46 protein-coding genes (1 of these 46 only partly in view) are annotated in these 46,047 nt (G+C 74.1%); 30 read left to right on the top strand and 16 right to left on the bottom strand.

Translation table 11 applies throughout. From position 1 onward, the window contains the following. The first annotated feature begins 114 nt into the window (after positions 1 to 114). Positions 115 to 384 (top strand): DUF6458 family protein, encoded by a 270-nt coding sequence (locus NFX44_RS11940; protein ID WP_013283345.1) that lies wholly within the window; start codon positions 115 to 117, stop codon positions 382 to 384. Between the two features lie 25 nt (positions 385 to 409). Here the strand turns inward: NFX44_RS11940 and NFX44_RS11935 are convergent, their stop codons facing one another. Continuing rightward, positions 410 to 946, bottom strand: coding sequence for a histidine phosphatase family protein (locus NFX44_RS11935; RefSeq protein ID WP_262283557.1), 537 nt, complete (start codon positions 944 to 946; stop codon positions 410 to 412). Positions 947 to 1,063: 117 nt separating this feature from the next. Between NFX44_RS11935 and NFX44_RS11930 the strand changes: the two genes are divergently transcribed. After that, positions 1,064 to 1,354 carry a DUF6458 family protein gene (locus tag NFX44_RS11930; RefSeq protein WP_151465410.1) on the top strand — a complete coding sequence of 97 codons (291 nt, stop codon included), beginning with the start codon at positions 1,064 to 1,066 and terminating at the stop codon, positions 1,352 to 1,354. Positions 1,355 to 1,430: 76 nt separating this feature from the next. On the opposite strand, the gene NFX44_RS11925 is transcribed toward NFX44_RS11930, so the two are convergent. Further along, the gene (locus NFX44_RS11925) at positions 1,431 to 2,108 is read right to left on the bottom strand and encodes a hemolysin III family protein (protein ID WP_262283556.1); all 678 of its coding nucleotides are present in this window, start codon (positions 2,106 to 2,108) and stop codon (positions 1,431 to 1,433) included. 76 nt (positions 2,109 to 2,184) lie between these two features. Here NFX44_RS11925 and NFX44_RS11920 point away from each other — a divergent pair, with 76 nt between their 5' ends. The 3 genes from NFX44_RS11920 to NFX44_RS11910 are packed head-to-tail and all read left to right on the top strand — an operon-like array spanning position 2,185 to position 4,404. After that, the gene (locus NFX44_RS11920; RefSeq protein WP_262283555.1) at positions 2,185 to 2,796 is read left to right on the top strand and encodes an allophanate hydrolase subunit 1; all 612 of its coding nucleotides are present in this window, start codon (positions 2,185 to 2,187) and stop codon (positions 2,794 to 2,796) included. Further along, positions 2,793 to 3,671: a biotin-dependent carboxyltransferase family protein gene (locus NFX44_RS11915; protein ID WP_262283554.1), complete on the top strand. Its 879-nt coding sequence runs from the start codon at positions 2,793 to 2,795 to the stop codon at positions 3,669 to 3,671. The genes NFX44_RS11920 and NFX44_RS11915 overlap by 4 nt, the downstream gene beginning before the upstream one ends. Then, a complete protein-coding gene (locus tag NFX44_RS11910; RefSeq protein ID WP_262283553.1) occupies positions 3,655 to 4,404 on the top strand; it encodes a LamB/YcsF family protein in 750 nt (249 codons plus the stop codon). The genes NFX44_RS11915 and NFX44_RS11910 overlap by 17 nt, the downstream gene beginning before the upstream one ends. A gap of 54 nt (positions 4,405 to 4,458) precedes the next feature. On the opposite strand, the gene NFX44_RS11905 is transcribed toward NFX44_RS11910, so the two are convergent. Beyond that, positions 4,459 to 6,291: an NHL domain-containing thioredoxin family protein gene (locus NFX44_RS11905; RefSeq protein ID WP_262283552.1), complete on the bottom strand. Its 1,833-nt coding sequence runs from the start codon at positions 6,289 to 6,291 to the stop codon at positions 4,459 to 4,461. Positions 6,292 to 6,448: 157 nt separating this feature from the next. On the opposite strand from NFX44_RS11905, the gene NFX44_RS11900 reads away from it, so the two are divergent. Further along, entirely contained in the window at positions 6,449 to 7,027 is a 579-nt protein-coding gene (locus NFX44_RS11900) for a TIGR03086 family metal-binding protein (protein ID WP_262283551.1), read from the top strand. 52 nt (positions 7,028 to 7,079) lie between these two features. Here the strand turns inward: NFX44_RS11900 and NFX44_RS11895 are convergent, their stop codons facing one another. The 5 genes from NFX44_RS11895 to pdhA form a co-directional block, all read right to left on the bottom strand. Then, entirely contained in the window at positions 7,080 to 9,905 is a 2,826-nt protein-coding gene (locus NFX44_RS11895) for a hypothetical protein (RefSeq protein ID WP_262283550.1), read from the bottom strand. A gap of 349 nt (positions 9,906 to 10,254) precedes the next feature. Further along, entirely contained in the window at positions 10,255 to 10,392 is a 138-nt protein-coding gene (locus NFX44_RS11890) for a hypothetical protein (protein WP_262283549.1), read from the bottom strand. Between the two features lie 223 nt (positions 10,393 to 10,615). Beyond that, positions 10,616 to 12,082, bottom strand: a complete 1,467-nt coding sequence (locus tag NFX44_RS11885; protein WP_262283580.1) for a dihydrolipoamide acetyltransferase family protein — start codon at positions 12,080 to 12,082, stop codon at positions 10,616 to 10,618. 5 nt (positions 12,083 to 12,087) lie between these two features. Then, positions 12,088 to 13,077 carry an alpha-ketoacid dehydrogenase subunit beta gene (locus NFX44_RS11880; protein ID WP_262283548.1) on the bottom strand — a complete coding sequence of 330 codons (990 nt, stop codon included), beginning with the start codon at positions 13,075 to 13,077 and terminating at the stop codon, positions 12,088 to 12,090. After that, the gene (pdhA, locus tag NFX44_RS11875) at positions 13,077 to 14,255 is read right to left on the bottom strand and encodes a pyruvate dehydrogenase (acetyl-transferring) E1 component subunit alpha (RefSeq protein ID WP_262283547.1); all 1,179 of its coding nucleotides are present in this window, start codon (positions 14,253 to 14,255) and stop codon (positions 13,077 to 13,079) included. Before pdhA ends, NFX44_RS11880 begins: the two co-directional genes overlap by 1 nt. 487 nt (positions 14,256 to 14,742) lie before the next feature. Between pdhA and NFX44_RS11870 the strand changes: the two genes are divergently transcribed. Next, positions 14,743 to 15,549, top strand: a complete 807-nt coding sequence (locus NFX44_RS11870) for a hypothetical protein (protein WP_262283546.1) — start codon at positions 14,743 to 14,745, stop codon at positions 15,547 to 15,549. A gap of 15 nt (positions 15,550 to 15,564) precedes the next feature. On the opposite strand, the gene NFX44_RS11865 is transcribed toward NFX44_RS11870, so the two are convergent. From NFX44_RS11865 to NFX44_RS11855, 3 genes are all read right to left on the bottom strand, one after another. Next, complete coding sequence (locus NFX44_RS11865; protein ID WP_262283545.1) at positions 15,565 to 16,782, bottom strand: hypothetical protein; 1,218 nt, start codon at positions 16,780 to 16,782, stop codon at positions 15,565 to 15,567. A 65-nt stretch (positions 16,783 to 16,847) separates the two neighbouring features. Next, a complete protein-coding gene (locus NFX44_RS11860; protein ID WP_262283579.1) occupies positions 16,848 to 18,506 on the bottom strand; it encodes a GTPase in 1,659 nt (552 codons plus the stop codon). Positions 18,507 to 18,523: 17 nt separating this feature from the next. Beyond that, positions 18,524 to 20,365: a GTPase domain-containing protein gene (locus NFX44_RS11855; RefSeq protein ID WP_262283544.1), complete on the bottom strand. Its 1,842-nt coding sequence runs from the start codon at positions 20,363 to 20,365 to the stop codon at positions 18,524 to 18,526. A 208-nt stretch (positions 20,366 to 20,573) separates the two neighbouring features. Between NFX44_RS11855 and dnaK the strand changes: the two genes are divergently transcribed. From dnaK to NFX44_RS11830, 5 genes are all read left to right on the top strand, one after another. Further along, a complete protein-coding gene (dnaK, locus tag NFX44_RS11850) occupies positions 20,574 to 22,433 on the top strand; it encodes a molecular chaperone DnaK (RefSeq protein ID WP_262283543.1) in 1,860 nt (619 codons plus the stop codon). A 49-nt stretch (positions 22,434 to 22,482) separates the two neighbouring features. After that, positions 22,483 to 23,241: a nucleotide exchange factor GrpE gene (gene grpE / locus NFX44_RS11845; RefSeq protein WP_262283542.1), complete on the top strand. Its 759-nt coding sequence runs from the start codon at positions 22,483 to 22,485 to the stop codon at positions 23,239 to 23,241. 79 nt (positions 23,242 to 23,320) lie between these two features. After that, complete coding sequence (gene dnaJ / locus NFX44_RS11840; protein WP_262283541.1) at positions 23,321 to 24,505, top strand: molecular chaperone DnaJ; 1,185 nt, start codon at positions 23,321 to 23,323, stop codon at positions 24,503 to 24,505. Positions 24,506 to 24,536: 31 nt separating this feature from the next. Continuing rightward, on the top strand, positions 24,537 to 24,977 hold the full coding sequence (locus NFX44_RS11835) for a heat shock protein transcriptional repressor HspR (protein ID WP_262283540.1): 441 nt from the start codon (positions 24,537 to 24,539) through the stop codon (positions 24,975 to 24,977). A gap of 179 nt (positions 24,978 to 25,156) precedes the next feature. After that, entirely contained in the window at positions 25,157 to 25,366 is a 210-nt protein-coding gene (locus tag NFX44_RS11830; protein ID WP_262283539.1) for a hypothetical protein, read from the top strand. Between the two features lie 98 nt (positions 25,367 to 25,464). Here the strand turns inward: NFX44_RS11830 and NFX44_RS11825 are convergent, their stop codons facing one another. The 3 genes from NFX44_RS11825 to NFX44_RS11815 form a co-directional block, all read right to left on the bottom strand. Beyond that, entirely contained in the window at positions 25,465 to 25,893 is a 429-nt protein-coding gene (locus NFX44_RS11825; protein WP_151465805.1) for a hypothetical protein, read from the bottom strand. A gap of 170 nt (positions 25,894 to 26,063) precedes the next feature. Then, positions 26,064 to 27,272: a cation:proton antiporter gene (locus tag NFX44_RS11820; protein WP_262283538.1), complete on the bottom strand. Its 1,209-nt coding sequence runs from the start codon at positions 27,270 to 27,272 to the stop codon at positions 26,064 to 26,066. A gap of 7 nt (positions 27,273 to 27,279) precedes the next feature. Further along, entirely contained in the window at positions 27,280 to 27,780 is a 501-nt protein-coding gene (locus NFX44_RS11815) for a cation:proton antiporter regulatory subunit (protein WP_262283537.1), read from the bottom strand. A gap of 34 nt (positions 27,781 to 27,814) precedes the next feature. On the opposite strand from NFX44_RS11815, the gene NFX44_RS11810 reads away from it, so the two are divergent. The 16 genes from NFX44_RS11810 (at position 27,815) to NFX44_RS11735 (ending at position 42,035) form a co-directional block, all read left to right on the top strand. After that, positions 27,815 to 28,924 (top strand): hypothetical protein, encoded by a 1,110-nt coding sequence (locus NFX44_RS11810; protein ID WP_262283536.1) that lies wholly within the window; start codon positions 27,815 to 27,817, stop codon positions 28,922 to 28,924. A 77-nt stretch (positions 28,925 to 29,001) separates the two neighbouring features. Then, the gene (locus NFX44_RS11805; RefSeq protein WP_262283535.1) at positions 29,002 to 29,643 is read left to right on the top strand and encodes a TetR/AcrR family transcriptional regulator; all 642 of its coding nucleotides are present in this window, start codon (positions 29,002 to 29,004) and stop codon (positions 29,641 to 29,643) included. Between the two features lie 85 nt (positions 29,644 to 29,728). Then, entirely contained in the window at positions 29,729 to 32,320 is a 2,592-nt protein-coding gene (clpB, locus tag NFX44_RS11800; RefSeq protein ID WP_262283534.1) for an ATP-dependent chaperone ClpB, read from the top strand. 103 nt (positions 32,321 to 32,423) lie between these two features. Next, complete coding sequence (locus tag NFX44_RS11795) at positions 32,424 to 32,801, top strand: hypothetical protein (RefSeq protein ID WP_262283533.1); 378 nt, start codon at positions 32,424 to 32,426, stop codon at positions 32,799 to 32,801. Positions 32,802 to 32,894: 93 nt separating this feature from the next. Continuing rightward, the gene (locus tag NFX44_RS11790; RefSeq protein ID WP_262283532.1) at positions 32,895 to 33,527 is read left to right on the top strand and encodes a DUF4178 domain-containing protein; all 633 of its coding nucleotides are present in this window, start codon (positions 32,895 to 32,897) and stop codon (positions 33,525 to 33,527) included. 2 nt (positions 33,528 to 33,529) lie between these two features. Then, on the top strand, positions 33,530 to 34,021 hold the full coding sequence (locus NFX44_RS11785) for a DUF2617 family protein (protein WP_262283531.1): 492 nt from the start codon (positions 33,530 to 33,532) through the stop codon (positions 34,019 to 34,021). A 55-nt stretch (positions 34,022 to 34,076) separates the two neighbouring features. Continuing rightward, positions 34,077 to 34,502, top strand: coding sequence for a DUF4247 domain-containing protein (locus tag NFX44_RS11780; RefSeq protein ID WP_262283530.1), 426 nt, complete (start codon positions 34,077 to 34,079; stop codon positions 34,500 to 34,502). Positions 34,503 to 34,535: 33 nt separating this feature from the next. After that, entirely contained in the window at positions 34,536 to 34,958 is a 423-nt protein-coding gene (locus NFX44_RS11775; protein ID WP_262283529.1) for a DUF350 domain-containing protein, read from the top strand. Continuing rightward, a complete protein-coding gene (locus NFX44_RS11770; RefSeq protein WP_262283528.1) occupies positions 34,958 to 35,785 on the top strand; it encodes a hypothetical protein in 828 nt (275 codons plus the stop codon). Before NFX44_RS11775 ends, NFX44_RS11770 begins: the two co-directional genes overlap by 1 nt. Continuing rightward, positions 35,782 to 37,350: a polyamine aminopropyltransferase gene (locus tag NFX44_RS11765; RefSeq protein WP_262283527.1), complete on the top strand. Its 1,569-nt coding sequence runs from the start codon at positions 35,782 to 35,784 to the stop codon at positions 37,348 to 37,350. The genes NFX44_RS11770 and NFX44_RS11765 overlap by 4 nt, the downstream gene beginning before the upstream one ends. Before the next feature lie 10 nt (positions 37,351 to 37,360). Then, complete coding sequence (locus NFX44_RS11760; protein WP_262283526.1) at positions 37,361 to 38,389, top strand: hypothetical protein; 1,029 nt, start codon at positions 37,361 to 37,363, stop codon at positions 38,387 to 38,389. 70 nt (positions 38,390 to 38,459) lie between these two features. After that, positions 38,460 to 39,203, top strand: a complete 744-nt coding sequence (locus NFX44_RS11755) for a hypothetical protein (protein WP_262283525.1) — start codon at positions 38,460 to 38,462, stop codon at positions 39,201 to 39,203. A gap of 72 nt (positions 39,204 to 39,275) precedes the next feature. After that, positions 39,276 to 40,088: a hypothetical protein gene (locus NFX44_RS11750; RefSeq protein WP_262283524.1), complete on the top strand. Its 813-nt coding sequence runs from the start codon at positions 39,276 to 39,278 to the stop codon at positions 40,086 to 40,088. Beyond that, positions 40,085 to 40,894 (top strand): SDR family oxidoreductase, encoded by an 810-nt coding sequence (locus NFX44_RS11745; protein WP_262283523.1) that lies wholly within the window; start codon positions 40,085 to 40,087, stop codon positions 40,892 to 40,894. Before NFX44_RS11750 ends, NFX44_RS11745 begins: the two co-directional genes overlap by 4 nt. A gap of 166 nt (positions 40,895 to 41,060) precedes the next feature. Continuing rightward, positions 41,061 to 41,600, top strand: a complete 540-nt coding sequence (gene pyrE / locus NFX44_RS11740) for an orotate phosphoribosyltransferase (protein ID WP_262283522.1) — start codon at positions 41,061 to 41,063, stop codon at positions 41,598 to 41,600. Positions 41,601 to 41,657: 57 nt separating this feature from the next. Beyond that, positions 41,658 to 42,035, top strand: coding sequence for a helix-turn-helix transcriptional regulator (locus tag NFX44_RS11735; protein ID WP_076468717.1), 378 nt, complete (start codon positions 41,658 to 41,660; stop codon positions 42,033 to 42,035). Between the two features lie 182 nt (positions 42,036 to 42,217). On the opposite strand, the gene NFX44_RS11730 is transcribed toward NFX44_RS11735, so the two are convergent. Then, positions 42,218 to 43,003, bottom strand: coding sequence for a DedA family protein (locus tag NFX44_RS11730; RefSeq protein WP_262283578.1), 786 nt, complete (start codon positions 43,001 to 43,003; stop codon positions 42,218 to 42,220). A gap of 183 nt (positions 43,004 to 43,186) precedes the next feature. Further along, entirely contained in the window at positions 43,187 to 44,779 is a 1,593-nt protein-coding gene (locus NFX44_RS11725; protein ID WP_262283521.1) for an LPXTG cell wall anchor domain-containing protein, read from the bottom strand. A gap of 180 nt (positions 44,780 to 44,959) precedes the next feature. Between NFX44_RS11725 and NFX44_RS11720 the strand changes: the two genes are divergently transcribed. Beyond that, positions 44,960 to 45,442: a SigE family RNA polymerase sigma factor gene (locus tag NFX44_RS11720; protein WP_262283520.1), complete on the top strand. Its 483-nt coding sequence runs from the start codon at positions 44,960 to 44,962 to the stop codon at positions 45,440 to 45,442. Further along, on the top strand, positions 45,442 to 46,047 hold the 5' portion of the coding sequence (locus tag NFX44_RS11715; protein WP_262283519.1) for an LCP family protein. It continues 447 nt past the right edge of the window; only the first 606 of its 1,053 coding nucleotides appear in the window; the start codon lies at positions 45,442 to 45,444; the stop codon falls past the right edge of the window. Before NFX44_RS11720 ends, NFX44_RS11715 begins: the two co-directional genes overlap by 1 nt.

The raw sequence follows: 46,047 nt of genomic DNA, 5'->3' as shown, positions 1-46,047 counted from the left end.
CCCCCGCCGCCGTGTTTTCCTCCCCCGACCGATAGGCCGGGCCCCTGGCGGGTAACCGTCGCGGACCACGACAGGGCACGCCCAAGGGCCACCGCACAGGGGAGTGCAGCGCACATGGGCATTGGCAGCGCCATCTTTCTCATCGCGCTCGGCGCGATCATGACCTTCGCCATCCGGGCCAACGTCTGGTGGATCGACCTGCGCGCGGTCGGCTGGGTGTTCATCCTGGCCGGGCTGGGCGTCCTGCTCACCACGCTCTGGTTCTGGCAGGACCGCCGCAAGCGGGCACGCACGCTCATCGTCGAGGAGAACCGGCTCTCCCACCCGACCGCGATGATGCCGCCGCCGCCGGACCCGCCGCCGCCCACGGCCCCGCCGTCCTGACCGCTGAGCCCGCCGCCCGGCGGGCTCAGCCGCGTGCGGTGTGCCGGGCCGTGATGGGCGCCCCGCCCGGCCCCAGCTCGACCCATCGCGCGGTCGGGCGGTGCACGACCAGGTCGGTGGTGCGCAGCCCGTCCGGATCGGCCCGCTCCGGGTCGAGCAGCGCGGAGAGCAGTGAGATGCCCGGATTGTGGGCGATGAGCAGCACGTAGCGGGCCTTCGGGTCGACCTCCCGGACCACGTCCAGCAGCACGTCCGGGTGCGCGTCGTACGCGGCCGGCTCGTAGCGGACCACCGGCGCCGACCCGGCCGGACCTCCCTCCGGCGGGGATCCCGTCGCGCCCAGCGCCACCCCGTGCCAGGTCTGCCGGGTCCGCCGGGCGGTCGAGCAGAGCACCACGTCGGGGAGGAGCGCGTGCCGGGCCAGCCAGGCGCCGGCCGCGGCCGAGTCGGCGTGGCCGCGCGCGGTCAACGGCCGCTCCTCGTCCGGGATCTCCGCGGACTGCTCGGCCTTGGCGTGTCGCAACAGCACCAACGTCCGCTGCTGGTTCCTGCCGTCGGTCATGCGCTCAGCTTGCCTGATTGGCGATCTCGGCGCCTGGGTATGTCGATGTGTGCCGCTACCTCATTCCATGGCCGCGGCCGGCAGGAAACGCCAGCAGGACGCCAAGGAGGCGACGTCATGGGCATCGGTGCCAGCATCTTTCTCATCGCGCTCGGTGCGATCTTCGCGTTCGCGATCGACGCCAACCTGGGATGGCTGAACCTGAACGTGGTGGGCTGGGTGCTCATGCTCGCCGGAGTGGCGGGCCTGCTCACCACGCTCTACTTCTGGAACAGCCGCCGCCGGGTGGTGGCCGCCCCGGTGCGGGAGCGCGTCGTCGCCGAGCCGGTCGTGCCGGTGCAGGACGACCGGGTCGTGCGCGAGGAGTACCGCGAGGTGCGCCGCCCGGGCTCCGGCTACCCGGTCTGACCCGGCGCCACGAACTGTCGAGGGCCCCGCGACGGCGCGGGGCCCTCGCCCGTCTTCCGGACCGGCGCCCCGGCGATCAGGAGAACAGCGCGAAGTAGATCGCGATGTGGTGGCAGATGGCCGCGACGAGCGTGCAGGCGTGGAAGAACTCGTGGTGGCCGAAGACCGTGGGCCACGGGTTCGGCCGGCGCAGCGCGTAGAAGACCGCGCCGACGCTGTAGATCGCCCCGCCGACCGTCAGCAGCACCAGGGCGGTGACGCCGCCGGCGTGCAGGATCTCCGGCAGCATCGCGACGGCGACCCAGCCGAGCGCCAGGTAGAGCGGGGCCGAGACCCAGCGCGGCGCGTGCGGCCAGATCAGCTTGATCGCCACGCCGGCGAGCGCCCCGCCCCACACCAGGCAGAGCATGATCGTGGCGTGCCGGGTGTCCAGCAGCAGCGTGCAGAACGGTGTGTAGGTGCCGGCGATGAACAAGAAGATCATCGAATGGTCCAGCCGGCGCATGATCTGGTAGCCCCGCTCCGACCAGACCCGGCGGTGGTAGAGCGCGCTGGTGCCGAACAGGCCGCACACGGTCAGGCTGTAGATCACGCAGCTCACCAGGGGCGCCCAGCCGGGGCGGACGGCGGCGACGGAGCACAGCACGAGGCCGCAGACCAGCGCGGCGAAGAACGCGTAGGTGTGCAGCCAGCCGCGCATGCGGGGTTTCCCGATTTCGGCCGGCTTGAGCCGGAGCGGTGCGGAGGTGGTCACGTCAACCAGGTTACGACACCGTAGGTTACTTGCAAGTAGTGTGGCTTGTCACGGCCGCCGAGGCGAGGATGACGGGATGCGGATCCGGCCCGTCGGCGCGCACGCCCTGCTGCTCGACTGCGACGGCCCCGAGCAGGTCGAGGCGTGGCGGGCCGAGCTGTGGCGCCGCCGGGCGGCCGGCGAGCTGAGCGCCGTCGAGATCGTCCCGGCGGCGGCCACCGTCCTGGTCGACGGCGTGCCGGACCGGGCGGCGGCCGCCGCGCGGATCGCCGGGTGGAGCCCGGAACACGTGGCCATCGCCGCCGGCGCCGCCGAGGTCCGGGTCCCCACGGTGTACGACGGCGCGGACCTGCCCACCGTCGCCGAGCACTGGGGCGTCGACGTGCCCGCCGTGGTCGAGCGGCTGCGCGGGACCGAGTTCCGGGTGGCGTTCTGCGGCTTCGCGCCCGGGTTCGCGTACCTCACCGGGTTGCCGGCCGAGCTGGCGGTGCCCCGGCTCGCCACCCCGCGTACCCGGGTGCCGGCCGGCTCGGTGGCGCTGGCCGGCCCGTACGCGGGGATCTACCCGACCGCCTCGCCCGGCGGCTGGCTGCTGGTCGGGCGGACCGACCTGGACCTCTTCGACGTGCGCGCCGACCCGCCCGCCCGGCTCACCCCGGGCACCCGCGTCCGGCTGGTCAGCGCGTGATCGAGGTGCTCCGGTCCGGTGCCCTCACCACCGTGCAGGACCAGGGCCGCCCCGGCTGGGCGCACCTCGGCGTGCCCCGCTCGGGCGCGCTCGACCCGGCCGCCCTGAGGCTGGCCAACCGGCTCGTGGGCAACCCCGAACACGCGGCCGGCCTGGAGCTCACCCTGACCGGGGCCGAGTTGCGGTTCACCCGGGCCGTCACCGTGGCGCTCACCGGCGCGGAGGTGGACCTGCTGGTCGAGCACCCGCCCGGCGGTGCCCGGCCGGCCGGGCACCGCCCCGGCGACATGGGCCGGCCACTGTCGCTGCCCGCCGGGGCGACCCTGCGCGTCGGTCCGGCCCGCGCGGGGGTGCGCAGCTGGCTCGCCGTCTCGGGCGGTATCGCGGTCGAGCCGGTGCTCGGCAGCCGGGCCACCGACACGCTCTCGGGGCTCGGCCCGCCCCCGCTGCGGGACGGCGACCGGCTGCCGGTGGGGACGCCGACCGGCCCGCCGGCCCCGGTGGACCTCACCGTCGCCCCGGGCGTGCCGGCGGAACTGCGGCTGACCCTGCACCCCGGCCCCCGGCAGGACTGGTTCACCCCCGCGGCACTCGACCTGCTGTTCCGCACCGCGTACGCGATCAGCCCGGCCAGCAACCGGGTCGGCGCGCGACTGGTCGGCGCGGCCCTGCCCCGCGCGGTGGCCGGCGAGCTGCCCAGCGAGGGCCTCGTCCTCGGCGCGGTGCAGGTGCCGCCGGACGGCCAACCGCTGATCTTCCTGGCCGACCACCCCACCACCGGCGGATACCCGGTCATCGGGGTGGTGGAGGACGTGACCCCGCTCGCGCAGGGCCGCCCAGGGACTACGGTGACGTTCCATGGACCTCAACGCTGACCTCGGTGAGGGATTCGGCATCTGGCGGCTCGGCGACGACGAGGCGCTGCTGGGGCTGGTCACCTCCGCCAACGTCGCCTGCGGTTTCCACGGCGGTGACGCGTCCACCATGCACCGGATCTGTGCCGGCGCCGCGCGGCGCCGGGTCACCGTCGGCGCCCAGGTCGGCTACCGGGACCTCGCCGGCTTCGGCCGGCGGCACATCGCCTACGACTTCGCCGCCCTGCGCGACGAGACGATCTACCAGCTCGGCGCGCTGGACGCCTTCTGCCGGCTCACCGGCACCCGGGTGCGCTACCTCAAGCCGCACGGCGCGCTCTACCACGCGGCCGCCTGCGACGAGGCCCAGGCCGCCGCGCTGGTCGCCGCGGTCAGCGGGTACGACCACGAGCTGCCCGTGCTCTGCCCGCCCGGCTCCGTGCTCGCCCAGCTCGCCGTGGGCGCGGGCCTGCGGGTGGTCGCCGAGGGCTTCGCCGACCGGAACTACCTGCCCAACGGGCAGCTGGTGCCCCGGAGCGCCGCGAATGCGCTGGTCACCGACCCCGACGAGGTGGCCACGCGGGCGGTCCGGATGGCCACCGAGAGGACCGTGGTGGCGGTCGACGGCAGCGTGGTGCCCACCCCGGTCGAGTCGATCTGCCTCCACGGCGACACCCCCGGCGCGGTGCGCTGCGCCGAAATGGTCCGGGCCGCCCTCATCGACGCCGGGGTCATTCCTACCTCGTTCGCCTGACGGAAAGGCCCCGACGCCTCCGCGAGTGGAGGGCTTCTTCTCGACGCGAGAGGTTCAGGCGTCCAGGCCGCGCAGCACCAACGGCAGGCGGGTCGTCCCACCGGCCACCACGCGGACCGGGACGCCCCAGTCCTGGCGGGTGAGATGGCAGGCCGCGTGCTCGACGTCGGCGTCGCAGGTGGCCGCCTGGGCGGTCACCTGGAGCACGCCCTCGGCCACGTCGCCGCTGAGCACCAGCCGGCGGGACAGGTCCGTGCTCGTCCCGGCCCCCTCGACCAGCAGCTCCGGCGGGGACGCCGAGACCACCACCCGGGTCGACGGCCCGTACGTCTCGTCCAGCTTCTGCCCGGGCGCGGGCGTGAAGATCACGTCGAGGGTCAACTCGCCGGCCGCCACGTCGGTGGGCTTGCGCTCCAGCTTGTGCCGCGGCCCGTCCACGGTGTTCGCGCCCGCCGCGGTCAACGCGCCCGGGGCCAGCCGGGTCAGCCGGTGCGCGGCCGACTCGACCACCAGCACCTCGCCCTCGGCGGTGAGCACGAGGTCGCTCGGCTCGGCCAGGCCGTCGGCCACCGTGGCGACCTGCTCGGTCTCCGGGTCGAAGCGGCGCACCGCGCCGTTGTAGGTGTCCGCGATCAGCACCGAGCCGTCCGGCAGCGCGCACACCCCCAGCGGGTGCTGGAGCAGCGCCCGATCCGCCGGGCCGTCGACGTGGCCGAAGTCGAAGAGGCCCTGCCCGACCGCGGTGCCCATCACGCCGTTCTCCACGTAGCGGATCGCGCTGGTCTCGCTGTCGGCGACCCAGAGCCGGGCGCCGTCGGCCGAGACGGAGAGGCCGGAGGGCTGGGCCATCCACACGTCCGGCAGCGGGCCGTCGCGCAGCGCCTCCACCGTGGTGCCGGCGTACATGCCGGCGGTCCGCTTCGCCGGGTCGAACCACCAGAGCTGGTGGATGCCGGCCATGGCCACGATGACGCGGTCGTCGTACCAGGCGACGTCCCAGGGGGAGGACAGGTCGACGGAGCCGGCGTCGTGCGCGTGGTCGTCGACCGTCGAGCGCCACTGCCGCCCGGTGCCGGCGACCGTGACCACCTCGCCGGTGTCCAGCTTCACGCCGCGCAGTAGGTGGTTGACGGTGTCCGCCACGACCAGGTCGTAGCCGGCCACCTCGGCCACGTGCGGGGGCAGCAGGCAGAGCCCCTGCGGCTCGGAGAAGGTGGCAGCATCCGCCGGGCCGTCGGCGTGGCCGCGGCCGCCCGTGCCGATCCGCCGCACCAGGGTCTCCCCGTCGGGGGCCAGCTCGACCAGGGAGTGCCGGGCCGAGTCCGACACCAGCAGGTTGCCGCCGTCGAGCACCACGGCCTTGCCGGGGAAGCGCAGCGCCGTCTCCGGCTCGGCCGGCGGCACGTACGGGCCCTCGCCCCGGTGCAGGGTGCCCTTCGCCTCGTGGGTGGCGATCAGGTCGTCGATCAGCCGGGCCAGCCCCTCGGCGTGCCCCTCGCCGGCCATGGTGGCGACCACGTAGCCCTCGGGGTCGACCACCGACAGGGTCGGCCAGGCCTTCGCCGCGTACTGCTGCCACATGTCCATCTCGGGGTCGTCGAGCACCGGATGGTGCACGCCGTACCGCTCGACGGCGGCGGCGAGGGCCGCGGCGTCCTTCTCGTGCTCGAACTTCGGCGAGTGGACCCCGATCACGACCAGGACGTCGCCGTACTTCTCCTCGAGCGGGCGCAGCTCGTCGAGCACGTGCAGGCAGTTGATGCAGCAGAAGGTCCAGAAGTCCAGCAGGACGATCTTGCCGCGCAGGTCGGCCAGGGTGATGTCCTTGCCGCCGGTGTTCAGCCAGCCCCGGCCGCGCAGCTCGGGTGCCCGTACTCGTGCGCTCATGCCCTCATCGTGCCGCACCGCCGGCGGCGGCCGGCCCGATGGGGCGGTGAAGCGCGACACGGTGATCGCCGGATCGGCCGAGAAGGAGTGGAACAGATCGTTCCGTTCTGCTATACTGAAGCGGAACGAAGCATTCCGTTCTTGAAAGGACCGGCCCGTGAGCTTTCCCGTGCTCACCACCGCTCTCGACCTCCTGCGCCGCGCCGCCGAGGGAGTGCCGGCCGACCGGCTCGACGACCCGACCCCGTGCGACCGGTGGACCGTCGGGCAGGTGCTCATGCACGCGGCCGGCGACCAGCACGCGTGGGCGGCGTCCGTCGGGGCCGGCACTATGCCGGCGTACAACCCGTTCGACCCGCCGCGCGGCCACGACGAGGGCGTCCAGAGTGTCGTGCGGAGCGCGGTCGAGGCCGCCACCGCGGCGTGGGCGGGCGTCGACCCCGCGGCCGGTCCGGTCGGCACGCCGCTGCCGCCCGTGCCGACCATGGAACCCCAGCTCGCCGCCGCGACCTGCGCGCTCGACGCCGCGATCCACGCCTGGGACGTGGCGGTGGCCACCGGGCAGCCGGCGCCCCTCACCGCCGAGCTGGCCGCACAGCTCATGCCGGCGGCCCGGGCGACCGCCGAGCCGCTGCGCGGATTCGCGTACGCCGCCGCGCTGCCCACGGAGCCCGGTGCCGACCCGGTCGCCGCCCTGCTGGCCTACCTCGGTCGCGACCCCCACTGGCAGCGGTGACGAAACGACGGCGGGGCCACGGATCACCGTGGCCCCGCCGTCGTGGGAGTCGCTACTGGCCGGCCGGCTTGAGGCAGAGCACCCGGTTGGCCCCGTCGCCGGGAAGCACCACCTGGGGCTGCGCCGGGTCGGCGCACTTGTCCTTGCTGTCCACCTTCGACACCACGGTGAACGCCCCCTGCTCGCCGCACTCGGCCGCCACGGCGGTCGTGTCGGACTGCTTGACGCAGGAGCCCACCGCCGGGTCGAAGCCCGCCGGCTTCTCGTCCCCGCCGATCTTGCCGAGCAGGGTGAGCAGGCCGAGCGGCACGGCGAGGATGAGCACCGCGGCGATCAGCACCGCGGCCAGCACCCGGCCGTTGCGCACCTTCGGCGTCGGCGCCTCGGTCTTCGGCTCCGCCTCCGGCTTGAACGCCTCGAAGCGGCCCTGGTCCGCGTCGCCCTGACCCGCCTGCGGCCAGGCCGGCGGGCCCTGCTGCGGCGGCGGCGGGAACGCGGGCGGGAAGCCGCCCGGCTCGCCCATCGGCCCCTGCCCCGGTGCGGCGACCGAGGCGCGGCCGCCGGCCGGCCCGCCGAACGGGTCACCGCCCCCGGGCCCGCCGAACTGGTCGCGGTTGGGCGGGCCGAACGGGTCCTGGTGCCCGGCGGGCGCGCCGAACGGCTCGTGCGGGCCGCCGGGGCCACCGAACGGATCGTGCGGCCCGCCGGGGCGCTCGCCGTTGTGCGGGTGCACCCCGTTGACCGGCCGGCTGTTGCCCGGCGGGTCCATGAAGGACGGCACGCCGGGCGGGAACGGCGGCGGGGCGGCCGGCGAGGACGGCGGGGCCGAGTGCACCGGAGGCGCCTCGGCGTATCCGTGCTGGCGGTCCGACTCGTCCGCCCGGGAGTGCGGGCCCGGCTCGGCGAAGCCGTTCGGGCCGTCCTGCCCGGGTGCCTCCTCCGGCTCGGGACGCGCGGGCCGGCCGTAGACGCGCGGCTGCGGGACGGGCGTGCCGCCCGTGGGCAGCGGCTGGTCGGCCGGCGGCGTGACCCGGCTGGTCATCGGCACCGAGGCGCTGGCCGAGACGGCACCGCCCGCGCCGGCCTCCGGCGAGGTACGCGGACCGGGCACCACCGGCCCGGCCGGTGACTGCGGCTCGTCGTGCGCCGGTGCGGGCGTACCCCAACCGGCGTCGGCGGCCGGTTCCGGCTCGTACGCCTGCGGGTTGCGGTCGCCCGGCTCGCCACCTGGGCCGAACGACGCGTAGTCGGTGGGCGGCGCGGCGGCCAGGGCGGCGCCCGGCACCCGCTGCTCCTGCGGGGGCAGCGGCACCGCGTTGGCCGGGGAGATCCCCGGTCCCGGCGCCGGCTGGTAGATCGGTCCGTCGTCGGCGCGGGTCGGCTCCCAGCCCGGCGACGCGGGCTGCTCGGGCTGGGCCTCGGCGGCGCGGCCCCAGGCCTGGCCGGGTGCCCACGGTTCGGCCTCCGGGATGGCCGGACGGTCGCGCGTCCACTGCCCCGGGTTGTCCTGGTTGCCGGCCCAGGCGGGCGGCGAGTCGGGTGACGGGACGGACGCGCTGGCCCGGGCCGGCGCCTCGGCCGGCGCCGGGACAGCCGCGGAACCCCAGCCGGGCTGCGCCGGCTCGTCCGCCGGCCGCTCCGGCTCACGCTGCTGCGGCACCGCCGCGGCGCCGCTCCACGCGGCGGCCGGGCGCTGCTCCTCCGGCGCGCCCCAGGCGGCCGGCTGCGGCGCCTCGGAGCCGCCGGCGGACCGGCCCGCGGCCCACCCGCCGGAGCGGTCCGGGTCGTCGTCCTGCGTCGCCGAGCCGTTCTGCCAGCCTCCGGCGCGGCCCTGGTCGTCGCCGTGCGTGGCGTTCGGGCCGTTCTGCCAGCTCGGTGCGTGGCTCTGGTCGTCGGCGTGCGTGGCGTTCGGGCCGTTCTGCCAGCTCGGGCCCTGGCCCTGGTCGTCGCCCTGTGTCGCGTTCGGGCCGTTCTGCCAGCCCGCGGCCTGACCCTGGTTGTCCTGGGTGGACCAGGCGCCCTCGGGGCGGACGGCGCCCGGGACCGAGACCTTGGCGGCCGCGCGGGCGGTCGGCTCGGCCGGCGTCCAGCCGGGAGCGCCCTGCTCACCCTGCTGGCCCCAGGCGGGCCGGTCGTCCTGCTGCTGGGCGGCGGCCCCGACGGCCCAACCGCCGGAGTTGTCCTCCGGCGCCGCGCGCCAGCCGCCGGAGCGGCCCGGGTCGTCGTCCTGCTGACCGGTCGCCGGGGTCCACCCACCGGACCGGTTCGGGTCGTCCTGCCCGGCCGGGGTGGCCCACGACTCGTTCGGGACGGTGGCGGGCGCGGGCACGTGGGCGGCGGCACGGGCACCCGGGTCGCCGGCCTGCGCCCAGGCCGGCTGCTCGCCGGACGGGGCCGGGGCGCCCCAGGCCGGCGGGGTCGACTCGGTGGGGTTGTTCGGTGGGGCGGCGCCCCAGGTGGACGGGCCGGGCTCGCCGCCGCGGTGGGTGTCGGCCTGCTCGGGCGCGCCCCAGGCGGGTGCTCCCTGGTCCGGCCCGCCCCAGGACGGGGCGGACTGCTCCGGAGCGCCCCAGGCGGGCTGCGGGGCGGGGCTCCAGCCGCCCGGCTCGGCGGGCGGCGGCACCTGCGCGGTGGCCCGGCCGGCGGCGGGCTGGCCGCCCGGCGGTGTCCACGCGGGGGGCTGGTCGTCGGCCGCGGCCCAGGCGGGGGCCGGCTGGGCGGGCCGACCGGCCGGCGGGGGCGGGGCCCAGCCGAGGTCGGGTGCGCCGTACCCGTTGTCCTGCTGCGCCGGGCGGTCGCCGTACGGCACCGGTCCGCCGGCGCCCGGCGACACCTCGCCCGGCTCCTGGCCGGGGCGGTGCGGGGCCTCGGACGTCATGGGTGCGCCTCCTCCATCACATGTCGGCCGCCGATGCCGATCGGGACCGTCGGCATCGCTGCCGGAGTCGCCGGCAGGTACCGGCCGTGCGGGCTCCCCGCACCGTATCCGGTGGCCGCCCGGAGGCGCCCGGGGGAGCACGGGCCGTCACCGAACGTCACCGGACGGTATCGATCGGTTGCTCTCGAAGGCGATCGGTCCGGAGGCGGGCGGTTGGCGACCGAGCCCCACCGTACCGGGCGGTGCGGCGAGGTGGAATCCCGGTGTCAATCGACCTGGAACGCCGAAGACCCGCCCGGTTGCCCGGGCGGGTCTTCGAACTGGAGGAGGTGAGGAAAGTAGGGGAGCGTCAGCTGAGGTGACGCTGGGCGATGGCGAGAAGCTCCTCGCGGACGGCCGGCGAGTTGGCGGAACGCAGCGCGTGCTCGATGGCACGGGCGCGGCGGTTGGCGTCGCGGCGGTTGCGGATTCGCTCGATCATGCTCATCTGGGTCTCTCCTCCTGGCTATTCGGTTGTCAGCCCCTTGATGTCTCTATTGAACCCCAGAACGCCGCGAACTTCCATCGATTCTTAGGTGAGCTGAGCCACGTGCCTAAGGATCGTAGGCCAGGAGCCCCGCCGGGCCGACGTTTCCTTTCCCCAATGGCAACGGCCGGTGTGCCGGGCGTTAACCCGTGCACACCGGCCGTGGCCTGGTGCGATGCGACCGTCAGGTCCAGGCGAGCAGCGCCGCCTCCGGATCGGCCAGGAAGTCCCCGATGTCGCGGAGGAACTTCGAGCCGAGCTCACCGTCGATGATCCGGTGGTCGAAGGAGAGGCCCAGCGTGGTGACCAGGCGCGGCTTGACCTTGCCCTTGTGCACCCAGGGCTGCTCCCGCACCGCGCCGAAGGCGAGGATCGCGGACTCGCCCGGAGGCAGGATCGGGGTGCCGGTGTCGACGCCGAAGACGCCGACGTTGGTGATGGTCAGTGTGCCGCCGGACATGTCGGCCGGAGAGGTCTTCCCCGCCTTGGCCGTCTGGACGAGCGCGGTCATCGCGTCCGCCAGCTCGCGCAGCGAGAGCCGGCCGGCGTCCTTGATGTTCGGCACGATCAGGCCACGCTCGGTGGCCGCCGCGATGCCCAGGTTCACGTAGTCCTTGACCACGATCTCGTCGCCGGCCCAGGTCGAGTTGACCATCGGGTGGCGCTTGACCGCCAGCAGCACCGCCTTGGCGACCAGCAGCAGCGGCGAGACCCGCACGTCCCGCCACTCGCGACGCTCGCGGAGCCGGTCCAGGGCCTTCATCGCCCGGGTCACGTCCACGGTCAGGAACTCCGTGACGTGCGGGGCGGTGAACGCCGAGCGGGCCATGTTCTCCGCGGTGAGCTTGCGTACCCCCTTGACCGGGATGCGCTGCTCGCGGTCGGCGCCGAAGCTCGCGGCCGCCGTGGCCGGCGCCGCGACCGTCAGCGGCTCGGCCGCCGCCGGGGCCGCCGCCGCCCGCTGTACGTCCTCCCGGGTGATCGAGCCCAGCGGGCCCGACCCGGTCAGCGTGGCGAGGTCGACGCCCAGGTCCTTGGCGAGCTTGCGGACCGGCGGCTTGGCGAGCACGGCGCCGGTCACCCGGCCGTTGCCGTTGACCGCCGGGGCGGCCGGCGCCGGGGCCACCGGAGCCGGTGCCGGAGCGGGCTGGACCGGGGCGGCCGGGGCCGCCGCGGCCTGGGCCGGGACCCCGCCCTTGCGCGGCCGCCGCTTGGCCGGCGCGTTCCGCGGGCCGTAGCCGACCAGCACGGCGGTACGCCCGCCCGGCGCCACGCCGCCGATCAGGCCCGGCTCGACCATGCCCTCCTCGGGCGCGACCTCGACGGCGGCCAGCGAGGCCGCCGACGGGGTGGGCAGGTCGGCGGCCGGCGCACCGGTCGTCGACTGCTGGATCGGCCCGGCGTTCGGGTCGGTGTCGATCGCGATGATCGGGCTGCCGACCTCGACCGTGGCGCCCTCCGGGTGGAAGATCGCCTGCACCCGGCCGGCCCACTTCGCCGGGATCTCGACCGCGGCCTTGGCGGTCTCCACCTCGACGATCGGCTGGTTCAGCTCGATGTCGTCGCCCACCTTGACCAGCCAGGCGAGGATCTCGCCCTCGGTCAGGCCCTCGCCCAGGTCGGGGAGGTTGAATTCCTTGATCCGTGACATGCCGCTCACCAGCCGAAGGTGCGGTCGACGGCGTCGAGCACCCGGTCGAGGTCGGGCAGGTACTCCTCCTCCACCCGGGCGGCCGGGTAGGGGGTGTCGAAGCCGGTGACCCGCAGCACCGGGGACTCCAGGGAGTAGAAGCACTCCTCGGTGATCCGGGCGGCGATCTCCGACCCGAGGCCCAGGTTGCCCGGGGCCTCGTGGACGACCACGCAGCGGCCGGTGCGCTTCACCGACTCGTACGCGGCGGTCAGGTCCAGCGGGGAGAGCGTGCGCAGGTCGATGACCTCCAGCTCCCGGCCGTCCTCGGCGGCGGCGGTGGCCGCGTCCAGGGCGGTGCGCACCATCGGGCCGTACGCCAGCACGGTGGCGTCGGTGCCCGGCCGGGCGACCCGGGCGGCGTGCAGCGGGTACGCGTCGGTCAGCGGGGCGTCCAGCTCGACCGGACCCTTCTCCCAGTAGCGCCGCTTCGGCTCCAGGAAGACGATCGGGTCGTCGGAGGCGATGGCCTGCTGGATCATCGAGTAGCCGTCCTGCGGGTTCGCGCAGGTGACGACCTTCAGGCCGGCGGTGTGCGCGAAGTACGCCTCGGGCGACTCCGAGTGGTGCTCGACCGCGCCGATGCCACCGCCGTAGGGGATCCGGATGACCATCGGGATCCGCACCTTGCCCTGCGAGCGGTAGTGCATCTTCGCCACCTGCGACACGATCTGGTCGTACGCCGGGTAGACGAAGCCGTCGAACTGGATCTCGCAGACCGGCCGGAAGCCGCGGATGGCCAGGCCGACCGCGGTGCCGATGATGCCGGACTCGGCGAGCGGGGTGTCGATGACCCGCTGGTCGCCGAAGTCCTTCTGGAGGCCGTCGGTGATGCGGAACACGCCGCCGAGCTTGCCGACGTCCTCGCCCATGATGACGACCTTCGGGTCGTTCTCCAGGGCCTTGCGCAGGCCGGCGTTGAGGGCCTTGCCGAGGGTGAGCGTCTCCGTGGCCATCAGTGGGCGCTCCCCTCGAACGACTCCAGGTACTTGCTGAACTGGGCCCGCTGCTCGTCGAGCTCGGGGGACCCGTTGGGGTAGACGTGGTCGAACATGGTCACCGGCTCCGGGTCGGGCATGGCGAGCACCCGCTCGCGCAGGTGCACCGACTCGGCGCGGGCCTGCTCGTCGACCTCGGCGAAGAACGACTCGTCGACGATCTGCTGCTTGGTGAGGAACGCCTTCATCCGGGCGATCGGGTCCTTGGCCTGCCAGGCCTCGACCTCGCTGGCGATCCGGTAGCGGGTCGGGTCGTCGGAGGTGGTGTGCGCGCCCATCCGGTAGGTGTACGCCTCGATGAGGCTCGGGCCCTGGCCGTGCCGCGCGTTGTCCAGCGCGTGCCGGGTCACCGCGTACGACGCGAGCACGTCGTTGCCGTCCACCCGGACGCCGGGGAAGCCGAAGCCGCCGGCCCGCTGGTAGAGCGGGACGCGGGTCTGCCGCTCCAGCGGCTCGGAGATGGCGTACTGGTTGTTCTGGCAGAAGAACACCAGCGGGGTGTTGAAGACGCTGGCCCAGACGAACGCCTCGTTCACGTCGCCCTGGCTGGTGGCGCCGTCGCCGAAGTAGGCGATCACCGCCTCGCCCTCGTCGCTGCCGGTCTTGCCGTCCATGGCGACACCCATGGCGTAGCCGGTCGCGTGCAGGGTCTGCGCCCCGATGACGATCGTGTACATGTTGAACTTGAACTCGTTCGGGTCCCAGCCGCCCTGGTCGACGCCGCGGAACAGGCCGAGCGGCATGATCGGGTCGATGCCCCGGCAGTAGAGGACACCGTGCTCCCGGTAGGTCGGGAAGGCCATGTCCTGCGTACGCAGCGCCCGGCCGGAGCCGACCTGCGCCGCCTCCTGGCCCAGCAGGCTGGCCCAGAGGCCCAGCTCGCCCTGGCGCTGGAGCGCCGTGGCCTCGGCGTCGAGCTTCCGGACCAGCACGAGGTCGCGGTAGAGCCCGCGGTACTCCTCGTCGGTGAAGTCGACGCGGTACTCGGTCCCGTCCGGGCCGAGCGCGCTCTCGATCCGCTCGCCCTCGGGCGTGAGCAGCTGCACGAGCTCCGGTTCGCCCGTGGCGGCGGCGCGTTTGGTACGGGGTGCGGCCCGCTTGCTGCGGGTGGCGGCCCCGGGATCGCCCTTTGCCATCCGTCTCTCCCTGTCTGGTCTGCGCCGGCGCCGGGGGGTGACCCGTGCCGCGCACATCGTGCGCCCGACCCGGCTGGTGCCGGACCGGTCCCTGGCGGCCGCGCCTAGCCCCGGTGAGGGTTGCCGCGCGGCGTGAGCCGGGTCCCGTTGAGGAGCCCGACCCGGGAGCGCCGGCGCCGTACCGCACCAGCCGCGGGGTGCGCGGAGGTGGCGGCTGCGTTGCCGTCGTGCCTGAATGATTGCAGAGGAGGTGAGCGGGCCCACAGTACGGCCTCCTCCACCGGTGACGTTCCGTCGTGTTCGCGATGCATTGACACGTTTGTCTGGTGCGGCACCGTCGCGGGACGGACAATTTGTGTGTCGACACGCTGTGGTGGCTGGTGAACTGAGCGTCACTGGTTCAAGCTGACGGTGGTCCCCGCGCGGCATTTGTCCGTTTAGCCTGCGCCGGGATCCCGCCCTGTCGACGCGTACGAGGAGTGTGCCGGTGTCCGAGCCGCCAGAGGGTCCTCCGGGAGCTCCGTTCCTCGGCCGGCACCGGGCGGTGCCGCGGTCCGGCTACCGGCCGGTGGTCGGCGCGCACCGCGCGCAGGGCCTGGGCGGCCCGAGCCGGGGCTACCTGTTCACCGTCGCGCTGCTGGCCGGCACGGCCTCCATGCCGATCCTCGCCGCGATCAGCGCGGGGTCGGCCACCGTGGGGAACAGCGCCCTCCCGGACGGCAGCACCCCGTTCATCCCGACCCCCTCGGTCGGCCCGGTGGTGATCCCGCTGCCCGAGGGGACCCAGACGCCGCTGCTACCCACCCCGTCGCCGGTCGCCGGAGCCACCACCGTGCCGCCCCCGGCGCCGGTGCTCCCGGCCGCCCCGGCCCTGCCCGACGACAGCGACCTCGGTTCCCGCCACCGGTCCCACCCGGCCGCGCCGGTGCCGACGCCGCGCCCCGTCCGGACCACGCCGGCCGGCCCGCCGCGCCCCTCGCCGGTGCCGTCACCGTCGCCGTCCGACCCGGACCCGAGCTCCAGCCCGACCGAGCCGACCCCGACCGCCGGGCCGTCGTCGACCGACGAGCCGATCCCGACGGACGACCCGGACCCGACGACCGAGCCGACCCCGACGTCCGGGCCGTCGCCGACCGACGACCCGGACCCGACGACCGAGCCGCCCGACAGCACACCGTCGCCGACCGGAACGCCGCCGGAGGAGTCGCCCACCCCGACGCTCAGCCCGCGCGACGACCCGCACCCGAGCGCCACGGCGTCGGGCACCACGGCCCCGACCGCGCCGCGAGCCTGAGCTGCTCTCGGCGGGTCAGGCCGGGTCGTCGGTGAGGCGGTGGCGGTTCGCCTCGATCCAGGCGTCCAGCGCCGCCGGATCGTCCGGGTTCACGCCGTCCGCCATGAGCTGGGCGACGGCGGCCGTCGCCGGGCTGCGGCGCTCGCCCGTGCTGTAGAGCCGGGCGAACTCGGGAACCATCTCCTGGATGGCCTCGTCCGTGCGGGCGGCCGCCGCCGGCGCGAGCCCCCGCTGGCGGGCCGCGTACGCCGCCCAGCCGCGCAGCACCCGGGGCAGCATGGCGGCGTCGTCCATGTCCAGCACGGCCCGCCGGTGCACCCAGTCGAGCAGGAACAGCTCCGCGACCGTCGGGCTCCACCGCATCGGGTCGGCGTCCGGGAAGCTCGCCGCGTGGTCCAGCAGCAGCCCCAGGCAGAAGTGCAGCGAGGCCAGCTCCCCGTCGGCCACCCGGTCCAGGCCGAAGCGGACCGCCTCGGGCGAGCCGAGGAAGGCGCGGACCAGCCCGGTCCGTGCCTCGTCGGTCAGCGGCGGGACGTCGGCCGCCGCCGGGGCCGGGCCGGGCAGCGCGGCCAGCCGCGCACCCACGAGCGCCCGGTCGGTGGCCAGCGAGCCCTGCGCGGGCAGCTCACCGAGGTCGTCGGTGATCGCCAGGTGGCGGCCCACCTCGGTGCGCATCCGGGCCGGGTCCTCGGTGCGGAACCAGGTGAACTCGTCCTGGGTGCAGATCTCCCGGGCCTGCTCGACGATCCGGGCGGCCGGGCCGCCCACGAACACGTCCTTGGTGATCCCGATGTTGTGGTCGACCAGCGCCACGAGGGCGTGCTCCGGGCCGCCCTCGTCGTCGTCGTAGGCGAAGGTGGCCAGGTAGGAGGTCTGGTCGCCGTACACGTCGCCGTACGACCAGGCGCCCGTGAGGTGCACCCGGCCGAGCTGGCCGGCCCACGCGGGGGCGTAGGCGCCGGGGCGGACCCGGCCGGCCCCCTCGGCGTCGGGCACCAGCGTGGCGAAGACGGCGCGGATGGTGGTCGCGGCGGCGCTGCGGCGGCGCGAGGTGGCGGTGAGGAAGCCGCCCACGAATTCGCGGACGGCGTTGTCCCGATCGGTCTCGGCAACGGCGTAGACACTGCCGAGCAGCGCGGCGCCGAGCATCTCCGCGTCCAGGGCGGAGTCGAGCCTCGTCACGTCGCGAGCGGCGTGCAGCACCGCCTCGTAGGGGGTCTGTGGCGTGGCCATGCACCGACCCTACGCCGCCCGGCCCGCCCGGACGACGGTCAGCACGCCGGGCATCCGCGCCGGGCTCAGCCCCGGGCCGCCTCCCGCAGCGCCTCGCGCGCCTCGCCGTAGCGGGCCAGCACCGCCCAGACCGGGTTCAGCACGTGCTTCTCCCCGACGCTGCCCACCGACGTGAGCAGCCGGTGCTCGGCCCGGCGCCGGGCGCGCCGCGCCGCCCACCGGATCACCGGCCGGGTCAGCGCCGCCACGAGCAGCCCGGCCAGCAGGCCGCCGAGCAGCAGCACGGTGGGCCAGGGCACCTCGCCGAGTTCCGGGTAGTCGAGGGCGGGCAGGCCCAGGATGCGCAGCGCGTAGCCCAGGACCAGCCAGGCCAGGCCGCCAAGCGCGGCGAGGGTGACCAGCCACTGGAGCGCGCCGACCACCCGCCACCAGGTCGGCCGGCGGTCCATGCCCAGGTCGGTGGCGGCCACCGCGTGGTCCAGCGCGTCCGGCAGGTCGGCCAGCCGGGACCGGGCCGCGGCGATCACCGCGGCCGGCCAGGGCGCCGGCAGGTCGGCGGCCGAGCGGTCGGCCACCGCGCGGATGGCCAGGTTGAGCGCCGAGCGCTGCGCGGCGGTCGGATCGGGTACGGAGGTGGCCGCGACCAGGCTCTCCGCGGGCGCGTCGGCGCCCCCGCCGGGCAGGTGCAGCCGGCGCAGCGGGTCCGGCCGCAGCTTCCGCCAGCCCCGGACCAGCGGCCAGCCGGTGCTGCCCACCGCCCGGTGCCGGTACGCCCCCTCGACCGCCTCGGCCACCGTCGGCACCCCGGCCGCTCCGGCCAGCGCCGTGGTGAGCTCCCGTGCCGACGCGTCACCCGGCCGGGTGCGCGGCGGCTCCGGCCCGACCAACGGGTCGAGCCCGGCCACCACGGCGTCGACGTCGCCGGCCAGCCGGCGCAGCGCGGCCTGCCGCTCGGCGACCGTGCGCTCCAGTTCGGCGCGGAGCCCGTCCAACCCCGCCGGGTCCACCGCCACGGTGGGCAGCAGCGGCACCCCCTCCAGCCCGTCGGCGTCGAGCAGCCGGCGCAGGTCGCCGAGGACCCGGGGCAGCTCGGCCGGGGGCAGCCGGTCGGCCTGGTTGAGCACCACCACGGTCACGTCCCGGTGCCGGTGGAACTCGCGCAGGTAGCTGGTGTGGATCACCCGGTCGGCGTACTTCTGCGGGTCGACCACCCAGACCACCAGGTCGACAAGGCCGAGCAGCCGGTCCACCTCCAGCCGGTGGGTCCGCTGCACCGAGTCGAAGTCGGGCAGGTCCAGCAGGACCAGGCCGTGCAGGGTGGACTCGTCGTCGCCGTCCAGCGGGCTCTCCCGGACGAACCGGTGACGCGGCAGCACCCCGATCCAGTCGAGCAGCCGGGACGCGCCGTCGAGCTGCCCCCAGACGCAGGCGTGCGCCACGCCGGTGGTCGGCCGGCGGACGCCGACCGGGGAGAGGTCCAGCCGGGCCAGGGCGTTGAACAGGCTCGACTTGCCGCTGCCGGTCGCCCCGGCCAGGGCCACCACGGTGTGGTGGCCGGAGAGGGCGAGCCGGGTGCCGGCCCGCTCGACGACGGTGTGCGCGGCGACCAGCTCGGCGTCGGGCACCTGGCCGTCGACCGCGCCGAGGAAACGCTGGAGGGCCTGAAGCCGCGCGATCAGGACGTCGGGGTCGACCCGCTGCCCGCCCCGGAACGTCTCCCGCATCCGGCCGACGATGTTGCTCACGCGCGCCCACCCTGGTCCGCGGCGGGCAGTGTCGCGCCCGACGTGCCGGAGAGACCGGCGCGGTGCCGGGCCTTCTCGACCTCGCGGGCCGACCGGCGCAGGGCGGCGCCGGTGTCTTTGGCCGGGCGCGCGTCGGCGGTGCGGGCGAGGAACCGGTCGGCCTCCTCCGTCAGCAGCGCGCCGATCCGGTCGAGCAGGTCCACCCGCGCCTTGCTGGCCAGGTTGCGGACCGCCTGGTCACCGAAGATCGCCTGGAGCACCGCCTGGGCGGCGACCGTGGTGCCCGCGCCGGTGGCGACCTCCAGCCCGGTCGGGATGAAGGCGGTGGCCGCGAAGACCGCGATCATGACGGCCAGGCCGGTGGCGTTGACCGCGTACGCGGCGGTGCGGGCCACGAAGCGGCGGTCGCCGCCCTCGGCCCGGACCAGTTCGAGCACGCCGCGCTGCCAGTCGCGGACCAGGCGTTCGGCGCGCTCGGCGAGATCGGCCGACGGGTGCGCCAGCTCGGGTTCGAGCAGCGCCGCCCCGGCCGGGTGCGCCTTCCACCCGGTGTAGGCGTTCTCCGCGGCCTCGGCGGACACCCCGCGCAGCAGCGTGACCAGTTGCGACTCGATGGCGTTCCGCAGCTCGGCGGCCGGCGCCGGACGGCCGGTGACCGCGGCCACCACCCGGTCGCGCAGGCGGCCGATCCGCGCCTCCAGGCTGCGGAAGAGCTCGCCGGTGCCGACGAACTCCTGCCACCGGGCCAGCACCTCGCCGCGGAGCAGCCGGCCGTCCTTGAGCCCCTGGTCGACGGTCCGCTCCGCCCCCCGGTACGCCGCCCGGACCCGCTCGTCCAGCGCGTCGGCGGCGGCCGCCTGCTCGTCGGCGGCGTCGGCCAGCGCGTCCACGGTCGGGTGCAGGCTGGCCAGCGCGCCGTCGAGAGTCTGCCGGACGACCGCCGAGCGGGCCTCGGCGTCGGCGGCGAGCCGCGCGAACCAGCCGGCCAGCGGGGCGGTGACCCGGTCGGGAAGCAGGCCCTGCCCGTCCACCCAGGTCTCCGGCAGGACGAACAGCGGCGCGGCGCCGAGATCCTGTGCGGCGAGCATCTCGGACAGGTGGGCGGCGATCTCGTCGGCCGCCTCCGGGGGGACCCGGTCGAGGACCATGGCGACGGCGGCGCCCCGGGCCCGGGCGCTGCGTAGCAGCTCCCACGGGACGGCGTCGGCGTAGCGGGCGGCCGTGGTGACGAAGAGCCAGAGGTCGGCGGCGGCCAGCAGCTGACCGGCGAGGGCCCGGTTGGCGTCGACCACCGAGTCGATGTCGGGCGCGTCGAGGAAGGCCAGCCCGGCCGGGAGCGCGGGGGCGGTGACCAGCTGGAGGGTGCCCGGGTTCTCGCTCGGCTCGGTGGTGCGGGTCAGGCCCGGCAGCAGCTCGCCCTGGCGGAACCAGGCCGCGTCGGCGGGGTTGCAGACCAGCACCGGCGAGCGGGTGGTGGGGCGGAGCACCCCGGCGGCGCTGACCCGCGCCTGGACCAGGCTGTTGACAAGCGTCGACTTGCCGGCGCCGGTCGAGCCGCCGACCACCACGAGCAGCGGGGCGTCGAGCCGGGCGAGGCGGGGCAGCAGGTAGTCGTCGAGCTGGTCGGTGAGACCGGTGGCGGTGCGCCGGGCGGGCTCGGCCGAGGGCAGCGCCAGCGGGAACCGGGCCGCCGCGATCGCGGCCCGCAGGCCGGTGAGTGCGGCGGGCAGGCCTTCCGCGGCGTCGGCGGGCCGGTCCCCGCCGCCGTCGTCGGGGCCGGTGCGGGCAGCGACGGCGGGCGCGCCGGCATGGGTGGCGGGATCGCCGTGCGTCGTCACCGCTAAAGCGTGCCCGACCGACGCAAGGTAAGACAACCGGACGGTAATAACGGTCAGGTTGCGTCGGGTCGGCTCAACCTGGACTTGCGGATTGCCCGTGGCGTGGCACTATTGAGTCAAGTTCACTCAACTTGTGGTGCGGTCGCTGCGGGCGACCCGCCGGGCAGGCCCGTTGACCTGCTCACCGTTACGAAGCGAGGAAGCGAACATGGCACGTGCGGTCGGCATCGACCTCGGCACGACGAACTCCTGCGTCAGCGTTCTCGAGGGCGGTGAGCCCACCGTCATCGCCAACGCGGAGGGCTCGCGGACGACCCCCTCGATCGTCGCGTTCGCCCGCAACGGCGAGGTGCTCGTCGGTGAGGTCGCGAAGCGCCAGGCGGTGACCAACCCGGACCGGACGATCCGCTCGGTCAAGCGGGAGATCGGCACCAACTGGACCGTCGACATCGACGGCAAGAAGTACACCCCGCAGGAGATCTCGGCGCGCACGCTGATGAAGCTCAAGCGGGACGCCGAGGCGTACCTGGGTGAGCAGATCACCGACGCGGTGATCACCGTGCCGGCCTACTTCAACGACGGCCAGCGGCAGGCCACCAAGGAGGCCGGTGAGATCGCCGGCTTCAACGTGCTGCGGATCGTGAACGAGCCGACCGCGGCGGCGCTGGCCTACGGCCTCGACAAGGGCTCCAAGGAGCAGACCGTCCTGGTCTTCGACCTGGGTGGCGGCACCTTCGACGTCTCGCTGCTGGAGCTGGCCGAGGGCGTCATCGAGGTCAAGTCCACCAGCGGTGACAACCACCTCGGTGGTGACGACTGGGACCAGCGCATCATCGACCACCTGGTGAAGACCTTCCGCGGCGAGCACGGCATCGACCTGTCCCAGGACAAGATGGCCATGCAGCGGCTCAAGGAGGCGGCCGAGAAGGCCAAGATCGAGCTGTCCGCCGCCACCACCACCAACATCAACCTGCCGTACATCACCGCCGGCTCGGCCGGCCCGCTGCACCTCGACGTGACGCTGAGCCGCGCCGAGTTCCAGCGGATGACGCAGGACCTGCTGGACCGCTGCAAGGGCCCGTTCGAGCAGGCCGTCAAGGACGCCGGGATCAAGATCTCGGACGTCGACCACGTCATCCTGGTCGGCGGCTCGACCCGGATGCCGGCCGTGACCGACCTGGTCAAGCAGCTCACGGGCCGCGACCCGAACAAGGGCGTCAACCCGGACGAGGTCGTCGCCGTCGGCGCCGCCCTGCAGGCCGGTGTGCTCAAGGGTGAGGTCAAGGACGTCCTGCTGCTCGACGTGACCCCGCTGAGCCTGGGCATCGAGACCAAGGGCGGCATCTTCACCAAGCTGATCGAGCGCAACACCACCATCCCGACCAAGCGCTCCGAGGTCTTCACCACGGCGGACGACAACCAGCCGTCGGTGCTGATCCAGGTGTTCCAGGGCGAGCGGGAGATCGCGGCCTACAACAAGAAGCTCGGCACCTTCGAGCTGACCGGCCTCCCGCCGGCGCCGCGCGGCGTGCCGCAGATCGAGGTCACCTTCGACATCGACGCCAACGGCATCGTCAACGTGCACGCCAAGGACCTGGGCACCGGCAAGGAACAGAAGATGACGATCACCGGCGGCTCCTCGCTGCCGAAGGACGACATCGAGCGGATGCGCCGGGACGCCGAGGAGCACGCCGACGAGGACAAGCGCCGCCGCGACGAGGCGGAGACCCGCAACGTGGCCGAGGCGCTCCAGTGGCAGACCGAGAAGTTCCTCGCGGAGAGCGGCGACAAGCTGCCCGCCGAGAACCGTGACCAGCTCAACGAGGCCCTCGGCGAGCTGCGCAGCGCCCTCGGCGGCCAGGACATCGACAAGATCAAGGCCGCGCACGAGAAGCTGGCGCAGGTCTCCCAGCAGGCCGGCTCGCTGCTCTACTCGCAGCAGCAGGGCGAGCAGGCCGGGCCGGGCGAGGCCGGGCCGGGCGCCGGCGCCGGTGCGACCGGCGGTCCCCAGGCCGGCGGCCCCGACGACGTGGTCGACGCGGAGATCGTGGACGAGGACAAGAAGTGACCTTCGGTCCCGGACACGTTTCTCGCCGCGAGAGGGATGAGGTAGCCGCATGACGGAGAAGCCACGAGCAGCCGACCCCGGCTCCACGGGGTCGGCGCCGGGTGGCTCCGCGACCGCCGGTCAGGGCGCCGGCGAGGAGCCGCGCGTCGTCATCCGTGACAAGCGCAAGATCAGCAAGACCACCGAGCAGGCGGTGACCGACACGTCGGCCGCCGACGCCGCGGCCGACGCGCCCGCCGAGGGGCTGGTCGAGGAGACCGAGGTCGTGGTCGACGAGATCGAGGGCGAGGCCGAGGCCTCGGTCCCCGGCCCACCGGTGGTCGACGCGCCGGCCCAGCCGAGCGAGGAGTCCACCACCGAGAAGGCGCCGGTCGGCGGCGAGGTGGAGTCGCTCCGGGCCGAGCTGGACGAGCGGACCCGCGACGTCCAGCGGGTGTCGGCGGAGTACGCCAACTACCGCAAGCGGGTCGACCGGGACCGCAGCCTGGTCCAGGAGCAGGCGACCGGCACGGTGCTGACCGCGCTGCTGCCGATCCTCGACGACCTGGACCGGGCCCGCGAGCACGGCGACCTGGTGGGCCCGTTCGGCAGCGTGGCCGAGCAACTCACCGCCGCGCTGACCAAGTTCGGCCTGACCGCGTTCGGCGAGCAGGGCGACCCGTTCGACCCGACCCGGCACGAGGCGGTGGCGCACCAGACCTCCGCCGACGTGACCGAGCCGACCTGCGTGCAGGTCATGCGCCGGGGTTACCAGCTCGGCGAACGGCTGCTGCGGCCGGCCCTGGTCGCGGTCGCCGAGCCCGAGTAGTGCCGACCCGTGACGTCCCGCCCGCCCACACCGGGCGGGCGGGACGACCGGGGTACGTCCCGTGGAAGGGGGTGGACCGGTGAGTTCCAAGGACTGGATCGAGAAGGACTACTACGCCGCGCTGGGCGTGGAGAAGTCCGCCTCCTCGGACGAGATCAAGAAGTCGTACCGGAAGCTGGCTCGGGAGTCGCACCCGGACCACAACCCCGGTGACCCGAAGGCCGAGGAGCGGTTCAAGGCCGTCTCCGAGGCGTACGCCGTGCTGGGCGACGAGAAGAAGCGCCGCGAGTACGACGAGATGCGGTCGCTGTTCGGCTCCGGCGCCTTCCGGCGCAACGCCCGCGGCGCGGGCCAGCCCGGTGGCATGCCGTTCGACGTGTCCGACCTGTTCGGCGGGGCGGGCGGCGGCGGCGAGGCCCGGTTCGGCGGCGGTGGTCTGGGCGACCTGTTCAGCTCGATCTTCACGGGCGGGGGCGCCGGTGGCGCGGCCCGTCCGCGCGGCCCGGCCCGGGGCCGGGACGTCGAGACCGAGGTGGCGCTGGACTTCCCCGACGCGGTCCGCGGCGTCACCCTGCCGTTGACGCTGCGCGCCCCCGGGGTCTGCGAGACCTGCCACGGCAACGGGGCGAAGCCGGGCACCCAGCCGGTGGCCTGCCCGGTCTGCCATGGCGCCGGCGTGACCACCCGCAACCAGGGGTCGTTCAGCTTCTCCGAGCCGTGCCGCAACTGCCAGGGCGTGGGCACGATCGTCGAGGAGAAGTGCCCGGAGTGCCACGGCACCGGCGGGGTCACCAAGACCCGCACGCTGAACGTGCGCTTCCCGGCCGGGGTGGCCGACGGCCAGCGCATCCGGCTGGCCGGGCGGGGCGAGCCCGGCGAGCGGGGCGGCTCGGCGGGTGACCTGTTCGTGCACGTCAAGGTCCGCCCGGACGAGCTGTTCGGGCGCACCGGGGACGACCTGACCCTGACCGTGCCGATCACGTTCGCGGAGGCGGTGCTCGGCACCGACCTGCGGGTGCCGACCCTGGACGGCACGGTGACCCTGCGGGTGCCGCCGGGCACGCCCGGCGGGCGGGTGCTGCGTGCCCGGGGCAAGGGCGTCGTACGCCGGGACGGCCGCGCCGGTGACCTGCTGGTCACCCTCGACGTGGTGGTCCCCGCGACGCTGTCGGACGAGGCGCGGGCGGCGTTGGAGACGTTCGCCGAGCAGACCCCGCCGGCCGCGCGGGAACATCTCGACGCGCGGGTGCGTCGATTCAGTTGACCGGGTGACGAGGCAGCGGAGGTGAGCGGGGATGTCACAGGAGTTCGTCGGCTCGGGTGACCCTGCCTACGAGGCCAAGGTTCTGATGATCTCGGTGGCGGCCCGGATGGCGGGGATGCACCCGCAGACGCTGCGCCAGTACGACCGGCTGGGCCTCGTGCAGGCCGGCCGGGCGGCCGGCGGCGGTCGCCGGTACAGCGTCCGGGACGTGGTGCTGCTCCGCGAGGTGCAGCGCCTCAGCCAGGACGACGGGATCAACCTGGCCGGGGTCAAGCGGATCATCCACCTGGAGCGGTTGCTGGAGGAGGCCCAGCAGCGGGTGGCCCGGCTGGAGGCGGAACTGGACGCCGCGTACCGCCGGATCGCCGAGCTGGAGTCGCTGGGCGGCTTCGCCCGCGGCGACCTCGTCCCCACCAACCGCACCTCCACCGCGCTCGTCGTCTGGCGTCCCCGCCGCACCCCCGACCGCTGATCCCTTCCCCGCCGCGAAGGCCGGCGCGCGCCCACCCGGGCGGCGCCGGCCTTCGCGCATTCCATCCCGGCGGCAGGCGGCGCGGTTCGGGGGAATGCGGGGTCCGGGAGGGCCGGTTTCGCTAGCCTGTGAATACGGCCAACCGACTCAATTCGGACTCCGAACTGGCAGGGGGAGCCATGGCGGAATCGGCGAAGAAGGTGGCGGAACGGGCGGAGGAACGGCTGGAGCAGGTGGCCGAGAACGTCCGGGAGCGATTCGACCGGATCACCGACGGTCGCTTCACCGAAAAGATCCGGGAAGGGCGCTTCGCCGACCAGGTGGACCATGGCGTCGACCGGGCCAGGGACGACGAGCGGCGCAGGAAGCAGGGCGGATCGACCGGCTGAACGATCCGCCGGCGTGCGGGCCGGGACCCACGGGGGGTCCCGGCCCGTTCGCGTCGTGACGCGCGACCTGGGACGCTGTGGCGTCGACGCGGGGAGTGCTAGAGCCGCCGGTTCTCCCGCACCAGGCCGCCCTCGCACCAGTCCCGGTAGACGAAGAGGTCCGGCCGGGCGAGCAGCACGCGGCTGTTGTGCGCCCAGTTGCGCATCAGCTCGTCGCCGGCCCGCTCGGCCTGCTCCACGAGCTTGCGGAAGCGGCGCTTCGGGTGGGCCCGGAAGTTCGTCCGGATGCCGTCGGCGGCGTAGATGTAGAGGCAGTGCAGCGCGAACCGGCGGGCCGGACAGGCCGGGTCCATGGCCAGGTCGAAGAGGGTCTGCACCAGGTGGTCACCGGCGACCAGCAGGTCCCAGTCCGGCGGCATGGAGGTCAGCGGGACGGAATCCGGCTGGTAGGCCCACGACCTCAGCTCGGCGGGCGAGGGGTCGACGGGGTTGGCGAAGCCGTGGAACGTCTCTTCCTGCACGCTCACCGGCCGACCTTCCGCTTGCGCTGGCGGGGGCACCGGCCACCCGCGGACCCTGGCTGCTGGGGCGACACGTTAACGCGGTTTCGCCGGGTGGCGGTAGACCTTCCCGGAATCAATTCGGCAACCGTTGGCCGGGCCGGGTCCACCGTACGGCCGACCCGGCCCGGCCGAGGTCAGTCGGCCGCTCCCACCGGCACGGGCGGCCGGGCGGCGCTGCGCCGCCGCAGCCAGCGCTTGAACCAGGGCAGGTCGGGCAGGCGGGCCAGCATCGGCCCGGTCACCACGGTGATCAGCACGTACGCGGTGGCGAGCGCCGCCAGCCGGGGTTCGACCGGGTACGCCGCGGCGACGGCCAGGCCGGCGATGACGATGGAGAACTCGCCGCGCGGGGTGAGCGCGAAGCCGGCGCGCCACCGACCGGGCTCGGCGATACCGGCCCGGCGGGCGGCCAGCCAACCGGTGGCCAGCTTCGTCCCCATGGTCACCACGGCCAGGAGCAGCGCCGGCAGCAGCACCGGCGGCATGTCCAGCGGGTCGGTGACCAGGCCGAAGAAGACGAAGAAGACCGCGGCGAAGAGATCCCGCAGCGGGGACAGCAGCTGGGTGGCGTGGTGCGCCACCGGCCCGGACAGGGCGATGCCGACCAGGAACGCGCCGACCGCGGCGGAGACCTGGAGCTTGGCCGCCACCCCGGCGACCAGCAGGGTCAGGCCGAGCACCCCGAGCAGGAGCGCCTCGGGGTCCTTCGCGGAGAGCGCGGCGGAGATCAGGTGCCCGTACCGGATGGCGACGGCCAGCACGACGACCACGGTGAGCACCGCGACGGCGAGCGCGATGCCGCCCTTGACCAGGCCGACCCCGGCGAGCAGCGCGGTGACCAGCGGCAGGTAGAGAGCCATGGCCAGGTCCTCGATGACGAGGACGGAGAGGATCACCGGGGTCTCCCGGTTACCGACCCGGCCCAGGTCGCCGAGCACCTTCGCGATCACGCCGGACGACGAGACCCAGGTGACGCCGGCGAGCACGACGGCGGCCACCCAGCCCCAGCCGAGCAGCAGGGCGAAGGCGAAGCCGGGCAGCGCGTTGAACACCGCGTCGATCAGGCCGGCCGGCGCGGCCGAGCGGAGGTTGCCCACCAGTTCGTTGGCGCTGTATTCCAGGCCGAGCATGACGAGCAGCAGGATGACGCCGATCTCCGCACCGACGGCGAAGAACTCCTCGCTGGCGTTGAGCGGCAGCAGGCCGCCGTGGCCGAAGGCGAGTCCGGCGAGCAGGTAGAGGGGGATGGGCGAGACACCGACGCGGCGGCTGAGCCGGCCGAGCAGGCCGAGCAGGAGCAGCAGCGCGCCGACCTCGACGAGCAGGGTGGTGGATTCGTGCATCCGCGCCTCAGCCGTCCGGGTCGGCTTCGGCGAGGATCGCGGTGACCCCGTCGAGCCCTTGCCGGGTGCCGACCACGACGACCACGTCACCGGCCGCGAACCGGAAGGTGGGGTCGGGCGAGACGATCACCTCGCCCTGGCGCAGCACCGCCACGATGGAGGCGCTGGTGCGCGTCCGTGCCTTGGTGTCGCCGAGCCGCCGGTTGACGTAGCGGGAGCCGGCCGGGATGACGATCTGCTCGGTGAGCAGCCCCGCGGCCTGCTCGCGCAGCCCGGCGAGCTGGCCGAGCATGAGCGACGCGCCGAGGATGTCGGCCAGCGCCTCCGCCTCGTCGTCGGTCAGCGGTATGTCGTGTTGGCAGGAGTCGGGATCGTCCGGGTCGTAGAGGACCAGGTCGCGGCGGCCATTGCGGTGGGAGACCACGCCGAGTCGGCGGCCGGATTCCGTCATCAGATCGTGACGGACGCCGATCCCCGGTAGGGCAGTCTGTTCAACACGTACTCGCACCCGCGCAAGGCTACCGTCGCGGAGGAGGGTCACCATGATCGGTCGCCGCGTGCTCCGGACCACCGGTCTGCTGCTGGTGCCGGCCCTGGCCGCCTGCTCGATCGGCGACGTCCGCCGGACCCCACCCGACCGGTCGTCCGCGTCCCCACGGCCCGCGCCGACCGCGCCGGTGCCGTCGCGGCCGATCGGCTTCGACGAGGTACGGCACGTCCGGGTCGCCGTCGACCGCCGGTACGACCGCCCGTTCGTGGAGTTCGCCGACGCCGACCACGGGTACGCCCTCTTCGTCGCCGCCTGCGACGATCCGCCGCCCGCCGGTGGGTGCCCCGCCGCCCTGCTGTACGCCACCGTGGACGGTGGCCGCACGTGGCGGGCCCTGCGCCACCCTCGTCCGGTGGCGGTGAACCAGCAGCTCTACGCCGTGCCGGGGGCGCTGGTGCTGTTCGCCGAGCCGTACGGCTGGTACACCTCGACCGACGGCGGGGCCACCTTCGCCCACACCACCGGCGGGGAGCCGGCGGCTCTGGTGGCGGCCCGGGGCCGCTTCCAGGTGGCCGAGGGGCTCGGTGTGGTGGCCGAGTGGGACGGCGCCACCCTGCGGCCGTTGCCCGCCCAGCCGGCCGTACCCGGGCTGAACACCGTCGGCCATTCGGGTGACCTGGTGGTGGCGGCCGGCGCGCGCGACGGCCGGCCCTCGGCTGCGGTGTCGCGGGACGGTGGCCGGCACTGGGTGCCGACGCCGCTGTCCTGGCGGGGTGACGAGGTGGGAGTGCTGCGGGTGGTGATCGCCCCGGACGGCGGCGCCTGGCTGGTCGGGGAGCGCCCGGACCGGGTGGGTTTCCCGGCGCTCTGGCGGCTGGTGGGTGGCCCGGAGTGGGCGCCGGTCCGCGCGGTCGGGCATCCCGCGCAGGCCCGCTCGGTGGCGCCGCTCGGGGCCGAACTGGTGGCGGTGACCAGCCCGGACGGTGTGGGTGTGGTGGCCGGGGGCCGCTACTACCGGGTCGACTGGCCGCTCACCGGGGAGCACCACCTCACGGTGCTCGGCGACGGCACGATCCTCGCCCGGGCCCCGGACGACGTGGTGCTGGGCACGGGCTGGACCGCCAACCGGCGCTGGGTCCGGGTGGTGCTGGACAAGGGCTGACGGTCCGTCGCCTGGAGCCGGGTTCCGTTTCCACTGCATCGGAGCGGAACGATCCGTTCCAGTGCTAGTCTCGGTGCATGCCGAATCCGACCGACCCTCCGCCGCTCGCCGGCCGACGTGCCCAGGCGGCCCGCAACGACGCGGTGATCCTGGAGGCCGCCCGCGCCGTCTTCCTCGATGACCCGAAGGCGCCCATCGCCGCCGTCGCCGAGCGGGCCGGCGTCGGCATCAGCGCCCTCTACCGGCGGTACGCCAGCAAGGAGGACCTGCTGCGCAAGCTCTGCGACGACGGGCTGCGGCGGTTCATCGCGGCGGGCGAGGAGGCCGCCGCCGAGCCGGACGAGTGGGCGGCGTTCGCCGGCTTCCTGGCGCGCGTCGTCGACGCCGACGTGCACTCCCTCACCGTGCACCTCGCCGGCACCTTCAGCCCGACCGAGGAGATGAGCCGGGCCGCGATACGCGCGAACGAGCTGGTCGAGGGGCTTGTGGAGCGGGCGCGCGAGGCGGGGCGGCTCCGGCCGGACGTGGTGGCGCAGGACGTCGGGCTGCTGCTCGAGGGGTGCGCCGCGATTCGCGTACCCGATCCGGAGCGGACCCGGCAGTTGCGCCGCCGCCACCTGGCGCTGCTGCTGGCCGGTCTCGCGCAGGCCGAGCCGCCGCTGCCCGGGCCGCCGCCCGCCGCGGGGGAGTTCGACTGGCGCTGGAAACGCCGGGAGTGAGCCGGGTCACACCGATGGAGTTGAGCGGAATAGACTCAACTCTGGTTGTGTCCTTCCCAGTGGACACGCCGATCCAGGGGAGCCCATGAACACCGAACGACTCACCACCAAGAGCCGCGAAACCATCACCGGTGCCGTCGCGCTGGCGAACCAGCGCGGCCACGCCACCGTGGAGCCCTGGCACCTGCTGCTCTCGCTGCTGGACACCGAGGGCTCGACCGCCGCCGGCCTGCTGCGCGCCGTCGGGGCCGACCCCGGCGAGCTGCGCCGGGTCGCTGAGCGCTCGGTCGACGCCCTGCCCGCGGCGCGCGGCTCCAGCATCGCCGAGCCCACCCTGGCCCGCGAGTTCGTCAACGCCATCGGCGCCGCCGAGCAGATCGCCCGGCCGCTGGGCGACGAGTACACCTCCACCGAGCACCTGCTGGCCGGGCTGGCCCGGGTGGGTGGCGCGGTCTCCGTCGCGCTGAAGAACTCCGGCGCCACCGAGGAGAACCTGGTCGCCGCCTTCCCGACCGTGCGCGGCGGGGACCGGCGGGTCACCACGGCCGACCCGGAGCAGACCTACCAGGCCCTCGCGAAGTACGGCGTCGACCTGACCGCGAGCGCCCGCGAGGGAAAGATCGACCCGGTCATCGGCCGCGACTCGGAGATCCGCCGGGTGATCCAGGTGCTGTCCCGGCGTACCAAGAACAACCCGGTGCTGATCGGCGAGCCGGGCGTCGGCAAGACCGCCATCGTCGAGGGTCTGGCCCAGCGGATCGTCGCCGGTGACGTGCCGGAGTCGCTGCGGGACAAGAAGCTCGTCTCGCTCGACCTGGGCGCCATGGTGGCCGGCGCGCAGTACCGCGGCCAGTTCGAGGAGCGGCTGAAGTCGGTGCTGGAGGAGATCAAGAACTCCGACGGCCAGGTCATCACGTTCCTCGACGAGCTGCACACCGTGGTCGGCGCGGGCAAGGGCGAGGGCTCGATGGACGCCGGCAACATGCTCAAGCCCATGCTGGCCCGCGGCGAGCTGCGGATGGTCGGCGCCACGACGCTGGACGAGTACCGCGAGCACATCGAGAAGGACCCGGCGCTGGAGCGCCGCTTCCAGCCGGTGCTGGTCGGTGAGCCGACCATCGAGGACACCATCGGCATCCTGCGCGGCCTCAAGGAGCGCTACGAGGTGCACCACGGCGTGCGGATCACCGACGCCGCGCTGGTGGCCGCCGCGGCCCTCTCCGACCGCTACATCACCGACCGGTTCCTGCCGGACAAGGCGATCGACCTGGTCGACGAGTCCGCCTCGCGGCTCCGGATGGAGATCGACTCCCGTCCCGTCGAGGTGGACGAGATCGAGCGGGCGGTGCGCCGGCTGGAGATCGAGGAGATGGCGCTGGCCAAGGAGCCGGACGCCGCCTCCGCGGAGCGGCTGGCCCGGCTGCGCAAGGAGCTGGCCGACAAGCGCGAGCAGCTCACCGCGCTCTCCGAGCGCTGGCAGCTGGAGAAGAGCCACATCACCAAGCTCTCCACGGCCAAGGAGGAACTGGAGCGGCTCGGCGGCGAGGCCGAGCGTGCCGAGCGCGACGGTGAGCTGGAGCGCGCCGCCGAGCTGCGCTACGGCCGGATCCCCGCCCTCCAGGTCGAGCTGAAGCAGGCCGAGGAGGAGCTGGCCCGGCTCCAGGCCGACGGCGCGATGCTCAAGGAGGAGGTCGGCGCGGACGACATCGCCGCGGTGGTCGCCTCCTGGACCGGCATCCCGGCCGGCCGGCTCCTGGAGGGCGAGACCGCCAAGCTGCTCCGGATGGAGGAGACGCTGGGCTCGCGGGTCGTCGGCCAGGCCGAGGCGGTCACCTCGGTGTCCGACGCGGTCCGCCGCGCCCGGGCCGGCGTCGCCGACCCGGACCGCCCGACCGGCAGCTTCCTCTTCCTCGGCCCGACCGGTGTCGGCAAGACCGAGCTGGCCAAGGCGCTCGCCGGGTTCCTGTTCGACGACGAGCGGGCCATGGTCCGCATCGACATGAGCGAGTACGGCGAGAAGCACTCCGTGGCCCGCCTGGTCGGCGCCCCGCCCGGCTACGTCGGCTACGAGGAGGGCGGCCAGCTCACCGAGGCGGTGCGCCGCCGGCCGTACTCGGTGATCCTGCTGGACGAGGTGGAGAAGGCCCACCCGGACGTCTTCGACGTGCTCCTCCAGGTGCTCGACGACGGCCGGCTCACCGACGGCCAGGGCCGCACCGTCGACTTCCGCAACGCGATCCTGATCCTCACCTCGAACCTGGGGTCGTCGGTGATCAGCGACCTGACGCTGGCCGAGGAGCAGCGCCGGGAGGGCGTCCTCGCGGTGGTCCGGTCGCACTTCAAGCCGGAGTTCCTCAACCGCCTCGACGACATCGTGGTGTTCGCCGCCCTCCAGGGCGGGGACCTGCGGGCGATCGTCGACATCCAGCTCGACCGGATGCGGGCCCGTCTCGCGGACCGCCGGTTGGCGCTGGACGTCAGCGACGCCGCCCGCACCTGGCTGGCCGAGCACGGGTACGACCCGATCTACGGCGCCCGCCCGCTGCGCCGCCTGGTGCAGTCGGCGATCGGCGACCAGCTCGCGAAGGCCCTGCTGGCCGGCCAGATCCGCGACGGCGACACGGTGCGGGTCGACCTGGCCGACAGCAAGGACGCGCTGGCCGTCACGGCCGCCTGAGCACCTTCCCGGCCCGGCCGGCCTCCCCAGCGGGGGCCGGCCGGGCCGATCCATTTCTTGATCGACAGCGTCGACGGCGGCCGGCCGGGGCAATAGTGAGGGCATGTTGGGGATCGGGAAGAAGGACCGGGACCTGGACGCTGCCGTCGAGGAACTCGGCCGCGCGGACACGGTCGCCTTCGGCGGGGTGGGCATCGCCGGTCAGATACTGCCGGCGACCGACGCGTACCGGCACGTGGAACGGGCCCTGCAGGAGCACCCCGAGGCGGCCCTGAAGAAGGTCGACCGGCTGCTGAAGCACGGGTCGCCGGCCGGGAAGGCGTACGCGGCCACGCTGCTGGACACGGTCGACCCGGCGGCCGGCCGGGCCGCCTGGGAGCGGCTGCGCACCGACGACGGCGAGTTCACCACCTTCAGCGGGTGCCTCATGGGCCGCGCCACCCTGCGCGAGTACGCCGCCGAACGCCTCACCGGCGGCTGACCGTAGCTGACCGGTAACTCAACGAACGGCACTTCGGCGCGCGTGCGTCGGGTTGTTACCGTCTCCGCCGATGCACCTTGGGGGGAGACGGCCGTGAACGGTTCGCTGGCGTACGTGGTGACCGCGTTGGGGTGCCTGGTCGGGGTGGCCGGCGTGGTGATCGCCGTGATCGCCCTGCGTAAGGCCCGGTCCGCGCCACGCCCGAAGGCCGCCCCCGGTGACCCGTTCCGGGACCGGGACGCCGACGCGCTGCGCGGCGACCCCCGCGCGCTCAAGCCCGGCGACATCGTGGAGATCCGCTCGGTGCCCTACACCGTGCGCGGCTCGGTGCACCTGGTCGAGGGCGGCTGGAGCTGGGCGGAGCACCTGCTCGACGACGCCGGCGGGGTGAAGCGCTGGCTCTCCGTCGAGTCGGAGCCCGACCTGGAACTGGTGCTCTGGACCAGCGAGCCGTCGGCCACCGTCACCCCCGGCGCGCCGACGCTGGAGATCGCCGGCCGGCGCTACAACTGGGACGAGTCCGGGCAGGCGAAGTACACGGCCACCGAGGGCACCGGCCTCGACCCGCGCGGCACCATGCGCTACTACGACTACCAGGCGCCCGGCGGGGCGCGGCTCTCCTTCGAGGCGTACGGGGAGGCCGGCTGGGAGGTGAACCTCGGCGAGCAGGTGCACCGCGCCGAGGTCATGATCTACCCGCAGGGCGGCCCGGAGCAGGTGGACTGAGCGTGCTCGTCGCCCTGCACGCCCCGTACGTCGACACCCGCGCCGCCGACCTGAGCCTCGCCCTCGGCGGCCCCGCGCGCCCCGCCCTGCACGTGCGCGAGCTGACCCTGCCCGGCGGGCTGCGGCTGAGCCTGCGCCTGCTCGGCGCCTCGCACCAGGTGGTCTGCGGCGACCTCACCGAGACGGTCGCCTGCCTGCCCGGCCGCCCCCCGCACCTGCCCGACGCCCTGCACGACGAGACCGCCGGCTACCGGTTCACCGCCACGGTGCTCCGGCCGGCGGGGGACGGCCTGCGCACCCGGGTCGCCGCGCTCCGCGCCGACCTGGCCGACGACCCGTACGCGCTGGTCGGTGTCTTTCCGGGCGACGAGGACGCGGTCACCGCGCTCGCCGTCCGCCCCGAGCCGCCGGCCGGCTCGGTGGCCTGGCGCACCTGGCACGCGTATCCGCAGACCAACGAGCTGGTCCTGACCGAGACGGTGGTGCAGCTGTGAGCGCGAGGAGTGAGCCGGGTTTGCGAGCCCCGCAGTCGCGAACGGAGGGAGTGCGGTGACGTACCGACGGTGGTTCGTGGTGGGGGTGGCGTTCGCCGTCATCGGCGCCGTGGTCGCCGCCTTCGCGATCTTCTACGGCAACTTCTCGCCCCGCGGCTACGTGGAGGACCGCTACAACCGGGCGACCAGCCGGGACCTCGGCTCCGACGCGATCGCGTACACGTCGAACCGGACGCCCAGCCAGGTGTCGAAGGAGATCACCGACGCCTGGCAGCCGGCCGACCAGTACGTCGACGGCAGCGGGGTCTACCTGCGCTACGACGACGACTCGGTGGTGATCCTGCCGCTCGCCGCCGGTTCGGTGATCCTGCTGGAGCGGATGACCACCGCGTACCCCCGCTACCACTCCCGGGTGGGCAGCCACTGGGGCTGGGGGCGGGGCAGCACGGTCCGCGGCGGCGGACCCGGCTCCGGCAAGTGACCTGACCCCTCCCGACGAATCCTGGAGTCCCCTGTGCAGACCCTGCTGACCGACCTGCTCGTCACGCTGGCCTACGGCGTGGTCGGCGTCGCCCTGATGGCCATCGGCTACGTGCTGGTCGACGTCGCCACTCCGGGCAAGCTGCACGAGCTGATCTGGGCCGAGCGCAACCGCAACGCCGCGCTGCTGCTCGCCTCGAACCTGGCCGGCGTGGGCATCATCGTGGTGGCCGCGATCGCCGCCAGCGCGGACGACTTCGCGCTCGGGCTGGTGGGCGCTGCCGCGTACGGCATCCTCGGGCTGGTCATCATGGCCGCGTCGTTCCTGCTGCTGGACATGGCCACCCCGGGCAAGCTCGGCGAGATCCTGGTCGACCCGGAGCCGCACCCCGCGGTCTGGGTCTCCGCAGTCGTGCACCTGGCGACCGGCGCGATCATCGCCGCCGCCATCAGCTGATGACAGCCGGCAAGCGGGCGGCGAGGAAGAAGACCGCCTGGGTCGCCTGGCTGGCCGTCGCCCTGGTCGTCGCCGGCTGCGTGGTGGTGGGGGTGCTCCACACCGGTGGGGACACCACGGTGCCGGCGCCGGCCGCCGACGAACGCGCCGACAGCGTGGCGATCCTCCAGCGCAGCAGCGCCGAGCAGGGCCTCTGCTACGGCTGGGAGCTGGTGGACTACTACGACTACGGTGCCGCCCCGCGCAACGTCGGCTCCAACCTGGGCGACGGGGTCGCGGTCGAGGAGAACCCGGCCTGCCCGCGTTGGGTGCAGGTGACGGCCAACATCGGCTACGTCTCGGAGAGCAGTGAGAGCAACGACTTCGCGCGGATCGCGGTGACCGGCTCCCCGGACCTCGACTCCGCCGACCTGCGGCAGATGGAGAGCGGGCTGGAGCGGCTCGGGCTCACCGAGGACGTCTTCGTCGACGACCCCGGTTGGGCGGTCACCCGGGCCGCGGTCATGCTGCCGCTGCTCGCCGTCGAGGCCGGCCTTGCCGAGCCCGCCGACTCCCCGGTAGCGGCGGCGGCCAGCCCGTCCCCGCTGCCCGACGCCGGCAGCGACTACCTGCGGGACCGGTGGGGCTGGCTGCTCGCCACCGTCGGGCTGCTCCTGCTCGCCGCGCTCTTCGTCACCGTGGGCGCGGTGCAGCGCAGGCGGACGACTGCTCCGGGTCGCGGCGCGGCGCCAGACGCGCCGAGCCGGAGTGGTGGCAAGCGCCGGGTGGGCGTGCCCGCGCAGCGCGCCGGGGCGGGCGCCGCCGGGCGTACCCGGGAGAAGGCATGACCACCGACGCGCCGGCACGGCCGCGGTGGCGCCCGGCCCGCGCGGCGGTCCTGCTCGCGGTCTTCGTCTGCGCGGCCTGCGGCCTGGTGTACGAGCTGGCCCTGGTCGCGCTCGGCAGCTACCTGATCGGCGACACGGTCGGCCAGGCGTCGATCGTGCTCGGCGTGATGGTCTTCGCGATGGGCGTCGGCGCGCTGGTCGCGAAGCCGTTCCAGCCCCGGGCGGCGGCCGCGTTCGCCGCGATCGAGCTGGCCCTGGCCCTGCTCGGCGGCCTCTCCGTGCTCGGCCTCTACGCCGCGTTCGCCTGGCTCGACCTCTACGGGCCGGCGCTGGTCGGCACGGCGTTCGTGCTGGGCCTGCTGATCGGCGCCGAGATCCCGCTGCTCATGGTGCTGCTGCAACGCATCCGGGAGCAGTCCGCGGGCAGCGCCGTGGCCGACCTCTTCGCCGCCGACTACGTCGGCGCGCTGCTCGGCGGGCTGGCCTTCCCGTTCCTGCTGATGCCCGTCTTCGGCCAGCTCAAGGGCGCCCTCGTGGTGGGTGCGGTGAACGCCGTGGCCGGCCTCGCCCTGGTCTGCACGGTCTTCCGCGCCGACCTCGGCCGCCGGTCCCGGGTCGCGCTCGGCGCCGGCGCCGTCGTGGTCGCACTCTGCCTGGGGTACGCCTGGGTCACCGCGCACGACTTCGAGGTGACCGCACGGCAGCAGCTCTACCGCGACCCGGTGGTGCACGCCGAGCGCAGCCGCTACCAGGAGATCGTGCTGACCCGGTCGGTGCGCGAGGTCGGCCACGCCGACACCGACCTGCGGCTGTTCCTCAACGGCGACCTCCAGTTCAGCTCGGTCGACGAGTACCGCTACCACGAGTCGCTGGTCCACCCGGCGATGCGCGGGCCGCACGGCGACGTGCTGGTGCTGGGCGCCGGGGACGGGCTGGCGTTGCGGGAGATCCTCAAGTACCCGGACGTGCGCCAGGTGACCCTGGTCGACCTCGACCCGGCCGTGGTGCGGCTGGCCCGTACCGAGCCGCAGCTGCGGGACCTCAACCACCGCTCGCTCGCCGACCCCCGGGTCCGGGTGCTGAACGTCGACGCGTTCGGCTGGCTGCGGACCGCCACGGAACGCTTCGACGTCGTGATCGCCGACCTGCCCGACCCGGACGAGACGGCCACCGCCAAGCTCTACACGGTCGAGTTCTACGCGCTGATCCGGCCGGCGTTGGCCCCCGGCGGTCGGCTCGTGGTGCAGTCCGGCTCGCCGTACTTCGCGCCCCGGTCGTACTGGTCGATCGAGCGGTCGATCCGGGAGGCGGGTTTCGCCACCGTGCCGTACCACGTGGACGTGCCGAGCTTCGGCGACTGGGGCTTCGTGCTCGCCGCGCCGGGCGGCACGGCACCCGAGCTGGGGCTGCCCGCCGACGCGCCGCCGCTGCGCTTCCTCACCCCGCCGGTGCTCGCCGCGGCGGCCACCTTCCCCGCCGACCGGGCCCGGGTGGACGTGCCCGCCTCGACGTTGCTGCAGCCCAGGGTGCTGGAGTACGCCCGCGTGGAGTGGCGCGGCTACTAGCGTCGTAGCCATGCCCGCCCGTCCCTCCCGTTGGTCGAGGCCGCCCCGGGCACTGGAGGCGCCGTCGTACCTTCAGGCGTTCGTGCTGTCCGGGGTGGTGACCGTGCTGCTCACCCGGGCTTACCTCCGGGCGACCGGGTTTCCGCAGCTCGGCGGCGGCGGGCTGCACATCGCGCACGTGCTCTGGGGTGGCCTGCTGATGACCGCCGGCCTCGCGGTGGGGCTCATCTTCCTGGGCAGCGCGGCGCGCGTCCTGGGCGCGATCCTGGGCGGGATGGGCTTCGGGCTCTTCATCGACGAGGTCGGCAAGTTCGTCACCGCCGGAACGGACTACTTCTACGCCCCGGCCGCCAGCATCATCTACGTCGCCTTCGCCCTGCTGGTCGTGCTCACCCAGGCGCTGCGCGGCCGGACCCGGCTCTCCGGCCCGGAGCGCACGGCGAACGCCCTGTACACCGTCGTCGGGGGTCTCACCACCGGCCTCACGGCCCGGCGCCGGGCGGCGGTGCTGCGCATGGTCCAGGGCTGCGGCCCGGAGGTCGAGGAGGCGGTCACCCGGCTGCTGGACGTGGTGCCCCGGCGGGCGACTCCCGCGCCCCGGTTCTGGCATCGCTGGGTCGGCCTGGCCCGCCGCGCCCTGGTCTGGATCACGACGCACCGCTGGGTGGTGTCCCTGGTGGTGCTCTACGTGGTCGGCGAGCCGTTCGTCGTCGTGCTGCGGGTCCTGCTCGACGCGATCACCGGCCAACTGCCCGACCAGGACGAATGGGGTGCGCTGCTCGGCGTTTCGGTCTCCGCGCTGATCACCGCGGTGCTGAGCATCCGTGGCGCCCTGCTGCTGCCCAGCGACCAGATCCGGGCCTTCCGGCTGTTCAAGCTCGCGCTCCTCGTGGACCTGCTGTTCGGGCAGATCTTCAGCTTCACGGTCAACCAGTTCGGCGCGGTCTTCGCGCTCGGCGTGGATCTTTTCCTGCTCGCGGTGGTGACCGCCGAGTACCGCCGGCTGCAGCGGGAGGCCGGGGAGGGGCCCACGAGCTGACCTTCGGCGCGCGGCATCGATGGGTCGGGGCCGCTACTGTGTGGGCCTGATCTAGAGAAGGAGAGAGTCAATGACCGATTCCTCCCCGGCGCCGGGCCGAGCGCGTCCGGGCGTGGTGGCGGCATCCTTCTATCTGCTGCTGCTCTTCGCGCTCACCCAGTTGATCGGTCTGATCGCGACCGTCGCCGTCAGCAGCCGATTGAAGGAGGGCTTCGAGCGGGCGTTCGAGGGCAGGACGACGGGTGCCCAGGACGTCGGCACGTTCGTCGTCGCGTTCACCATCGGGACCGCCGTCCTGCTGCTCGTCCTCGCGCTGGCCCTGGTCGTCCTGGGCCTGTTCAACAACCGGGGAAAGAACGGCACCCGGATCACCACCTGGGTGCTGGGCGGCATTCTCATCTGCTGCCTCGGTGGCAGCCTGATCAGCGGCGCCACCGGGGCCGTCGGTGGCAACACCGGGGGCGGCGACGCGCCCTCCGCCGACGAGATCCAGCGCAGCCTGAACGACGCCCTGCCGTCCTGGTACCAGCCGCTGAGCACGGCGCTCGGGGTGCTCGGGCTGATCTCGCTGCTGGCCGCGCTGATCCTGCTGGCGCTGCCCAGGGCCAACGAGTTCTTCCGCAAGCCGAAGCAGGGCTGGGAGCCCCCGGTCCCGGGTGCCGCCTACCCGGCGGAGCCCGGCTACCCGCAGGCCCCGGGCTACCCGGCCACCCCCGGCTATCCCGGCCAGTCGGCTCCCGGGCAGCCGGGCCAGGCCGGTCCTCCGCCGGAGTCCGGGGAGCGCCGGGACGGCGAGCCGCCGACGGCAAGTTGACGTCCGGATAAGAGCGACGCCGACGATCCCTCCGAGTAGGTTGCAAGCCGACGCCTACCGGAGGGATTCGTCGTGTCGTACCCCCATGAGGCACCGCCCCGCCGGCCGGGCGCGGTGGTCTCGGCGGCGGCGCTGCTGCTGCTGATGGCGGTGGGCGCCGTGGCGTACGCGGTCACCAACCTGCTCGTCACGGCGGGCACGGTGGACCGCTTCCGGGAGGCGGCTCGGGCGACCGACGCGGGCGTCGGCGAGATCGACGGGGTGGCGTCGCTGCTGCGCGCCTCGACGGTGCTCTCCGCGGTGCTCGGCGTGCTGGTCGCGCTGCTGCTCGTCGGGCTGGCCCTCGGGCTGCTCGCCGGACGCGCCGGCGCCCGGGTGGCCACCTGGGTGGTCGCCGGGCTGGGGCTGTTCTGCGGCTGCTGTGGCCTGGCGGTGCTGGTCGGGCAGCGGACGGCGCCGCTGCGGCTCGGTGCCGACGACCGGGTCACCGCCGACCTGCTGGCCCTGGTCGGCGACGCCTACCCGGGCTGGTGGATCCCGGTGAACGCGGCGCTGTCGGTGGCGCAGATCCTCGGCTACCTGGTGGTGGCCGCGCTGCTCACCCTGCCGTCGGCCGGGGCCTTCCTCCACCGCCGCGCGCCGCGCCCGCCGGCCGGGCCGACTCCGCCGGCCGCTCCGGTCCCGGCCGGTCCGGGGTACGGCCCGCCGCCCTTCCCGCCGGCCGGTCCGCCCGCCTCGGGACCCGGTGCCCCCGCCCCGGCCCACGGGCACTCCTCGCCCTGGGGGCCGCCGGCCGGACCGGTGCCGCCCCCGCCCGGCACGCCCCCGACCCCGCCGCCGTCGGCCCCGCCCGGGCCGACCCCACCCCCCGAGGACCGCCCGTGACCGACGCACCATCCCCCGCACCGCGCCGGGCCCTGATCACCGGCGCCAGCCTGGGCATCGGCGAGGCGTTCGCCCGCCGGCTCGCCGCCGACGGCTGGGACCTCGTCCTGGTGGCCCGGGACGCGGGCCGGCTCGACGGCCTGGCCGCCGAGCTGACCGGCCGGCACGGCCACCGGGTCGAGACCCTCGCCGCGGATCTGTCCACCGACGACGGCTGCGCCGCCGTGGAGGGCCGGCTGACCGCCGAGCCGCCGGTGGACCTTCTCGTGAACAACGCGGGAATCAGCCTCAACACCCCGTTCGTCAGGTCGGCCGTCGCCGACGAGGCCCGACTGGTCCGGCTCAACGTGCTGGCCGTGCTGCGGCTGACCCACGCGGCCCTCGGTCCGATGACCGAGCGCGGCCACGGGGCAGTGATAAATGTCTCTTCCGTTGCCGGCTTCGGTGTCCCCATGCCGGGATCGACCTACTCGGCCAGCAAGGCCTGGGTGACGAATTTCAGTGAATCGATCGGCCAGTCAGTCGCCCCGCTCGGCGTACGCGTGATGGCGCTCTGCCCCGGCTACACCCGCACCGGCTACCACGAGCGGGCTGGCATCGACATGTCGCGCACCCCGGCGTGGATGTGGCTGCGGGCCGAGGACGTGGTCGACGAAGGGCTGCGTGACCTGCGCAAAGGCAAGCTGGTGAGCGTGCCGAGCTGGAAGTACAAGCTGGCCGTGGCCGGGCTCCGACACGCGCCCCGGCGGCTGCTGCGCGGCGTCTCGCGGGACACCCGCGGGCGGGTCGGCCGCCCCGGCGGCTGACCACGGGCCGGCCCGGCGGAGGTCCCGTCGCCGGGATGCCCGCCCGCCGACCGGGATGGACGGTCGCACAGCGTAGTCGGCTGTCGCCACCCGTCGGTCGCCCGCAGGGTTGACCCGGGTGGACCCCACGCTCGGCTCCCAGACTTGCGAAGTACCCTCTATCGCCATGGGGGACCACGACGACCTGCGTAAATTCATCACTGACCTGGCTGTGGTCCACGGCCGGGTGGTGCTCTCGTCGGGTCGGGAGGCGGACTGGTACGTCGATCTGCGTCGCGTCACGCTCCATCACCGGGCGGCGCCGTTGATCGGCCGGGTGATGTGCGACCTCACCGCCGACTGGGCCTACGACGCGGTGGGCGGGCTGACCCTCGGGGCCGATCCGGTGGCCACCGCGATGCTGCACGCGGCTGCCGGGAGCGACCGCCCGGTGGACGCCTTCGTGGTCCGCAAGGCGGGCAAGGCGCACGGCCTCCAGCGCCGGATCGAGGGGCCGGACGTGGCCGGCCGCCGGGTCCTGGCGGTCGAGGACACCTCGACGACGGGCGGCAGCGTGTTGACCGCCGTCGAGGCGTTGCGTGAGGCCGGGGCCGAGGTGGTGGGTGTGGCGGTTATTGTTGATCGAGGTGCCGGCGACGCGGTGCGAGCCGCCGGACTGCCTTATCGGGCGGCCTATACGTTGGCTGACCTCGGCCTTGTGGCGTAAAAGTCTGCCGATTCGGATCTGCTGATATGCAGGCGGATCGATGCTGCTGGTGGAAGGATGGAAAACGTGGGAACTGCGTTGGCTGAAATGACCATGCCTCAGATCTCGCCGCTTGCCGGCGAGCCGATCGAACGTGCCGACGCCGAGCGGCTCGCGGGGGTCCTCAAGGCCCTCGCGGACCCCGCCCGGCTGCGGCTGCTCAGCCTGATCCAGTCGGCTCCCGAGGGGGAGGCGTGCGTGTGTGACCTCACCGCGCCGCTCGGCCTCTCGCAGCCGACGGTCAGCCACCACCTGCGCATCCTCACCGAGGCCGGCTTGCTGGAGCGGGAGAAGCGCGGTGTCTGGGCGTACTACCGGCTGGTGCCGACCGCGATCGCCACGATCGCGGATCTGCTGACCCCGCCGCGGAAGCGGGCCACCAAGAAGGCCCGCTGAATCCGGACGTGTTCGGGTCCGGGGTGGCCGCCCGCACTGAGTGCGGCGGCGATGGGTGGCGTGCCAGGGGTGGCGCCACCACCGGACGGTGACGGCTCCCGTCATCCGTGCCACCCGCAGGTCGACAGGTCGTAGTCGAAGGCCGGCCCCCACGAGGGGGCCGGCCTTCGGTGTGTCCGGGGTCAGCGGCGGTGCTGGCCGCCGCGCCGGTGCTGCTGGTCGTCGTCGCCGTCGATGGCGTCCCGGACCGCGTCCACCGCGCCCGCCGCGCTGGCCGCGGCGACCACCGCGACCGCCTCACCGCGCTTGCGCGCCCGCCGGTCGCGGAGGAACTCGAAGACGATCGGCAGCACCGAGATCAGGACGATGATCGCCACCACCGGCAGGATGTACCGGTCGATCTTGTCGCCGATCGCGTCGTAGATCTGGTGGGCCAGCAGGTAGCCGATCAGCAGGATGCCGTCCACCCAGAGGATCGCCCCGACCACGTTCCACAGGAGGAACTGCCGGGCGGGCATGCCGAGCACGCCGGCCACCGGGTTGAGGAACGTCCGCACGATCGGGATGAACCGGGCCAGCACCACGGCCTTCGCCGGGCCGAACTTCTGGAAGTAGTACTCGGCCTTCTCGACGTACTCCCGCTTGAACAGCCGGGAGTTGGGGCGGTCGAACATCCGCTTGCCGTAGCGCCCGCCCAGCCAGTGCCCGAGCTGGGCGCCGGCGATCGCGCAGAGCGGGCCGCCGATCAGCAGACCGGCCAGCGAGAGCCGGGTGCCGTCGCCGAAGATCGCGTCGGCCACCGGCGAGGCGGCCACCCCGGCCAGGAAGAGCAGCGAGTCGCCCGGGAAGAAGAAGCCGACCAGCAGGCCGGTCTCGGCGAAGAGGATCGCCCACACGCCGACCATCCCGAAGGTGTGGATGAGTTCCTTCGGGTCGAGCGGGTTCAAAGCCACGCTCTCGGAGAGCATCCGGGTCTTCTCTGCTGTGTCCACGGCCACAAAGGGTACCCGGGCCGGGTCCGGTGGTTCGCCGGACCGGGCGTACGGGTCACCGCCGCGAGTCGACCGGCCCGGCGGCCAGTCCGGGTGACCGGGAGACGAAGGTGCCCCGCCTCCCTGGGTGGGTGGCGGGGCACCTTTCTGGTGCTCTTGTCAGGCGACGAAGCGGGTCTTGCGGCGGCGGGACACCACGTAGCCGGCCGCGCCGGCGGCGAGCAGGAGCGCGCCGACGCCGGCGATCAGAGCGGTGGAGGAACCGGTGATCGGCAGCGTGCCGCCGTCACCCTCGCCACCGCCACCCTGGCCGCCGTCGCCACCCTGGCCGCCGTCGCCGCCCGGCGCGGCGTTCACCACGACCTTGGCGGTGTCGTTGGCCGGCTTCAGGTCACGGGTGAAGCCGCCATCGCACTGGCAGGTGGCATTGATCTTCACCGGCCCGGTCGCGTTGGCGATCACCTTGTCGATCCGGAGCGAGAAGTCCAGCATCTCCGAGTCGCCGGCCTTCAGCACCGTCCCGAAGTAGCAGAAGTAGTTGCGCTGGCCCGGCTGGCCCGGCTCGCCCCACTCGTCGCCGTTCCTGGTGATGCAGTTCTCCGGAACCGCGACCGCCGTCGTGCCCTGCGGCACGTCGAAGGTCAGGTAGGTGACGGAGCTGCCCGCCCGGTTGTGGTCGAGAGTCGCCGGGCCGTTGTTGCGCAGCCCGAAGGTCGCCTTCACCGTGGCGCCGGCCGCGCCGGTGACCGAGGTGCCGAGCGCCTCGAGATCGGTGCCGTTCTCGCCGGTCGCCTTCACCGTGACGATCGTGCCGTTGTTGTCCGGCTGCCGGTCGGCCTGGAAGCCCTGGGCGGCCGCCTTGCCGGGGACCTGGGTGAGGGCCAGCTCGCCGTCGGTGCCCGGCTTACCGATGGTCTCCTCGTAGAAGTCCATGTCGTTCTGGAAGTCCTCGAACTCGGCCGGGGTCATCCAGATGATCTCGCCGTACTTGGCGCTCGGGGCGTAGGTGTCCGCGCCGAGGGTGTACGGCAGCGAGGCACTGAAGGTGCTGCCCGCGGCCAGTTCCTCGTCGAACGTGCAGGTGCGCAGCTCGTCGCCCACGTACGTGCAGTTGCTGAAGTGCTTGGCCGCGTTCATGCCGTAGTCGTTGAAGAAGATCGCGACGGCACCCTTGGCGGCGGTCTCGCCCGCGTTGCTGACCGTCGCCGGAGCGGTGAAGCTCTTACCGGGGGCGGCCGACGTCGTGGTCTCCGGACCGGCGGCCAGGTCGACACCCTCGCCGACCCGGATCTTCGCGTCGTGCGAGATCGGGTCCTGGCCGGCCGCGGTCATGGTGACCTTCAGCGTCCCGGCGTCACCGTCCTTCGCCTTGCTGGTGGTCTTGAGCTGCACGTCGAAGAAGCCGGTCGAGCCCCACTCGTAGACCTCGACGTCGAACGGGTTGGTGCAGAGCAGTACGTACTCCGACGGCGTGCTGCAGTAGCTGCCAGATTCCTCGCCGACGGTCACCTTGCCGGCCAGGTCGGAGAAGTCGTAGCGAATGGCGACGTCGTGCAGCACGGTCGGGGCGGAGCTGAAGATCCTGGTGTCCCCGATCTTGCCGTCGGAGTTCGTGGCGATCGTGGTGTCGCTGAAGTAGAGGCCCAGCTTGATCTGGGATTCGCCGGCGACGGCGGGAGTGGCGGAGGCGGCGACGAACGCGCCTGCGACGCCCAACCCGGCGAGCCAGCGCCGGGTGGAGTTGGTGAACATGGTGGGGGTTCCTCCGTGGGGGGTTGATCAGGTGGAGCCCGTGGAGCTTAAAGAACCCTTAAGTCGCCGCGCTGTCCCGGGTGACGCCGGACGGCAGATATTGACCGAACGGTTGATCGGCGGTGGTGCAATGTTCCGCCGGCCCGTACCCGTCAACAGGGCGGGACACCGGGAGGTGCAGTGACGTACGAGGAGTTCGCCGACGCGCGGCTGGGCGCCCTGCTGCGGTACGCGGTCATGCTGACCGGGGATCCGCACCAGGCCCAGGACCTGGTGCAGGACACCATGGTCCGGGTCCAGCTCAACTGGCGCCGGGTAGCCCGCAGCGACGCGCCGGAGCGGTACGTGCGCCGGATGCTCACCAACCAGTTCATCGACTGGCGGCGCGGCTCGTGGGCGCGCCGGGTGCTGCTGCGCGGCGAACCGGACGAGGGGGTGCCGGCCCCGACCGACCACGCGCAGTCCGCGGTGGACCGCGACCAGCTCTGGTCCTGGTTGTCGCGGCTGCCCCGGCGGCAGCGGGCCACGCTGGTGCTGCGCTACTACGAGGACCTGCCCGACGCGGAGATCGCGGAGATCCTCGGCTGTGCCGTCGGCACCGTCCGCTCCTGCATCTCCCGCGCCCTGGCCACCCTCCGAGCCGAGTACGTGGAGGTCTGCTGATGATCGAGGACGACCTGCGAACCGCTTTCGCGCGGTGCGAGGAGTTGACCCCGGCGGTCGGCCCGGTCCGGCTCGCCATCGACCGGGCCGTGGTCCGCCGCCGGCGCCGGCGGCTCCGGCTCCGGCTCGCCGGCACGGCGCTGGCGGTGGTGGCCGCCGCCCTGGCCGGCTTCACGGCGATCGCGCCGCGACCGCCGGAGACCGCGAACCAGCTCGGCGCGCCGGCGACCCCGCCACCCAGCGGGGCGCTGAACGTGCTGCTCCTCGGCCTGGACCAGGCCGGCGGGGGGCGGCGCGCCGACTCCGTGCTGCTGGTGCACGTGCCGGCGGACCGCAGCCGGCTCTACCTGGTCTCGCTCCCGCGCGACCTGCTGGTGCCCCTCTCCGGCCGGGGGACCGAGAAACTCAACGCGTCCTTCACCGCCGGCGCCGGGCCGGCCGGAACGGACCTGGCCGCCGGATACCAGTCGACCCGGCAGGTGGTCGCCCAGCTCACCGGCCTACGGATCGACGCCGGCGCGGTGCTCACCTACCGGGCGACCCGGGAGCTCACCGACGCGGTCGGCCGCGTGCCGGTCTGCCTGCCGGCGGCGGTGCGCTCGGTG

Source organism: Micromonospora sp. MA102, assembly GCF_025460765.1.
Taxonomy (GTDB): domain Bacteria; phylum Actinomycetota; class Actinomycetes; order Mycobacteriales; family Micromonosporaceae; genus Micromonospora; species Micromonospora halotolerans.
This window is presented reverse-complemented; position numbering and strand designations above follow the sequence as displayed.

What these genes read in the sequence shown, in the direction of transcription:
- NFX44_RS11880 (WP_262283548.1), bottom strand. Translation starts at nt 13,077, where the DNA reads ATGGCCACGGAGACGCTCACCCTCGGCAAGGCCCTCAACGCCGGCCTG.
- NFX44_RS11895 (WP_262283550.1), bottom strand. Translation starts at nt 9,905, where the DNA reads ATGACGTCCGAGGCCCCGCACCGCCCCGGCCAGGAGCCGGGCGAGGTG.
- NFX44_RS11940 (WP_013283345.1), top strand. Translation starts at nt 115, where the DNA reads ATGGGCATTGGCAGCGCCATCTTTCTCATCGCGCTCGGCGCGATCATG.
- NFX44_RS11765 (WP_262283527.1), top strand. Translation starts at nt 35,782, where the DNA reads ATGACCACCGACGCGCCGGCACGGCCGCGGTGGCGCCCGGCCCGCGCG.
- NFX44_RS11905 (WP_262283552.1), bottom strand. Translation starts at nt 6,291, where the DNA reads ATGAGCGCACGAGTACGGGCACCCGAGCTGCGCGGCCGGGGCTGGCTG.
- pdhA (WP_262283547.1), bottom strand. Translation starts at nt 14,255, where the DNA reads ATGGCAAAGGGCGATCCCGGGGCCGCCACCCGCAGCAAGCGGGCCGCA.
- NFX44_RS11730 (WP_262283578.1), bottom strand. Translation starts at nt 43,003, where the DNA reads ATGCTCTCCGAGAGCGTGGCTTTGAACCCGCTCGACCCGAAGGAACTC.
- NFX44_RS11735 (WP_076468717.1), top strand. Translation starts at nt 41,658, where the DNA reads ATGGAAAACGTGGGAACTGCGTTGGCTGAAATGACCATGCCTCAGATC.
- NFX44_RS11860 (WP_262283579.1), bottom strand. Translation starts at nt 18,506, where the DNA reads ATGCGGGAGACGTTCCGGGGCGGGCAGCGGGTCGACCCCGACGTCCTG.
- NFX44_RS11810 (WP_262283536.1), top strand. Translation starts at nt 27,815, where the DNA reads ATGATCGGTCGCCGCGTGCTCCGGACCACCGGTCTGCTGCTGGTGCCG.
- NFX44_RS11760 (WP_262283526.1), top strand. Translation starts at nt 37,361, where the DNA reads ATGCCCGCCCGTCCCTCCCGTTGGTCGAGGCCGCCCCGGGCACTGGAG.
- NFX44_RS11830 (WP_262283539.1), top strand. Translation starts at nt 25,157, where the DNA reads ATGGCGGAATCGGCGAAGAAGGTGGCGGAACGGGCGGAGGAACGGCTG.
- NFX44_RS11885 (WP_262283580.1), bottom strand. Translation starts at nt 12,082, where the DNA reads ATGTCACGGATCAAGGAATTCAACCTCCCCGACCTGGGCGAGGGCCTG.
- NFX44_RS11920 (WP_262283555.1), top strand. Translation starts at nt 2,185, where the DNA reads ATGCGGATCCGGCCCGTCGGCGCGCACGCCCTGCTGCTCGACTGCGAC.
- grpE (WP_262283542.1), top strand. Translation starts at nt 22,483, where the DNA reads ATGACGGAGAAGCCACGAGCAGCCGACCCCGGCTCCACGGGGTCGGCG.
- NFX44_RS11935 (WP_262283557.1), bottom strand. Translation starts at nt 946, where the DNA reads ATGACCGACGGCAGGAACCAGCAGCGGACGTTGGTGCTGTTGCGACAC.
- pyrE (WP_262283522.1), top strand. Translation starts at nt 41,061, where the DNA reads ATGGGGGACCACGACGACCTGCGTAAATTCATCACTGACCTGGCTGTG.
- NFX44_RS11835 (WP_262283540.1), top strand. Translation starts at nt 24,537, where the DNA reads ATGTCACAGGAGTTCGTCGGCTCGGGTGACCCTGCCTACGAGGCCAAG.
- NFX44_RS11890 (WP_262283549.1), bottom strand. Translation starts at nt 10,392, where the DNA reads ATGAGCATGATCGAGCGAATCCGCAACCGCCGCGACGCCAACCGCCGC.
- clpB (WP_262283534.1), top strand. Translation starts at nt 29,729, where the DNA reads ATGAACACCGAACGACTCACCACCAAGAGCCGCGAAACCATCACCGGT.
- NFX44_RS11770 (WP_262283528.1), top strand. Translation starts at nt 34,958, where the DNA reads ATGACAGCCGGCAAGCGGGCGGCGAGGAAGAAGACCGCCTGGGTCGCC.
- dnaK (WP_262283543.1), top strand. Translation starts at nt 20,574, where the DNA reads ATGGCACGTGCGGTCGGCATCGACCTCGGCACGACGAACTCCTGCGTC.
- NFX44_RS11805 (WP_262283535.1), top strand. Translation starts at nt 29,002, where the DNA reads ATGCCGAATCCGACCGACCCTCCGCCGCTCGCCGGCCGACGTGCCCAG.
- NFX44_RS11820 (WP_262283538.1), bottom strand. Translation starts at nt 27,272, where the DNA reads ATGCACGAATCCACCACCCTGCTCGTCGAGGTCGGCGCGCTGCTGCTC.
- NFX44_RS11755 (WP_262283525.1), top strand. Translation starts at nt 38,460, where the DNA reads ATGACCGATTCCTCCCCGGCGCCGGGCCGAGCGCGTCCGGGCGTGGTG.
- NFX44_RS11725 (WP_262283521.1), bottom strand. Translation starts at nt 44,779, where the DNA reads ATGTTCACCAACTCCACCCGGCGCTGGCTCGCCGGGTTGGGCGTCGCA.
- NFX44_RS11795 (WP_262283533.1), top strand. Translation starts at nt 32,424, where the DNA reads ATGTTGGGGATCGGGAAGAAGGACCGGGACCTGGACGCTGCCGTCGAG.
- NFX44_RS11865 (WP_262283545.1), bottom strand. Translation starts at nt 16,782, where the DNA reads ATGGCCACGCCACAGACCCCCTACGAGGCGGTGCTGCACGCCGCTCGC.
- NFX44_RS11910 (WP_262283553.1), top strand. Translation starts at nt 3,655, where the DNA reads ATGGACCTCAACGCTGACCTCGGTGAGGGATTCGGCATCTGGCGGCTC.
- NFX44_RS11930 (WP_151465410.1), top strand. Translation starts at nt 1,064, where the DNA reads ATGGGCATCGGTGCCAGCATCTTTCTCATCGCGCTCGGTGCGATCTTC.